The 56020-nt window shown below is 72.4% G+C and carries 51 protein-coding genes and 2 tRNA genes (1 of these 53 cut by a window edge); 29 read left to right on the forward strand and 24 right to left on the reverse strand.

Annotation, left to right across the window (positions count from 1 at the left end):
• The first annotated feature begins 222 nt into the window (after positions 1 to 222).
• Positions 223 to 1662 carry a hypothetical protein gene (locus ABT245_RS09665; RefSeq protein WP_351730984.1) on the forward strand — a complete coding sequence of 480 codons (1440 nt, stop codon included), beginning with the start codon at positions 223 to 225 and terminating at the stop codon, positions 1660 to 1662.
• Here the strand turns inward: ABT245_RS09665 and ABT245_RS09670 are convergent.
• Positions 1626 to 3824, reverse strand: a complete 2199-nt coding sequence (locus ABT245_RS09670; protein WP_351730987.1) for a serine/threonine-protein kinase — start codon at positions 3822 to 3824, stop codon at positions 1626 to 1628. The genes ABT245_RS09665 and ABT245_RS09670 overlap by 37 nt on opposite strands.
• Before the next feature lie 174 nt (positions 3825 to 3998).
• Positions 3999 to 4547, reverse strand: coding sequence for a helix-turn-helix domain-containing protein (locus ABT245_RS09675; RefSeq protein WP_351730989.1), 549 nt, complete (start codon positions 4545 to 4547; stop codon positions 3999 to 4001).
• A gap of 182 nt (positions 4548 to 4729) precedes the next feature.
• On the opposite strand from ABT245_RS09675, the gene ABT245_RS09680 reads away from it, so the two are divergent.
• Positions 4730 to 4802 (forward strand) — tRNA-Ala (locus tag ABT245_RS09680).
• A gap of 243 nt (positions 4803 to 5045) precedes the next feature.
• On the opposite strand, the gene ABT245_RS09685 is transcribed toward ABT245_RS09680, so the two are convergent.
• Both ABT245_RS09685 and ABT245_RS09690 read right to left on the reverse strand, forming a co-directional pair.
• Positions 5046 to 5390 (reverse strand): hypothetical protein, encoded by a 345-nt coding sequence (locus ABT245_RS09685; RefSeq protein ID WP_351730991.1) that lies wholly within the window; start codon positions 5388 to 5390, stop codon positions 5046 to 5048.
• A gap of 158 nt (positions 5391 to 5548) precedes the next feature.
• Complete coding sequence (locus ABT245_RS09690) at positions 5549 to 6997, reverse strand: serine/threonine-protein kinase (protein WP_351730993.1); 1449 nt, start codon at positions 6995 to 6997, stop codon at positions 5549 to 5551.
• Between the two features lie 280 nt (positions 6998 to 7277).
• Between ABT245_RS09690 and ABT245_RS46025 the strand changes: the two genes are divergently transcribed.
• A complete protein-coding gene (locus tag ABT245_RS46025) occupies positions 7278 to 8609 on the forward strand; it encodes a hypothetical protein (protein ID WP_502982094.1) in 1332 nt (443 codons plus the stop codon).
• A 125-nt stretch (positions 8610 to 8734) separates the two neighbouring features.
• Complete coding sequence (locus ABT245_RS09700; RefSeq protein ID WP_351731249.1) at positions 8735 to 9757, forward strand: PP2C family protein-serine/threonine phosphatase; 1023 nt, start codon at positions 8735 to 8737, stop codon at positions 9755 to 9757.
• A gap of 220 nt (positions 9758 to 9977) precedes the next feature.
• On the opposite strand, the gene ABT245_RS09705 is transcribed toward ABT245_RS09700, so the two are convergent.
• Complete coding sequence (locus ABT245_RS09705) at positions 9978 to 10430, reverse strand: ArsR/SmtB family transcription factor (RefSeq protein ID WP_351730995.1); 453 nt, start codon at positions 10428 to 10430, stop codon at positions 9978 to 9980.
• A gap of 67 nt (positions 10431 to 10497) precedes the next feature.
• Here ABT245_RS09705 and ABT245_RS09710 point away from each other — a divergent pair, with 67 nt between their 5' ends.
• A complete protein-coding gene (locus ABT245_RS09710; RefSeq protein ID WP_351730997.1) occupies positions 10498 to 11067 on the forward strand; it encodes a hypothetical protein in 570 nt (189 codons plus the stop codon).
• Between the two features lie 490 nt (positions 11068 to 11557).
• Here the strand turns inward: ABT245_RS09710 and ABT245_RS09715 are convergent, their stop codons facing one another.
• Genes ABT245_RS09715 through ABT245_RS09725 form a run of 3 tightly spaced genes read right to left on the reverse strand, consistent with a single transcriptional unit; the run spans position 11558 to position 15068 of the window.
• Positions 11558 to 14077, reverse strand: a complete 2520-nt coding sequence (locus ABT245_RS09715) for an ABC transporter permease (protein WP_351730998.1) — start codon at positions 14075 to 14077, stop codon at positions 11558 to 11560.
• Between the two features lie 2 nt (positions 14078 to 14079).
• Positions 14080 to 14838 (reverse strand): ABC transporter ATP-binding protein, encoded by a 759-nt coding sequence (locus tag ABT245_RS09720; protein WP_351731000.1) that lies wholly within the window; start codon positions 14836 to 14838, stop codon positions 14080 to 14082.
• A complete protein-coding gene (locus tag ABT245_RS09725; protein ID WP_351731002.1) occupies positions 14835 to 15068 on the reverse strand; it encodes a hypothetical protein in 234 nt (77 codons plus the stop codon). Before ABT245_RS09725 ends, ABT245_RS09720 begins: the two co-directional genes overlap by 4 nt.
• 184 nt (positions 15069 to 15252) lie before the next feature.
• Between ABT245_RS09725 and ABT245_RS09730 the strand changes: the two genes are divergently transcribed.
• Together ABT245_RS09730 and ABT245_RS09735 are read left to right on the forward strand one after the other, a co-directional pair.
• Positions 15253 to 16587 (forward strand): sensor histidine kinase, encoded by a 1335-nt coding sequence (locus ABT245_RS09730; RefSeq protein ID WP_351731004.1) that lies wholly within the window; start codon positions 15253 to 15255, stop codon positions 16585 to 16587.
• A 140-nt stretch (positions 16588 to 16727) separates the two neighbouring features.
• Positions 16728 to 17387, forward strand: a complete 660-nt coding sequence (locus ABT245_RS09735) for a response regulator transcription factor (protein ID WP_351731006.1) — start codon at positions 16728 to 16730, stop codon at positions 17385 to 17387.
• Positions 17388 to 17482: 95 nt separating this feature from the next.
• Here the strand turns inward: ABT245_RS09735 and ABT245_RS09740 are convergent, their stop codons facing one another.
• A complete protein-coding gene (locus tag ABT245_RS09740; protein ID WP_351731008.1) occupies positions 17483 to 18187 on the reverse strand; it encodes a DUF5324 family protein in 705 nt (234 codons plus the stop codon).
• A gap of 336 nt (positions 18188 to 18523) precedes the next feature.
• Here ABT245_RS09740 and ABT245_RS09745 point away from each other — a divergent pair, with 336 nt between their 5' ends.
• Both ABT245_RS09745 and ABT245_RS09750 read left to right on the forward strand, forming a co-directional pair.
• Complete coding sequence (locus tag ABT245_RS09745) at positions 18524 to 19057, forward strand: peptidylprolyl isomerase (protein ID WP_351731010.1); 534 nt, start codon at positions 18524 to 18526, stop codon at positions 19055 to 19057.
• Positions 19058 to 19227: 170 nt separating this feature from the next.
• Positions 19228 to 20118 (forward strand): rhomboid family intramembrane serine protease, encoded by an 891-nt coding sequence (locus ABT245_RS09750; RefSeq protein WP_351731012.1) that lies wholly within the window; start codon positions 19228 to 19230, stop codon positions 20116 to 20118.
• A gap of 292 nt (positions 20119 to 20410) precedes the next feature.
• On the opposite strand, the gene crgA is transcribed toward ABT245_RS09750, so the two are convergent.
• Positions 20411 to 20665, reverse strand: coding sequence for a cell division protein CrgA (crgA, locus tag ABT245_RS09755; RefSeq protein WP_351731015.1), 255 nt, complete (start codon positions 20663 to 20665; stop codon positions 20411 to 20413).
• A gap of 141 nt (positions 20666 to 20806) precedes the next feature.
• On the opposite strand from crgA, the gene ABT245_RS09760 reads away from it, so the two are divergent.
• The 6 genes from ABT245_RS09760 to ABT245_RS09785 are packed head-to-tail and all read left to right on the forward strand — an operon-like array spanning position 20807 to position 25056.
• Positions 20807 to 21595: a DUF881 domain-containing protein gene (locus ABT245_RS09760; protein WP_351731018.1), complete on the forward strand. Its 789-nt coding sequence runs from the start codon at positions 20807 to 20809 to the stop codon at positions 21593 to 21595.
• 30 nt (positions 21596 to 21625) lie between these two features.
• On the forward strand, positions 21626 to 22312 hold the full coding sequence (locus tag ABT245_RS09765) for a class E sortase (protein ID WP_351731022.1): 687 nt from the start codon (positions 21626 to 21628) through the stop codon (positions 22310 to 22312).
• A gap of 51 nt (positions 22313 to 22363) precedes the next feature.
• Entirely contained in the window at positions 22364 to 22525 is a 162-nt protein-coding gene (locus ABT245_RS09770; protein WP_351731025.1) for a hypothetical protein, read from the forward strand.
• Positions 22522 to 23196 carry an aminodeoxychorismate/anthranilate synthase component II gene (locus ABT245_RS09775; protein ID WP_351731028.1) on the forward strand — a complete coding sequence of 225 codons (675 nt, stop codon included), beginning with the start codon at positions 22522 to 22524 and terminating at the stop codon, positions 23194 to 23196. Before ABT245_RS09770 ends, ABT245_RS09775 begins: the two co-directional genes overlap by 4 nt.
• Positions 23193 to 24293 carry a class E sortase gene (locus ABT245_RS09780; protein ID WP_351731031.1) on the forward strand — a complete coding sequence of 367 codons (1101 nt, stop codon included), beginning with the start codon at positions 23193 to 23195 and terminating at the stop codon, positions 24291 to 24293. The genes ABT245_RS09775 and ABT245_RS09780 overlap by 4 nt, the downstream gene beginning before the upstream one ends.
• Before the next feature lie 13 nt (positions 24294 to 24306).
• Positions 24307 to 25056 carry a class E sortase gene (locus tag ABT245_RS09785; protein WP_351731034.1) on the forward strand — a complete coding sequence of 250 codons (750 nt, stop codon included), beginning with the start codon at positions 24307 to 24309 and terminating at the stop codon, positions 25054 to 25056.
• Between the two features lie 402 nt (positions 25057 to 25458).
• Here ABT245_RS09785 and pknB read toward each other — a convergent pair whose 3' ends face one another.
• The 6 genes from pknB to ABT245_RS09815 form a co-directional block, all read right to left on the reverse strand.
• A complete protein-coding gene (gene pknB, locus ABT245_RS09790) occupies positions 25459 to 27447 on the reverse strand; it encodes a Stk1 family PASTA domain-containing Ser/Thr kinase (protein ID WP_351731037.1) in 1989 nt (662 codons plus the stop codon).
• Between the two features lie 169 nt (positions 27448 to 27616).
• On the reverse strand, positions 27617 to 29107 hold the full coding sequence (locus ABT245_RS09795) for a peptidoglycan D,D-transpeptidase FtsI family protein (protein WP_351731040.1): 1491 nt from the start codon (positions 29105 to 29107) through the stop codon (positions 27617 to 27619).
• Entirely contained in the window at positions 29104 to 30543 is a 1440-nt protein-coding gene (locus ABT245_RS09800; protein WP_351731043.1) for an FtsW/RodA/SpoVE family cell cycle protein, read from the reverse strand. Before ABT245_RS09800 ends, ABT245_RS09795 begins: the two co-directional genes overlap by 4 nt.
• A gap of 27 nt (positions 30544 to 30570) precedes the next feature.
• The gene (locus tag ABT245_RS09805; RefSeq protein ID WP_351731252.1) at positions 30571 to 32130 is read right to left on the reverse strand and encodes a Stp1/IreP family PP2C-type Ser/Thr phosphatase; all 1560 of its coding nucleotides are present in this window, start codon (positions 32128 to 32130) and stop codon (positions 30571 to 30573) included.
• A gap of 143 nt (positions 32131 to 32273) precedes the next feature.
• Positions 32274 to 32804, reverse strand: a complete 531-nt coding sequence (locus tag ABT245_RS09810) for an FHA domain-containing protein FhaB/FipA (RefSeq protein ID WP_351731046.1) — start codon at positions 32802 to 32804, stop codon at positions 32274 to 32276.
• A gap of 10 nt (positions 32805 to 32814) precedes the next feature.
• The gene (locus ABT245_RS09815; protein WP_351731049.1) at positions 32815 to 33675 is read right to left on the reverse strand and encodes an FHA domain-containing protein; all 861 of its coding nucleotides are present in this window, start codon (positions 33673 to 33675) and stop codon (positions 32815 to 32817) included.
• A gap of 385 nt (positions 33676 to 34060) precedes the next feature.
• On the opposite strand from ABT245_RS09815, the gene ABT245_RS09820 reads away from it, so the two are divergent.
• The 4 genes from ABT245_RS09820 (at position 34061) to ABT245_RS09835 (ending at position 37284) form a co-directional block, all read left to right on the forward strand.
• A tRNA-Leu gene (locus ABT245_RS09820) sits at positions 34061 to 34144 on the forward strand.
• A gap of 303 nt (positions 34145 to 34447) precedes the next feature.
• On the forward strand, positions 34448 to 35878 hold the full coding sequence (locus tag ABT245_RS09825) for a DUF2252 domain-containing protein (protein ID WP_351731052.1): 1431 nt from the start codon (positions 34448 to 34450) through the stop codon (positions 35876 to 35878).
• 174 nt (positions 35879 to 36052) lie between these two features.
• Positions 36053 to 36877 carry a J domain-containing protein gene (locus ABT245_RS09830; protein WP_351731055.1) on the forward strand — a complete coding sequence of 275 codons (825 nt, stop codon included), beginning with the start codon at positions 36053 to 36055 and terminating at the stop codon, positions 36875 to 36877.
• A gap of 77 nt (positions 36878 to 36954) precedes the next feature.
• Entirely contained in the window at positions 36955 to 37284 is a 330-nt protein-coding gene (locus ABT245_RS09835) for a rhodanese-like domain-containing protein (RefSeq protein ID WP_351731255.1), read from the forward strand.
• A gap of 32 nt (positions 37285 to 37316) precedes the next feature.
• On the opposite strand, the gene ABT245_RS09840 is transcribed toward ABT245_RS09835, so the two are convergent.
• The 6 genes from ABT245_RS09840 to paaA form a co-directional block, all read right to left on the reverse strand.
• Positions 37317 to 38450 (reverse strand): acyl-CoA dehydrogenase family protein, encoded by a 1134-nt coding sequence (locus ABT245_RS09840; protein WP_351731058.1) that lies wholly within the window; start codon positions 38448 to 38450, stop codon positions 37317 to 37319.
• Positions 38451 to 38920: 470 nt separating this feature from the next.
• A complete protein-coding gene (locus ABT245_RS09845; protein ID WP_351731061.1) occupies positions 38921 to 39985 on the reverse strand; it encodes a 2Fe-2S iron-sulfur cluster-binding protein in 1065 nt (354 codons plus the stop codon).
• On the reverse strand, positions 39985 to 40554 hold the full coding sequence (gene paaD / locus ABT245_RS09850; protein WP_351731064.1) for a 1,2-phenylacetyl-CoA epoxidase subunit PaaD: 570 nt from the start codon (positions 40552 to 40554) through the stop codon (positions 39985 to 39987). Before paaD ends, ABT245_RS09845 begins: the two co-directional genes overlap by 1 nt.
• Positions 40548 to 41249: a 1,2-phenylacetyl-CoA epoxidase subunit PaaC gene (paaC, locus tag ABT245_RS09855; protein ID WP_502982102.1), complete on the reverse strand. Its 702-nt coding sequence runs from the start codon at positions 41247 to 41249 to the stop codon at positions 40548 to 40550. The genes paaD and paaC overlap by 7 nt, the downstream gene beginning before the upstream one ends.
• A 14-nt stretch (positions 41250 to 41263) precedes the next feature.
• Positions 41264 to 41551, reverse strand: coding sequence for a 1,2-phenylacetyl-CoA epoxidase subunit PaaB (gene paaB / locus ABT245_RS09860; protein WP_351731070.1), 288 nt, complete (start codon positions 41549 to 41551; stop codon positions 41264 to 41266).
• Complete coding sequence (gene paaA / locus ABT245_RS09865; protein WP_351731073.1) at positions 41548 to 42597, reverse strand: 1,2-phenylacetyl-CoA epoxidase subunit PaaA; 1050 nt, start codon at positions 42595 to 42597, stop codon at positions 41548 to 41550. The genes paaB and paaA overlap by 4 nt, the downstream gene beginning before the upstream one ends.
• Positions 42598 to 42938: 341 nt before the next feature.
• Between paaA and ABT245_RS09870 the strand changes: the two genes are divergently transcribed.
• From ABT245_RS09870 to ABT245_RS09880, 3 genes are all read left to right on the forward strand, one after another.
• Positions 42939 to 43994: a DUF5819 family protein gene (locus ABT245_RS09870; RefSeq protein ID WP_502982095.1), complete on the forward strand. Its 1056-nt coding sequence runs from the start codon at positions 42939 to 42941 to the stop codon at positions 43992 to 43994.
• Positions 43991 to 45199, forward strand: a complete 1209-nt coding sequence (locus ABT245_RS09875) for an HTTM domain-containing protein (RefSeq protein ID WP_351731078.1) — start codon at positions 43991 to 43993, stop codon at positions 45197 to 45199. The genes ABT245_RS09870 and ABT245_RS09875 overlap by 4 nt, the downstream gene beginning before the upstream one ends.
• A gap of 150 nt (positions 45200 to 45349) precedes the next feature.
• Positions 45350 to 46096 carry a TrmH family RNA methyltransferase gene (locus ABT245_RS09880; RefSeq protein ID WP_351731081.1) on the forward strand — a complete coding sequence of 249 codons (747 nt, stop codon included), beginning with the start codon at positions 45350 to 45352 and terminating at the stop codon, positions 46094 to 46096.
• Here ABT245_RS09880 and paaN read toward each other — a convergent pair.
• Positions 46093 to 47793 carry a phenylacetic acid degradation protein PaaN gene (paaN, locus tag ABT245_RS09885; protein ID WP_351731084.1) on the reverse strand — a complete coding sequence of 567 codons (1701 nt, stop codon included), beginning with the start codon at positions 47791 to 47793 and terminating at the stop codon, positions 46093 to 46095. The two genes, ABT245_RS09880 and paaN, sit on opposite strands and share 4 nt — an antisense overlap.
• 160 nt (positions 47794 to 47953) lie before the next feature.
• Between paaN and ABT245_RS09890 the strand changes: the two genes are divergently transcribed.
• The gene (locus ABT245_RS09890; protein WP_351731087.1) at positions 47954 to 49471 is read left to right on the forward strand and encodes a 3-hydroxyacyl-CoA dehydrogenase; all 1518 of its coding nucleotides are present in this window, start codon (positions 47954 to 47956) and stop codon (positions 49469 to 49471) included.
• A complete protein-coding gene (locus ABT245_RS09895; protein ID WP_351731090.1) occupies positions 49468 to 50055 on the forward strand; it encodes a TetR/AcrR family transcriptional regulator in 588 nt (195 codons plus the stop codon). Before ABT245_RS09890 ends, ABT245_RS09895 begins: the two co-directional genes overlap by 4 nt.
• Before the next feature lie 2 nt (positions 50056 to 50057).
• Here the strand turns inward: ABT245_RS09895 and ABT245_RS09900 are convergent, their stop codons facing one another.
• Positions 50058 to 50558: an Lrp/AsnC family transcriptional regulator gene (locus ABT245_RS09900; protein WP_502982096.1), complete on the reverse strand. Its 501-nt coding sequence runs from the start codon at positions 50556 to 50558 to the stop codon at positions 50058 to 50060.
• Between the two features lie 174 nt (positions 50559 to 50732).
• Here ABT245_RS09900 and pdhA point away from each other — a divergent pair, with 174 nt between their 5' ends.
• From pdhA to ABT245_RS09925, 5 genes are all read left to right on the forward strand, one after another.
• Positions 50733 to 51869: a pyruvate dehydrogenase (acetyl-transferring) E1 component subunit alpha gene (gene pdhA, locus ABT245_RS09905; protein WP_351731094.1), complete on the forward strand. Its 1137-nt coding sequence runs from the start codon at positions 50733 to 50735 to the stop codon at positions 51867 to 51869.
• The gene (locus ABT245_RS09910) at positions 51866 to 52870 is read left to right on the forward strand and encodes an alpha-ketoacid dehydrogenase subunit beta (protein WP_351731097.1); all 1005 of its coding nucleotides are present in this window, start codon (positions 51866 to 51868) and stop codon (positions 52868 to 52870) included. Before pdhA ends, ABT245_RS09910 begins: the two co-directional genes overlap by 4 nt.
• Positions 52870 to 54624, forward strand: coding sequence for a dihydrolipoamide acetyltransferase family protein (locus ABT245_RS09915; RefSeq protein ID WP_351731100.1), 1755 nt, complete (start codon positions 52870 to 52872; stop codon positions 54622 to 54624). The genes ABT245_RS09910 and ABT245_RS09915 overlap by 1 nt, the downstream gene beginning before the upstream one ends.
• Positions 54625 to 54718: 94 nt before the next feature.
• Positions 54719 to 55639, forward strand: a complete 921-nt coding sequence (locus ABT245_RS46030) for an NTP transferase domain-containing protein (RefSeq protein WP_502982097.1) — start codon at positions 54719 to 54721, stop codon at positions 55637 to 55639.
• Positions 55636 to 56020: the 5' end (the start) of a molybdopterin molybdotransferase MoeA gene (locus ABT245_RS09925; RefSeq protein WP_502982098.1), read on the forward strand. Its footprint extends 980 nt past the window's final position; only the first 385 of its 1365 coding nucleotides appear in the window; it begins with the start codon at positions 55636 to 55638; its stop codon lies beyond the right edge, outside the window. Before ABT245_RS46030 ends, ABT245_RS09925 begins: the two co-directional genes overlap by 4 nt.

Here is a 56020-nt window from a genome sequence, read left to right on the forward strand (position 1 = left end):
TATGAGGGGCGTGTGCGGGGCCTGCGCGGGGTGCCTGCGTCGGGAGTTTCCGGGGGGTGCCTCCATGGGGGCCTACGGGGTGGGCGCGTACGGGGCGGGTGCCTCTTGAGGGCGCCCTCCTGGGGGTGCCTCTGAGGGGTGCCTCCTGGAGGGGCCTCCTGGGGGGTGCCGCTGGGGGGTGCCCGTCGCACCGTCGTGGACGAGGAGGAGGGGTGACACGGGATGGGTCGGCGCACGGGGTGGCGTACGGCGGGGTGGTGGCCCGGGGCGACCCGGCGGAGCCGTCGGCCGCCCGTCGCGGTCGGGCTCGCGGGGGCGGCGGTGGTGCTGTGCGCCCTGCTGATGCCGGGCCGTTCGGCGGTGGCCGTGGGCTCACAGGCCGGGGCCATGGGCTCGGCGACCGGGGCCTCCGTCGGGTACGCCTTCGCGGAAGGGGCCAGGACCGTCGCCGGAGCGGCCGGCACCGTGGACGCCCCGGGGCTGAAGCCGGGAAAGACGTACCGGAGTTCCCTCCCCCGCGACGGCGGGCTCTACTACCGCGTGGAGCTGCGGGCGACGACGACGGCGTACGTCCCCGTGACCGCCGTACCCCCCGCCGGTGTCGCCGTCTCCGCCAGCGACGGCATCAGGGTGTCGGTGCAGGACGCCAACGGCGGCTCCTGTTCCTATGCGTCCGCGCGGTTCGGGGCGGGACTGAGCCCGCGGCCGGTCACGGCCCTCGGAATGCGCCAGGTGGGCGGCTCCCTGTGCCAGGGAGCGGGCACCTATTACGTACGGGTCGAGCGCCTCGAACCGGCGGGCACGGCGGGTACGGCGGGCGTGCCGGGTTCGGGTGGCGTGTCCGCGTCGGGTGCCTGGGACCTGGAGCTGGCACCGGTCGCCGAGCCGCGTCCGCAGCGGGCCGGGGCCACGAGCGCGCCCGAGGTCTGGGACTCCGCCTCGCCCGAGCCGGTCACCGGTGAGCCACGGCGCCGCGCCGGCGGAGCGGGCTTCGCCACGGCACACGCGCTCGGACAAGGCGTCTGGCAGACGGACATGGAGCCCGGGCAGACCCTCTTCTACAAGGTGCCGGTCGACTGGGGCCAGCAGGTGCACGCCACCGCCGAACTGGGCAGTTCGAACGGGGCCGGCGGCTATGTCAGCGGAGCCCTCGACCTGGCGCTGCACAATCCCGTCCGCGGCTACGTCGACGACGCGGCCCTCAGCTACAACGGCAGCCAGAAGGCGGCGGCCCTCAGCCCCCTGCCGCCCGTCGAGTACCGCAACCGGTACGCCGTGCTCGACGCGGTGCGCACCATGCGCTTCGCCGGGGCGTACTACCTCGTCGTGCACCTCAGTGAGGGGATGGCCGACACGTTCGGCCAGGGGCCCTTCGGGGTGACGCTCCGGGTGCGCGTCACCGGCACCCCGCACACCGGGCCCGGGTACGCCGGGCAGTCCGAGCCGCGCCACCTGTTCGAGGTCACGGCCCAGGACCGGGAGGCGGCCGTGACGGGGTGGAGCGGCGGGGGCGGGGGCGGGGACGCCGCGATGCGGGCGCTGGCGGCGGGCGGCATCGGCGCGGGGAGCGCGCTGCTGCTGGGGCTCGGGCTATGGACGGTGGCCGCCCGGCGGCGGGCCGGCGCTCAGATGCGGGTCAATGCCCAGAAACCCACGGCGTAGCAGGCCAGTGCCAGGAGCAGGATCGGTATCGCGGCCTTCGCCGGAGGACCGGGGTGAGGGGTACGGCGCGTGCGGTGGGCGCGATGGGTGCGGCGTGCGGCCCGGCGGGGTGGGGGCGGGGCCGACGGCGAATTTGCCTGTGCGGGATGCGGAGCCTGCGGGTTTTGAGCGGTGTATGAAGCAGTAGAGGCGTCAGCGCGCTGCGGCCGCATCGGAGGCAGCGGCGCCGGTGCGGGGTTCCAGGGGGCCTGCGGACGGAAAGAGGACTGGGCCTCGGTGGGGCCGTGGGCGGGGTCGTTGGGGGAGACATGCGCGTGGGTGTGCGCGGTCGCGGTGGGGGGTTGGTCGGGGTGGTGGGGAGGGGGGTCGTGCAGTGGCTGGGGCTGGCCGTGTTGTGGGTGGCGCCGGTCGTGCTGTGGCTGGTGCAGGTCATGTTGTGGGTGGTGCCGAGGCGGGCCGGCCTGGTGGGTCGGTGGGGGGTGGCCCTGGGAGAGCGGTGTCCCGGATGTGTCCGTCCCCGTGCCGGGCGGCCGCGCGGGCTGCGGAGGCGGCAGATGGAAACTCCCGGTGTCCGACATGGTGAACGGCTGCGGACCGCCGCCCTCCTGGGGATCGGCGGGTACGGCGGCTTCCGGGCCGCGAGAGGCGGCCGAAGCGGGAGGTGCGGAACGGGCAGGAGCGAAAGGGGAGTTGTCGCAGAGGGCGGGGTCGGAAGGTGAGTTGCCCGAAGGGAAGTTGCCGGCCGGGGAGTTGTCGGAAGAGCGGGGGACGGAGGCCGTGGGACCGGGGGCGGTACGACCGGAATCAACAGGGTTGGAATCACCGGCGCCGGAATCACCGGGACCGGAGCCAATGGCGCCGGAATTGCCGGGACCGGAGCCAATGGCGCCGGAATTGCCGGGACCGGAACCAATGGGATCGGATCCACCAGGACCGGAGCCAGTGTGACCGGAGTCGCCGGGATCGGAGTCGGAGCGGAGGTAAGGCGGGCCGGCGGGGGTGGCCGGGGCGCCGGGGACGGAATGCATGTCGCTCGGCCCGGGTCGAGCGGAGGTCTGGGGCGGAACCTGCTCGGGGAGGCCGTTCGCCGGCGAAGAGACGTCCTGCGCGCCCGACGCGTCCTCGGGCCCGACAGCGCCCGGCCGCGCAACCCCTGCCGCCGCGCCCCCTGCCGCCGCGACCCCGGTCGACCAGGCTCCGGACACGGTGCCCGTTCCGGCGGGCCCCGGTGGGCCGGGTCGCGCCGCCGAATCCACCTGGGTGTCCACGCCCGAGGCCGTTCGGAAGGGGCCATCGGGGCCGAAACCCGGCGGGAGCGGGCCGAGTTGGTCGAAGACCTCGATCACCTCGTCGTCGAGGCCGGGCTCCGGCAGGAGTTCCGTGGCCGAGGCAAGCGCCTTGCGGGCCCCCGTGGCCGTACGGAAACGGGCCTCCGGATCCGGTTGCAGCAGCGTGGACACGACCTGCCAGAGCGGCTCGGGGACGCCCTTGGGCGCCCCCGGTGTCCCGTGTTCGGCGAAGTGCTGGACGAGGGCCTTCGCGTCGGGCTTGGCTCCCTCCAGCAGATACAGGGCGACCAAACCCACGGCGAACAGATCGGCCCGGAAGTCGGGTTCCGCTCCCAGCATCTGCTCGGGCGCGAGATAACCCGGCGTTCCCACCACGAGATTGGTCTCGGTCAGCCGCGGTTCGCCCAGCCGCATCGCGATGCCGAAGTCGGACAGGCGCAGCCGTGGACGGCCGGTGCCGGTGGCCTCCAGCAGGATGTTGGCGGGCTTGATGTCACGGTGCACGACTCCTTCCTCGTGCACCGCGGCGAGTCCGGACAGGAGTTGGTCGAGCAGCGTGCAGACGAACGAGGGCGGCAAGGGGCCGTAGTCGCCGACCAGATGGACCAGCGAGCCGCCGGCGACCAGGTCCATGGTGAACAGGACCTTGTCGTCGTCCGCGGCCCAACTGGCCGGCGCGAGCACATGGGGGTGATCGATCCGCAGGGCCTGTTCCCGTACGAACCGCAGGAGCGAGTGGGCGTCGCGCTGTTGGAGCACCTTCGCGGCGACATAACGACGGCGACGGTGGTCCCAGGCGCGCCAGACGGCGCCGACGCCTCCGCGTCCGATCGGGTCGGCCAGTTCGTACCGGCCGGCGAAGACCTCACCCATGGCTGTCCGTCGCTCCTCCCCCTGCGGCTGACCCCTTGCCCCCTCACCTCTTGTTCCCCCTGTCCCCCTTGTTTCCCCCGAGATGAGTGATACGCCCCCTTGTCGTGCCCTCAGGCACTCCCCCTCGCGCGTCGGCCCGTCCGTCGGACCCCCTCCGTCGGACGGGCCGGGAAGTCAGCTCTGGTGGGACTGGTAGTGCGCGACGGCGTCGGAGGTGCGGCCCGCGCCGTACACCCGGAGGAACTCTGCCAGTTCCGGGTGGGTCGGGGCGAGGGTGTCGGCGGCCTCGATGATGTCCCCCGCGGCGGCCACCGAGCGCAGCAGCGACTGGATCTCGCGGACCACCCGCTTGACCGTCGGCGCGCCCGAACTGCTCGTCGTCTGCGTGGTGTTGCTGAGCACGGAGCCCCCCTGTGACTTCTTGATCTCATCCATGCGGTCGGTCGCCTCGGCCGCGCTGACGCTGCCGTCCGCGACCTGCGCCGCCAGGTCCTGCAGCAACTGCACCCGCTGGACCACCGCGGGATTGCCGATCTTCGCGCGCTGGCCGCTCATCAGCTGCGACAGCATCGGCGCGGACAGTCCCAGTACCGCGGCGAGCCGGGCCTGGTTGAGCCCGAGATCATCTATGAGCTTACGGAAGAGCGCCCCCAACGGCTCCCCGTACCAGTTCCGCTGCAGCTCCCGCGCTCTTGCGGTGGCTTCCTGCTGTGCGGCGTCCATGTTGCGTCTCCCCATCGCTTCCCCAAGAACGTGGTTCGCTGTCGCGAACCACGCCGAGCATCTTACGGAGCGTGGTCGTTTCGAGGGACCCCCAGCTTTTTTGCGAGATCCCCGGGGTGACCCGGTACTCTGGTCTGCGGCGCCCACCCGAGTGCGATGCTCGGGCAGGCCGCCGCTCGCAAGGGGCCTTAGCTCAGTTGGTAGAGCGCTGTCTTTGCATGGCAGATGTCAGGGGTTCGACTCCCCTAGGCTCCACAGGTAAACGCCCCCTGGCCAGCGGAAACGCGGCTTCAGGGGGCGTTTTTTGTGTCTGCGTGGGGGCGCCTGTGAGGCGGGAGTTCGCACGGGGTGCGCGTGTTCGGGGCAGCGTGGGGCTCCTTCGGCTCGGCCGGGGGCTCGTGGATGTTCTGGCCGAGGTGCCGCGGGTGGTGTGCTCGCCCGCGGCAGGCGGCGGCCGGCCGAGGGCCAGGCCGCGTTGGTGGCGTCTTCGGGGAGGGCTCACTCAGGGGCGTCGTGGAAACGCGTCGGGGGCGGGTGTTCTTCTTCGTGCTGCCCGGCGGGAGTTCGCTCGTAGGCGACGCACAGGGCCGCCGCGGTGATCGCCAGCAGGGCCGCGGTGCAGGAGCAGACCGTGGTGACGGTGCCGGGTGCCGCCGCCAGGCGGGGTGTGACACCGGCCAGCAGGGCGGCGTGCCCGGTCGAGGCGGCCATGGCCAGCAGCCGGGCCGAACCGTCACCGCGGTGCGGCAGGGGCGGTTCCCAGCCCAGCAGCGTGGCCAGCGCGGGCGGCCATACGAGCACGGTGCACATCCCGAGCAGGGCGCAGCCGATGGTGGTGTTCATACGGGCACTCCGTAGGCGTGGCGGCAGCGCGCCAGACGGATGTCCGGGCTCACACCGTGGGGGATCCTAGCCGTCGGATGCCCGTATTGCGGCGGAGATATGAATCTTGCGTGCTGATGGGGTCAAGTGTGACGATATGGCGGCCCGTGGTGGCCGGGTCAGTCCTCGTCCTCGTCGTGCTTCGTCTTCGGGTCCTTCGTCTTCGGGTCCTTCTGCTCCGGCTTCTGCTCGGGTTGTTCGTCAGGGCTGCCGTCTCCGGCCGCGGTGTCGGCGGAGACGGATCCGGAGGAGTCGGTGTCGGTGGACAGGGAGTCGGCGGGGGCGGACTCGGTGGCGGACGACGGGGCGGGAGCCGAACTGTGCGGTGCGTCGGGTCCCGAGGTCTCCGCCGATCCGGAGTCCGGGGCGAACCAGGCCATACCGATCAGCAGGGCGGCCACGAAGAGCACCGTCGCGGCGACGGCGCCCAGCAGTTTCGGGCTGCGTACGGCGAGGTGGCGCACCGTGGGTTGGCGGCGGGCGCGTCCCCGGTGCGGTGAGGAGGCGTGTGCGCCGGAGTTCGGCAGCGCGTAGGTGGTCGCCGGGCCCGGCTCGCCGGGCAGAGGGCGTGCCTGGGCCGCGCCGTGGGCCCCCGCCCGTCCGGCCGCTCCGGCGCCGCTCCGTCCTGCTGCACTTGCACCGCCGCGTCCGGCGGGGCCGTGCGCTGTCTGCCCGGCCGCGCCCGCGGGCCCTCGTCCGGCCGCTCCGCCGGCGCCGGTGCCGAAACCGGGCCCGGGTGCCGGTCTGCCCCGGCCCGATGCGTGCCCGCCGGCATCCCCGGGCGCGGCGGGCGGGAGCGGTTCGCGGTGCCCGCGCCAGGAGTCGACGGCGAACCACTCGGCGACCTGGGGCGCGGCCGGCCGTGTCTCCGGCTGCTTGGCGAGCATGCCGAGCAGGTAGTTCTCCAGCGCGGGTGGCATGTCGACGCCGAGCTGACGCGGCGGGGTGGGCGCGCTGTCGAGGTGGTGGTGCAGGATCGCGACCGCCGAGTCGGCCTCGAACGGCGGTCGGCCGATGAGGAGTTGGTAGAGCACACAGCCCAGCGAGTACACGTCCGACGGCGGCCCGGCGGGCCGGCCGAGGGCGCGTTCCGGCGCCAGGTACAGGCTGGTGCCGACGATCTGGCCGGTCGCGGTGAGCCCCGCCGCCGGGTCGTCCATGAAGCGGGCGATGCCGAAGTCGCCGATCTTCAGGCTGCCGTCGGCGGCGAGCAGGAGGTTCCCGGGCTTGATGTCCCGGTGCACGACGCCCTGTTGATGGGCGGCGGCGAGACCGGCCGCGGCCTCGGCGGCGATCCGGGCCACCCGCTCCGGGGGCAGCGTCCCCTCGGTGGACAGCACATGCGCGAGGCTGTCGCCGTCGACCAGTTCCATCACCAGGAACAGCCGTCCCTCGTGATCACCGAAGTCCAGGACGCCCACCACATGGGGGTGGTCGAGCCGGCCCGCGGTCTGTGCCTCCAGCCGGAAACGGGCGGTGGCGGTGGCGTCGGAGCTCTGGGCCAGCAGGAACTTGATCGCCACCTCTGTGCCGAGCACTTCGTCCCGTGCCCGCCAGACCTCGCCCATCGCTCCCCGCCCGAGGGCGGTGTGCGGCCGATACCGACCCGCTATCAGCACCTGTCGTTCATCCTCACGCCGTTGGCCGACTCCTGATCGCCGCAGGCCAACACCCTGTGCCTTAGGCGGTGTTGGTGGGGGTGCCGCAGCGGCTTCAGCCTACTTGCCGGGGGCCGGCCGTCCGGTCCCGGCTCCGCCGCGGGCGGCATCGGCGGACCGCTCCAAGGGCCGCCCGGGGTCCGGTCCGGCCGTACGGCTCGGACGATCTATACGATGGCGTCCGGAATGGGTGACGGGGAGTCATTACGGCTGGGGGCGAACCGATCATGACGGGCCGCGGGCCTTCGTGAGCGAGGACGGGCACCGACGACCGCGGGGCCTGCTGCTGCGCGCGGCGGTGTTCGTGGGTCGTACGCTGCGCGGCGAGTGGCAGGGCATCGTCGTAGAACCGCTGCGGCAGCTTCGGCGGCGCGGTCCGTTCGCGCTCTCGCTGGCGTTCCTGGCCGCGTTCGGCGTGATCTTCTTCCATGACCTCGCGCAGCGGCCGACGGGTGCGCTGGTGGTGTGGCGGCTGGGCGGCGTCACCGCGGATCTGCCGCTGTGGCTGGCCCTGCTGCGTACGCCGGTGTCCCTGTACGTACCGGCCCTGGATCTGCCGGTCTGGGCGGGCATCACCCAACTGTTCCTCGCGTTCGCACTGGCCGAACTCGCGCTGGGGCGGGTCCGCACGCTGGCGGTGGCGTACGCGACGACGCTGGCCGGCACCCTGACGGTACGGGTGATGATCGCGCTGGGGCCGGGCCGGTGGGGGCTGGGGCTGCCGCCCGAGGTCGGGCAGGTGCTCGACACCGGGCCGTCCGCCGCGGTGGTGGGCCTGTTCACCTACCTCTCGGTCGTCCGGCGCGCCCCGGTGGTGTTCACGCTGACCGGCGGATCGATGGCGTGGGAGTCGATCGCCGTACCCAACCTGGCGGGCCGCGAGCACCTGATCGCGATCGCCGCGGCGATCGTCCTCGGCCTCCTGCACGGCCACCGACCGCACCGGCTCGTTTCCCGCCTCCGCCTCCGCCCCCGTCTCCGCCCCCGTCTCCGTCTCCGGCGTCCGTCAGGCCGACCTGGGGCCGCCGTGCCGGAGGCGGCCGCTGGGGACGAAGTCGTGGTGCCGGAGGCGGCCGCTGGGGCAGGGGTCGTGGTGGGGGATGTGGCTGCCGGGAACCGGCCCGCCGCGCCCCCCAGTGGGGCTGGCGGGGTGGGCGTGGAGGCGTCTGAAAGTGGGGGTGGGTTCCCGGTGGGTGCGGAGGCGTCCGGCGGGGGCGGGGGTGCGTTCGCGGTGGGTGCGGAGGCGTCCGGCGGGGGCGGGGGCGCGTTCGCCGGCGCGGACGGGTGCATCGGCAGGGGCGGGGCGCGCTCGCGTGCCCCCGACGGCTGCCCCACGCCCCCGTCTGCCCCCGACTCGAATTCATCCGTTGCCTCCGCGCCCCCATCGGACGCTGATGCGCCCCCGGCGATGTCACCCACAAGCGCACCCCGATCCCCTGCCTCCACATCAGCCCCGGCCGCGTCCGCGGAAGCTCCCGGACCTTCCGGCTCCGTGAGCGACGGGCGGTGCGGCCGATCCTGAATTGACTTCTGCACCCTGGAGGCGGATGCACAGGTCTGTCACCATGATCCTGCTCGGCGTCTTGTGGAGGGGGGAGGGAGTGCCCGGTGCCGGAGAAGGACGAGCCCGCGCGGAGCCGCCGTCTGATGGTGCTGGCCGTGCTGCCGTTCGCCACGATGGCGGCGGTCACCGTCGCCGATCTCGCCACCAGCCCGTCACTGGGTTTCCTGCCGCTGATCTCGGTGGGACCCGCCTTCGCGCCGCTCGTGGGCGGCTGGCGGCGCACCGCCTGCATCGGCGTGATAGCCCTGCTCCTCTCCGCCGGTCTGGGCTGGTACAACGACCTGATCGACGCCCGGCGCGGCTATATGGCCATCGCCTCCGTCGTCGGGGTCACGGTGGCCGGGCTGGTCGCCGTGACCATGCGGGAGCGGCGCGAGGCGCAACTGGACAGCTTCCGGTCGATCGCGGAGGCGGCCCAGCGGGTGCTGCTCAAGCCGGTGCCGCGGCTGGCCGGGCGTCTGCGGGTGGCGGTCTCGTACATGTCCGCGGTCGCCGAGGCCCGTATCGGCGGCGATCTGTACGAGGTGGTCGCCTTTCCCGGCGGGGTCCGGGTGATCGTGGGGGACGTGCAGGGCAAGGGGCTGGAGGCGGTGGAGACCGCCGCCGTGGTCCTGGGCGCGTTCCGTGAGGCCGCGCCGGACGAGGCGGACCTGGTCCAGGTGGGACGGCGGCTGGAGCGGGCCGTCGACCGGCAGTTGGACGGTGAGAAGTTCGTCACCGCGATCCTCGCCGAGGTGAGCGACGAGCGGGTCACGTTCCTCAACTTCGGGCACCCGGCCCCCATGCTGATCCACGTCGAGGGCACGGTCGACCTGCCGGAGCCGCCCGCGTACGCGCTGCCGCTGGGCCTCGGCGCGCACGGCGCGGAGCCGCCGGAGCCCTTCCACGCGGACTTCCTGCCCGGGGACCAACTGCTGCTCTACACCGACGGGGTGACCGAGGCACGGGATGGCGACGGGCGTTTCTATCCGCTGCCGGACCGGGCCCACCTGCTCAAGGAGCGGGATGCCGAGGCCGCCCTGGAGACCCTGCGGCAGGATCTGTTGCAGCATGTCAGCGGTCCCCTTCAGGACGACGCCGCCATGCTGCTGCTGCGCTACCGGTGACGCGGTCGCGGGCCGACCGCGGCGAGGTCCGGCCGCGGCGAGGTCCGGCGGCCGGGGGTGGCGGTCCTGACCGGGGAGCGGGTCCGGCTTGCGCGGCAGTGTCCTGTGGCGCGGCAGTGTTCTGTGGCGGGGCGGAGTCGTGTGGCGGGGGTCAGGGTTCTGCGGCGGGGGGTGTCTGTGGTGGGTCAGTGTTCTGTGGTGGGGGTGTGTCTGTGGTGGGTCAGTGTTCTGTGGCCGGGTGGTGTTCTGTGGTGGGGCGGCGGGCTCGGGCCGTTGTGCGGGTCATGGCGCGGGCCGTGGCGCGGGACTCCCGGCGGGCGGGCTCCGGCTGCTGGGCGGGCTCCGGGAACGCGGCGGTGTCCGCGAGGGCGGCCTCGTCGGCCGCCAGGACCGCGCTCTCCAGGAGCGCCCGCACCCGTGGCCCCGCGGTCCGGTAGTAGATGCGCGTGCCCTCGCGCCGGGAGACCACCAGGCCCAGCGTGCGCAGCTTCGCCAGGTGCTGGGAGGTGGCCGCGACCTGCGCCCCGAGCAGCTCGGCGAGACGGCCGACCGGCAGTTCCCGCTCGCTCAGCGCCCACAGGAGCCGGTGGCGGGAGGGGTCGGCGACGGCCTTGAGTACGGCCACCGACCGTTCGGCCCGCTCCTCGTCCCAGGACGCTACTTGCGCTCTCATGCAAGTATGCTAACCGCTGCCGCGCATCGACGGCGTTGGAGAGGTACCCGCACATCGGAGCCGATACGTGACCACTGAGCAGCCGGGCGGCGACGGGTCGTTCGAGGATCCCGCCGGCCTGCCGTCCGTTCCGGACGAGGTGTGGGACAAGTTCCTCCAGGACAGCGAGGGCGCGATCCATGTCTCCGGCGCGCCCAAGGAGCCGTCCGCGCGGGAGCGGATGACTCCGCCGGCACCGTCACCGTTTCGGGAGTCCGTGTCGGTGTCGGCGGTCGGTGAGCTGTGGCAGCGGGACGAGCCGCGCCCCGGGCCGGCCTGGCAGGAGCTGGACGGACGGGCCAGGGCCCGCCGGGTGGGCCGCGTGCTCGGCGCCGTCGCGGTGACCGCCCTGATCCTGGTGGCGGTCCGCCCCGGCGCCGCGGGCGGCCCGTCCGGAGAGTCGGGTACGACGGTGGAGCAGTCGGTCGACCTCCCGGACGAACTCCCCTCGGCCACCAGCACCCCCACCTCGCCACCCCCGCCCGACGAGGAAAGCCCCGACGACGCTGCGCACCCCGGTAGCGAGGGGGGCCCGCAGCGCGAGGTGGGCCCGGACGGCAGGCCGGGCCTGTACCTCCGCACCGCACGAAACACCTGAGCACCCCGCACCCACGCCCACGCGTCCCGGCCCTGCCGTTCGGGGCCCCGCCCCTGCCGCCCTCCGCCCCTGCCTCCGCAGCCCCGACCCCGCCACTCCGGCCGCCGCCGCCCGTGCCGCTGCCCATCCGACGGGGCGCCGTTCGTCATGCGCATCGGCGCCGTCCGCCCGCCCCGTGCCCTCAGCCCCTACGGCCCCCGCCCCCGCGGTCTTTGCCGCCGTCGTCCCGTGCCCCGCGCCCCTGGTCACTCGGTGGGGTGCCGTTCGTGGTGCGCGTCGGCGACCGTCGTCGCCGCGCCTGCCACCCCCGCCGCCCTCGCCGCGCCCCTGCCCCGAGCCTCCGCGCCCCTGGCCCCCCGGGGTCTCCACGGGTCTGGCCCCTGGGCCTTCGCCCCCTCCCCCCAGTTACCTCGCCGTCCCCCCGTACCTTCCCGCACCTGCCGGTGCTGCTGTCGGCCCGCGCTCCTGCGGCTGCCGTCCCCGCTCGCCGTCAAGCCGTGCGTAGGGTTTCGGCGGGGGCGTGGCGCAGGGTGCTGCGGGTGGGGAGTTCCACGGTGATGAAGGCCGTCACCGTGACCGTGACCGCGGCCGCGGGCAGCAGCCACAGTGGGCCCGCCGGCCAGGGGCGGCCGAGGAAGCCCTGGCCCAGCAGGGCGAGCGGAACGGCCGAGAGCAGCACACCGGCGGCGAGCGCCGCCGCGGCGATCACCGCGGCCTCACGGCGCATCATCGCCCGGATCTGCCGGGGCGTCGTACCGACCAGGCGCAGCGCGGCGATCTCGGTGCGCCGCTGCGCGGTGGCGGCGACGAGCTTGTTCGCGATGCTGAGCAGCAGATAGCCGAGCAGGACGACGATGGTCGCCAGGTTGATCCACACCTCCGGCGGGGTGTCGTCGTCGCCGTCCGCCGAGCCGCTGCCGGTGAGCAGCAGTCCGGGCCGGGACGCGGCGAACGCCGCGAGGGCGCGGTCGGCCTCGGCCGTGCCGTCGGTGCGGACCAGGATGCTCTGCTGCGGCCCCGTCGTGGTGTGCCCGGCGGCCAGGTCACGGGAGAGGACCACCGAGCCGAAGCCGAGCCCGCGGTCGTACTCGGCGACCACCCGGGCGTCGACCGGAGTGCCGTCACCGAGCACCAGCCGCACCCGTTCTTCGCGCCCGGTCCCGCGGTAGCGGGCCGCCTCGGAGCTGATGGCGACGGTCCGGCCGGTGAGCGCGGACAGGTCACCCGCTGTCACGTCGAGATCCAGCACGCCGGCCGCGTCGGGGGCCAGGACCAGTGCCGACTCGGATTCGGCCGCCGGTTCGCCGAACTGCTGGAACTGCCACACCACCGTGGTCGAACCGACCGGTGCCGCCGCCCGCACCCCCGGCAGCCGGCGTACGGCGTCGAGCGTTCCGTCCGCCACCGGTCCCTGGCCCGGCGCGCTCAGCCGGTACTGGCCGAGGGTGCCGTCACGGGTGTCGGCGTCGGTGGCGGCGAGCACGGTGGTCTGCGTCAGGGTGTACGTCAGCACGAACACGACCGCCATGGCGAGCGGGCTGACCACACCGGCGACCCGCTGGGCGTAGGCCCGGATGTTGGCCAGCGCCAGCCAGGTCGGCGCGGCGGTGCCCGGCCGCAGCAGCCGCGCCGCCGCAGACCCGGCACGGGCGACCAGGGCGGGACCGGCCAGCGCCAGGCCGATCGCCGAGACGATGCCCGCGAGGGAGGTGGCGGTGGCGCCGAGCACGGTCCGCGACAGCAGCGGCAGCGTCGACAGCACGCACGCGGCGACGATCAGCAGCAGACCGGTGTGGGTCCGCGCCCGCGAGGGCCGGCGCGGTTCGCTACGGGACTCGGCGACCGCCTCCGTTGCCGCCATCCGCGAGGTCCGCCAGGCCGCGGCCCGGGCGGAGAGCCGGACCACCGCGATCATCAACAGCACCGCGGCGAGGGCGGGCAGCGGGCCGACGGCGAGCGGGAGGTCCGCGGCCAGCACGCCGCGGTCGGTCAGCAGGTCCCGGAACCGCCCGGCCAGCAGATAGCCGAGGGCCACTCCGGGCGCCAGGGCCACGGCCGCGACCACCGTCGACTGGGCGGCGGCCAGCCGGCGGATCTGCTTCGGGGTGGCTCCGACCGCCCGCATCAGCGCCAGGTCACGGCGCTGCCCGGCGATGCACACACCCAGCGCGCCCGCCGTGACGAACCCGGTGACCAGCAGCACGATCCCGGACAGCGACCCGGCGAGCACGATCAGCAGCGAGCGCGACGCGTCCGCGCCCGGCGACACGGCAGCGCCCACGTCCGCCCCGGTACGGACCTTCAGCCCGCTGCCCGCTACCCGCTCGCGCACGGCGTCGGCGACCCGGTCGCGCGCGCCCGGCTCGGTGGTCAGCCCGACCAGATCCACGCTTCCCGTACGGCCCGACAGGCGTACGGCCGTGGTGTCGGCGACGTAGACCCCGGCGCCCGGCGCGGTCACCACCGCCGAGACCCGGTAGGCGGCGGCGGGCCGGTCGCCCGCGAGGACCCGCACCCGGTCACCGACGCCGACCCCGGCCGCCGTGGCCAGTTCGGCGGAGACGGCGACCTCGGCGGAGCCGGTCGGCGCCCGGCCCTCGACCCGCGCGTTCGCGAGCAGCCCCGCCGAGGACCAGCCGTGCCCTGCGGGCCCGGGGTCCGCGGCCGGTACGACCCCGCCGTGGGCGTCGACGAGCGAGACGGGGAAGGCGATGTCACCGACCGTCCTGGTGACGCCCGGCAGCGCGGCCAGCCGGTCCACGAGCGCCGACGGGACCCTGGCCCGCTCGGGCAGGGCGATCGGCAGGTCCTGCTGCGGGTGGAACTCCTGGTCGGCGCCGACCACCAGGTCCGCGCCGGCGAGCCGGCCCGGGGGCAGGTGCGAGCGCAGACCGGTCTCGGCCAGCACGCCCGTGGCGGTGACCAGCGCCCCGCCGCCCAGCACGGCGCACGCCACGGCCAGCAGAGCGGCGATCCGGTGGGCGGCCATACGGACCGCGAGGTGCAGCATGGCTACTGCTCTCCCAAGGTGACGAGGCGGTCGGCGAGTTCGGGTGCGGTGGGGGCGTCCAGGGCGTCCACCACCCGGCCGTCGGCCATCACCAGCGCCCGGTGCGCGCGGGCCGCGGCGGCCGGGTCGTGGGTGACCATCACGACCGTCTGGCCGAGTTCGTCGACCAGTTCGCGCAGCAGGTCCAGCACCTGGTGGGCGCTGCGCAGGTCCAGCGCCCCGGTCGGCTCGTCGGCGAAGACGACGGCGGGCCGCGCAGCGAGCGCCCGCACCAGGGCGGCCCGCTGCTGCTGGCCACCGGACAGCTCCGCCGGACGGTGGCCGAGCCGGTCGGCCAGCCCGACCCGCTCGACCAGGGTCCGCACCCAGTCCCGGTCGGGGCGCCGGCCGGCCAGTCGCAGCGGCAGCGTGATGTTGTCCTCGATGCTCAGCGAGGGGATCAGGTTGTAGGCCTGGAAGACGAAGCCGACGCGGTCACGGCGCAGTTCGGTGCGGCGGGTCTCGTTCAGGACGGCTGTCTCGCGGCCGTCGATGCGGACGCTGCCCGTGGTCGGGGTGTCGAGCCCGGCGGCGCAGTGCATGAGGGTGCTCTTGCCGGAGCCGGACGGCCCCATCACGGCGAGGAAGGTGCCGTGGCCGACGGTGAGCGAGACGTCGTCGAGGGCGCGGACGCCGCCGTCGTACGTCTTCGTCACGTGCTCCAGTGCGATGGCGGGGGCGCCCAGCGTGGCGCGGGCGGCCGGACCGGTGGCGGTGGTCATCGCCGGCCCCGCAGCCGCAGCACGACGAGGCCGATCACACAGGCCGCGGTGACCAGGCCGCAGGCCAGGCTCACGACGGTGGCACCGGCCATGGAGGCCACCGTGTTGGCGGCGGCGCTCAGCACCAGCAGCAGCCACAGCACGGTCCGGCCGACCCGGGGCGACTCGGCGCGCCGGCCGCTGTCGTGGGCCGGGGCCCGGGTGAGGCGGTAGGGGTCGTTGTCCGGCATGCGGGGCTCCTCCGGGTGGTCTCGCTCGTCGGTTTCCGTCACTCCGGGACGCTACGGAGCGAGGGCCCCCGGGCCGATCCCGTGAGCCGCCCGGTCGCGGGTACAGCAGGCTGTACTTTCCGCCCGCGGACCCGCCGCCCGTCCCGTCGGCGTCGTAGGGTCGGCGGCGAGCGGGGAGGCAGGGATGGGAACGGACCGCACCACCACACCGAATGCCAGGACGGGCGGCGACACGGCCCCGGGCGGCGCCACCGGGACGGGGCTGAAAGAAGCGGCCGTACGGACCGGGCCGAAGGAAGTCGCCGTACGGACCGTCCGGGCCGCGCTCAGCGCGCTCGAACAGCTCGTCGGCGGACTCGGCACGGCCGTGCTCGCCCTGAGTGTGCTGCTGTGGCTCCTGCTCAGCGCGGTCACCGTGCCGGTCGGCGTGGGGCTGCTCCTCGCCACCGGTGCGCTGCGCGCGCTGCACCGCCTCGCCGGCCGGGAACGCGAGCGGCTGGGCCGCTGGGGTCCCGAGGTCGTGGCCCCCGACGCGCCCCCGGACCGGCTGCGCGCCGCGCTCGCCGACCCCACCACCCGCCGTGAGCTGCGCTGGCTCGCCCGGCACGGCACCCTCGGCCTGCTGCTGGGCTGGCTGGCGATCCTGCTGCCCCTCGCCGCCGTGCGGGACGCCACCTTCCCGCTGTGGTGGCGTCTCGTCCCGAGCGGCGTGACGAGTACGTCGCTTGGGTTCGGGGTCGCGCACTCCTGGACGGCGGCCACCTCCGTCGCCCTCCTCGGCCTGGCCTGGACCGCCGTCATCCTGGGTCTGACGCCCGGCATGGCCCGGCTGCAGGACCGGCCCGGCCGGAGCCTGCTCGCCGTCGGCCCGGACACCGACCTCTCCCTGCGCGTCGCCGAACTGACCGCGACACGTGCCGCCGCGCTCGACGCCCACGCCACAGAACTGCGCCGCATCGAGCGCTCGTTGCACGACGGCACCCAGAACCGGATCGTCACCGTGACCGTGCTGCTCGGGGCCGCCCGCCGCATGGTCGCCCGCGATCCGTCCGGCGCCGAGGAGCTTCTGGAACGCGCGCAGTCCGCCGCCGAGCAGGCGCTGGCGGAGTTGCGCACGGTCTCCCGGAGCATCCTGCCGCCCGTGCTCGCCGACCGCGGTCTCGCCGGAGCACTGTCCGGTCTCGCCGCGAACTGCGCCGTGCCCTGCCACATCGATGTCGAGGCGCCGCAGCGCTGCGCCGCGTCCGTGGAGGCCACCGCCTACTTCGTCGTGGCCGAGGCGCTGACCAACATCGCCAAGCACAGCGGAGCCGCGTCGGCGGCGGTGACGGTGCGCGGCCGGGGCGGGCGGCTGGCCCTGCGGATCGAGGACGACGGCCGGGGCGGCGCGGACGAGGAGGGCGGCTCCGGACTCACCGGCATCCGGCGTCGTGTCGCCGCGCACGACGGTACGCTCACCGTGGCCAGCCCGCCGGGCGGACCCACCGTCCTCGAAGTGGACCTGCCCGCCGGCGCCTGACCGCCGGCCCTGCCCGTGGATGACCCGCGGACCGTGCCGGACGGACCGCCGGCTCAGAGCGGTGGCACGTGAGGTGGGGGCGCACAGTGGGCCGGGCCGGCCGGACAGTGACCTGTGGACCGTGACGGGCGGATCGTGACATGCGGATCGTGATAGCCGAGGATGACCCGCTGCTGCGCGAGGGGCTGGCCCTCCTGCTGCGCGCGGAGTCCCTTGACGTGGTGGCCACCGCGGACACTCCCGACGGCGTGCTCGACGCCATCGACCAGCACAAGCCCGACGTCGCCATCCTCGACGTACGGATGCCGCCCACGCACACCGACGAGGGCATCCGGGCGGCCGTCGAGGCCCGCCGCAGACGGCCCGACCTCGCCGTCCTCGTGCTGTCCGCCTACGTCGAGCAGTCCTTCGCCACCGAATTGCTCACCGGCGGGGTGGGTGGCCTCGGCTATCTGCTGAAGGAGCGGGTCGGACGGGTCGAGGAGTTCCTGGACGCGCTCGGACGGGTGGCCGGTGGCGGCACCGCCATCGACCCCGAGGTCGTCGCCCAGCTCTTCACCCGCTCCCGTCAGGACACCCGGCTGGAGCGGCTGAGCCCCCGGGAGCGGGAGGTGCTGGCCCTGATGGCCGAGGGGCTGGGCAACGGCGCCATCGCCGAGCGGCTGGTCGTCACCGAGGGCGCCGTGCACAAGCACATCCGCAGCATCTTCGCGAAGCTCGATCTCGCCCCCACCGACCGGGTCGACCGGCGGGTCGCCGCCGTACTGCACTATCTGGAGGAATCCCGTCGGCGGGCCTGACCGCCCCTGCGGATGTTTCACGTGAAACACGGGCATGGGCGGGAGACCCACGGAGGTCTCCCGCCCACGGCGGCCGAACGGATTGATGCCCGACGTCAGGGCTGCTCGTCGTCCCTGCCGGCGCGTCCCTCGGCCTCCTTGGCCTGTACCTCGGGGTCGAGGACCGAGGCGTCTGGGCTGCCGTCCACCGAACTCAGCCGGTTCGGCTCGGCGGCATCGGTCGCGGCGGGCGGCTCCACCAGCCAGTCGGGGTTGGCCTGTTTGTCCCACCACTTCCAGACGGCGAAGGCGCCACCGGCCAGCACGCCGGCCACGGCCAGTGCCTTCGCCACCCGGCCGGCCTTCGCCCGGCGCTCATGCCTGCGGATCAGCTGCTGGATCTCCTTGGGCGAGACCTGGCCGCGCAGCGCGGCCAGCGCGGCGGCGCTCCGCGCGGCGGCCTCTTCGCGGACCGGTCCCGCCACGGCGACGGCCTGCTCGATCCTCGGCCGAGAGTATGCGGCGGCCTGCCGGGCCGCCCTGCGGGTCCGGACGGCCGCGTCGTGGGCCGCCTGGTCCACCTTCGGGGGCACATGGGAACGCGCCAGTTCCAGGCGCGGAACAAGCCGGGCGTCGTACTGGACGCGGGCCTGTTCGGCGGCCTGCGAGACCACGGGCGCGAGCCGTACGCGTGCCTCTTGTGCGTAGTACGCGGCACGCTCCTTGGCCGTGTCGGCGTAGGGCGCCACCACTTCCGCGGCGTGCAGCACGCTGTCCTTCGCCGAGCCGGTCGCGGCGCGCACGCTGTCGATGCGGGTCACGGGATCCTCCTCCTCGGTGGCGTACGGTATTTCGACTTTCCACCCTTTTCAGGATCATGCCTGCCCGCGCGTCGTGTGGCATGCGGGGCGGGTATACGGGTGCCGATCCACCCGATCAACGGACAAGGGCGGGTGAATCAATGAATCCGGTCAATGGGAGCTTTCCGTCGACAATGCCATGGATCGCCGTCGTACGCTCCCGGCCCGAGGGGAGACGGCCGGGTTTTTCGCAAGCGATTCCGTGCAGATGCAGACCCGCCCACGGCCGTCGGGCGACGCAGGGGCCGTGCCGTGCGAGGATCGGAGGAGTCACAAGCAGACAACGGAAGGCAGATCGTGGCCGAGCAGCTTTACGCCACCCTGAAGACCAACCACGGCGACATCGAGGTCCGGCTCTTTCCGAACCACGCGCCCAAGACGGTCAAGAACTTCGTCGAACTCGCACAGGGCGAGCGGGCGTGGAAGCACCCGGAGACCGGCGCGACGAGCCAGGACAAGCTCTACGACGGCACGATCTTCCACCGGGTCATCAGCGGCTTCATGATCCAGGGCGGTGACCCGCTGGGCACCGGCATCGGCGGCCCCGGCTACGAGTTCGAGGACGAGTTCCACCCGGACCTGTCCTTCAACAAGCCGTATCTGCTCGCCATGGCCAACGCCGGTCCGAACACCAACGGCTCGCAGTTCTTCATCACGGTCGGCCCGACCACCTGGCTGAACCGCAAGCACACCATCTTCGGCGAGGTCGCCGACCCGGCCGGCCAGAAGGTCGTGGACGCCATCGCCGGTGTCCCGACCAGCCGGCCGAACGACCGGCCGGTCAACGACGTCGTGCTGGAGTCGGTCGTCATCGAGAAGCGCGAGGGCTGAGACCGCCGCCGCCTCCCGGCAGCGCCGGTCTTCCGGCAGCTGCGCGAACTTCCCGGTGGCGCCCCGCTTCCCGGCAGCTTCGCGATTCCTCCCGCAGGGAACCAAACGCCCCGCTCGTCCGTAAGGATGGGCGGGGCGGTGTAGTGCCCAGGACCGACCGAGGGGACCCCATGGACCAGGCCACAGGCCGCGCACAGGACGCACGGAGCGTGCCCGTGTGCTACCGGCACCCGGACCGCGAGACCGGCATCCGCTGCACCCGCTGCGAGCGTCCGATCTGCCCGGAGTGCATGGTCAGCGCGTCCGTGGGCTTCCAGTGCCCGGACTGCGTCCGCGGCGGTTCCGGCACCGGGCACCCCCCGGCCGCCGCCGAGCCCCGTACCCTCGCGGGCGGCACCATGACGGCCGATCCCCGGCTGGTCACCAAGGTCCTGATCGGTCTCAACCTGGCCGCCTTCCTGGTCCAGCAGGCCGTGGGCAATCGGTTCACCAACCAGTTCGAGCTGATCGGCCAGGCCTCCTACCAGCTCTTCGGCCCGGTCGAGGGCATCGCGGAAGGCCAGTACTACCGCCTGCTGACCTCGATGTTCCTGCACGGGAGCTTCATCCACATCCTGTTCAACATGCTCAGCCTGTGGTGGATCGGCGGCCCTCTGGAGGCGGCCCTCGGCCGCGCCCGCTATCTGGCGCTCTACTTCGTCTCCGGGCTGGCCGGCAGCGCGCTCAGCTATCTCCTCACCGAGCCCAACAAGGCCGTGGTGGGCGCCTCCGGAGCGATCTTCGGGCTGTTCGGCGCCACGGCCGTGCTGCTGCGCCGGCTCAACTACGACATGCGCCCGGTCATCGCCCTGCTGGTGATCAACCTGATCTTCACCTTCAGCCCGGGCTTCAACATCGCCTGGCAGGCGCACATCGGCGGCCTGGTCGCCGGCGTCGTCACCGGTTACGCCATGATCCACGCCCCCCGGAAGAACCGGGCGCTGATCCAGTACGGCACCTGCGCCCTGGTGCTGGTGGTGGTCGTGGTCCTGACGCTGATCAGAACGGCCCAGCTGACCTGATCGGAACCCTTCCGCCCGGCCGATACCGAACCGTTGTCCACAGCGTGTGCCGGATCTTGTGCACAGTGTGCGGGAACAGCTGTTCCCTCTGTCGCTCAGGTGTGTTTTCCCAGGTCGGACAGGGGGTGAACGGGTTTGCGTCGACCGGTGGGCCAGTCATACCGGCGTCAACACTCGATGAGTTATCCACAGATCGTCGTCTTTTCCCCAGGGAGATGTGGAAACGACCCCAGGCCTGTGGATAACTCAGCGGATAGCTCTGGGCAGAGCCGTGTTCACCGGAAAGCGGCCGCTACTTCCACTGGGTGGAGACACCGAAACCGGCGGCGATAAAGCCGAAACCGACCACGATGTTCCAGTTGTCCAGGGAATCGACGGGCAGTGAGCCGTCGGTCACGTAGAAGACGACGATCCAGGCCAGGCCGATCAGGAACATGGCCAGCATCACGGGTGCGACCCAGGCGCGGCTGTTCAGCTTGATGGCGGTTGCCTGCTTCGCCGGCGGCGGCGTGTAGTCGGCCTTCTTGCGGATACGTGACTTCGGCACGAGGGTCTCTCCTGTCGATGCGCTGCGTGGCCGCGCAGGGAACTGGATCGGGCTCAGGGCAGCGTACAAGGGGACACTGAGCGCTCCCCCGGGCGTCCGTTAGCGTAGTGCTTCCGCGGCGCCGAAGGAGATAAGGGTACGTTGAGCAATTCTGCCGACTCCCCCGGGACGGGATCAACGGGTTCCCCGCCGGTTCGCAGTGCCTCCTTCCGGCCGGTGCGGATCCTCACGGTGGGCGTCTTCGCCCTCGCCGGGCTCATCTTCTTCACCAGCTTCAACACGGCCAAGGGCACCGACATCCGCACCGACGCCTCCTTGCTGAAGCTGTCCGACCTCATCCAGGAGCGCAGCCGCAAGAACAAGGAACTGGACGAGGCCAACGCGGGCGCCCGCGACGAGGTCGAGGCGCTGGCCGAGCGCGACGACGGCAGCAGCAAGGCGCAGGACGAGAAGCTGTCCGGGCTGGAGAAGAGCACGGGCACCCACAAGCTCACCGGCAAGGCGGTCACGGTGACGCTCAACGACGCCCCGCCCAACGCCACCGCGAAGCTCCCCGGCTACCCCGAACCACAGCCCGACTACCTGGTCATCCACCAGCAGGACCTGCAAGCCGTGGTGAACGCCCTGTGGCAGGGCGGGGCCGAGGGCATCAAGGTGATGGACCAGCGGCTGATCTCCACCAGCGCCGTGCGCTGCGTGGGCAACACACTGATCCTCCAGGGCCGCGTCTACTCGCCGCCGTACACGATCACCGCGGTCGGCGACCCGGAGAAGCTCCAGAAGGCGCTCGCGGACTCACCGGCCATCCAGAACTACATGGTGTACGTGAACGTCTACGGCCTCGGCTGGAAAGTCACCGACGACGGCACGGTGACGCTGCCGGGTTACTCGGGCACAGTGGATCTGCACTACGCGAAACCCGTCGACTAGTACGTGTGGGCGTCCGTACAGGAGCTGCCGGTGCGCGTGATCGTGAGGACCGTGAGCGAGCTGTGCATCACCATCGGCGCCCTGATCGTGCTGTTCGTCGCCTATGTGCTGTTCTGGACCGGGGTGAAGGCCGACGGCCTCATGAGCGAGCAGGTCGAGCGGCTCCAGCAGCAGTGGTCGCGGGGCGGCGTGCACGAGCCGGCCGGCCCCGGCGCCGCCACCGGTCCCGCCACGCCCGGGCCGTACCGCTCCGGCGGGGCCTTCGCGATCATGTACATCCCGCGGTTCGGTTTCACGTGGAACAAGCCGGTGCTGGAGGGCACCGGCACCGATGTGCTGAAGAAGGGGCTGGGCCACTACGCGCGCACCGCCCGGCTGGGCCAGCGGGGCAATTTCTCGGTCGCGGGCCATCGGCGCACCTACGGCGATCCGTTCAAGGACTTCCCCGAACTGCGGCCAGGCGACGCGGTGGTGCTCACCGACGGAAGCACCTGGTTCACGTATCGGATCGACAAAGGGCCCTACAAAACCGTCCCGACGGACGTTGAGGTGATCGACGCTGTGCCACGTATGTCCGGGTACACGCGTCCGGGCCGCTATCTGACGCTGACCACCTGCGAACCGGAATGGGGCCACAGCCACCGGCTGATCGTCTGGGCGCACCTCGATTCCACCCAGCCTGCGGAGGCAGGCAAACCGACGGCACTGCGCCGTTAGTCTGGTGCCGTACGGCGTGAGTAGGTGCCGTGGTGCTACGGAAGGGACGGCATGTACGGCTGGATCTGGCGGCATCTGCCGGGCAACACGTGGGTGAAGGCGCTGGTCTCCCTCGTGCTGGTCCTGGCCGTGGTCTACATCCTGTTCCAGTACGTCTTCCCGTGGGCCGAACCGCTGCTGCCCTTCAACGATGTGACGGTGGACAACCAGTGAGTGCGCGGATTCTCGTCGTCGACAACTACGACAGCTTCGTCTTCAACCTCGTCCAGTACCTGTACCAGCTGGGCGCCGAGTGCGAGGTGCTGCGCAACGACGAGGTGTCGACGGCGCACGCCCGTGGGGGCACCTCCCGGTCGAGCGAAGCCGAGAGTGGGGGAGGTTTCGACGGCGTCCTGCTGTCACCGGGTCCCGGCACCCCCGAAGAGGCCGGGATCTGCGTCGAGATGGTGCGCCACTGCGCCGCCACCGGCGTCCCGGTCTTCGGCGTCTGCCTCGGCATGCAGTCGATGCAGGTGGCGTACGGCGGCGTCGTGGACCGTGCCCCCGAGCTGCTGCACGGCAAGACCTCCCCGGTCGAGCACGAGGGCAAGGGCGTTTTCGCCGGGCTGCCCTCACCGTTCACGGCGACCCGCTACCACTCCCTGGCCGCCGAGCCGGCCACCGTCCCGCCGGAGCTGGAGGTCACGGCCCGCACGCCGGACGGCATCATCATGGGCCTGCGCCACCGGGAACTGCCCGTCGAGGGCGTGCAGTTCCACCCCGAGTCGGTGCTGACCGAGCACGGCCACCGGATGCTGGCCAACTGGCTGGTGGAGTGCGGGGACCGGACAGCGGTGGCGAGGTCGGCGGGGCTCGCCCCGGTGGTGGGCAGGGCCACGGCGTGACCGCGCTGCGCCCGGAGCGCGAGTCCGGCGCCTCGTACGAGGATCAGTCGTACGGGGCTTCCGGCGGGCTCGGGGACCGGTCGTACGGGGCTTCCGGCGCGCCCCCCGACCGGTCCGGCCGGGGGGCGGACGAGGCGCCGTATCTGCCCCCCATCGACGAGGAGACGGTCGCCCTGCGGATCCCGGATCCGCCGCCGGCCGCCGACGCATCCGCGACCGCCGCTGGATCGGTCTCTCGCGTCTCTTCCGTCTCGTCCCCACCTGGACCCGCCTCGGGTGGCCGTGCGGCCCGCAGAAAGGCCGCCAAACGGCGTGGCGGGCGTCATGGCGGTGGCGGCAGGGTGACCGAGCCCGCGACCGAGGGGAGCGAGCCCGGTGCGCCGCTGTCCCGGGTCGAGGCACGGCGGCAGGCGCGGCTGCGCAGGCCCGGCCCGGCGGTCGTCGCGAGCCGGGCGATAGGCGAGGTGTTCATCACCACCGGCGTGCTGATGCTGCTGTTCGTCACCTACCAGCTGTGGTGGACGAATGTGCGGGCGCATGCGCAGGCCGGCAAGGAGGCCAGCGACCTGCAACAGGACTGGGCGAACGGCAGGCGCGCCGCGGGCGAGTTCGAGCCGGGGCAGGGCTTCGCCATCCTGCACATCCCCAAGCTGGACGTGGTGGTGCCGATCGCCGAGGGCGTCAGCAACAAGAAGGTCCTCGACAAGGGCATGGTCGGGCACTACGGCGAGGGGCCGCTGAAGACCGCGATGCCGTCCGCCGAAAGGGGCAACTTCGGGCTCGCGGGCCACCGCAACACGCACGGGGAACCCTTCAGGTACATCAACAAGCTCAAGTCCGGCGACGCGGTCGTGGTCGAGACGCAGGAGGAGTACTTCGTGTACAAGGTCGCGTCGATGCTGCCGGTGACGCCGCCGTCGAACACGGGCGTACTGGACCCGGTCCCGAAGGACTCGGGGTTCACCGGGCCGGGTCGCTACATCACGCTGACCACCTGCACACCGGAGTTCACCAGCAAGTACCGGTTGATCGTCTGGGGCAAGATGGTCGAGGAACGGCCGCGCAGCAAGGGCAAGCCGGATGCACTCGTCCAGTAAGGGCAGATGAACAGTGTCAGCGACCGCAGACGACATCGAAGGGCAGACGTCCGTGCCCGGCGGCTCGGCGCCTAGGCCGCAGCGCCGGACGTCGAGCCCGATCGCCGGCGCGATCAGCGTCCTCGGTGAACTCCTCATCACGGCGGGCCTGGTGCTCGGACTGTTCGTCGTCTACTCCCTGTGGTGGACGAACGTCGTCGCCGACCGCGCGGCCCACCGGCAGTCCGACAAGGTCCGCGACAACTGGGCCGGGGACACCGGGCCCGGCGCGCTGGACACCAAGGACGGCATCGGCTTCCTGCATGTGCCCGCGATGCAGAACGGCGAGGTGCTGGTCGAGAAGGGCACCTCGGCGAAGGTCCTGAACGACGGAGTGGCCGGCTACTACACCGATCCGGTCAAGGCCACGCTCCCCATGTCCGGCAAGGAGGGCAACTTCACCCTCGCCGCCCACCGCGACGGCCACGGCGCCAAGTTCCACAACATCGACAAGATGAAGAAGGGCGACCCGATCGTCTTCGAGACGAAGGAGCGGTGGTACGTCTACAAGACCTATGCCGTCCTCCCGGAGACGTCCAAGTACAACGTCGAGGTCCTCGACAAGGTCCCCGAGGAATCCGGCAAGAAGAAGCCGGGCCACTACATCACCCTGACAACCTGCACCCCCGTCTACACCAGCCGCTACCGCTACGTGGTCTGGGGCGAACTGACCCGCGTGGACAAGGTGGACAACAAGCGCACCCCACCAAAGGAACTCCGCTAGCACCGAGCCACCCGGAAGCGAGCCGCCCGGAAGCGAGCCGTCCGGGAGGCAGCCGTGCCGAGAGCGTGCCGCCCAGGCGAGTCGCCTGGGAATGAGGCATCCCGGACACGCGTGCCGTTGAGGCGGGAGCCGGTCGCATGGGGAAGTGGGCCCGGAGGGTGCCGTACGAAGAACGTGCCGCCGCAGGCCGGGCCGGCCTGAAAGAGCCGAGCCAGACCGAGAGCGAGCCGACCGAAAGCGATTCGCCCGAAGGCGTGCCGTGAGGGGGCGAGTCGGGCTGAAAGGGAGCCGCACCGGGAGCGTGTTGGGTGGTAAGACGGAGTGGGCCCCTGCCGGGGATTTCCGGACGCTACCAACAGCGTCCGGGGATTTCCGGTAGGGGCCCGCTCTTTGGTGGGTGGGTCAGCCTCTGTTGCCGCCCAAGAAGCCGCCGCCGTTGCCGCCGTTGCCGCCGCCGGCGCCCACGGTGGTCAGCGTGATCTGCGTGCCGGCGGGGTCGTCGACCTGTTGGGTCGAGTCGGGGCTCTGACCGGTGACGATCGCGTTGTCGCTCTGGTCACTGCCCCCCGCGAACTGGATGTTGGTGAAGCCGGCGGCGTTCAGCGTCTGCTTGGCCACCGCCACGGTCCGCCCGCGGACGTCCGGCACCGCCGTCTTCTGCTGCTGCAGCTTGCCGACGGTGATCGTCACCTGCGAGTTCTTGTCCACCTGCTGGTTGGCCTGCGGGTCGGTCGAGATGACCTTGCCGTCCTGGGAGGCGTCCGTCACCGGCGTCTCGGTGCAGTTGCCGACCAGGTTGTTGGCCGTCATCTGGGCCTTGGCCTCGTCGCAGGTCTTGCCGACGACATCGGGCACGGTCGACTTCGCCACTTCCTTGGCGACCTCAAGGGTCACCGTGGAGGCCTTCTCCAGTTCCGTACCGGGGTCGGGGTTCTGGCTGAGGACCGTTCCCGCGGTCTGCTGGGACTCGGTTTCCGTCGTCTTGACCTCGAAGCCCTTGTCCTCGAGCTGCTGTGTGGCGGTGTCGACGTCCTTGTTGATGACGTTGGGCACCGCGACCTTCGGCGCGCCCGTCGAGATGACCAGGCTGACCGAGGAGCCCTTGTCGACGTCCGTCTCCGGGTCCGGGTTCTGCGAGCAGACCTTGCCCTTGGGCTGGTTCTCGCAGGGCTTCTTGGACGTGGTCACCGTCAGGCCGGCGTTCTCCGCCATATTCTGCGCGGTCTGCTGGCTCTGTCCGACGAAGTTCGGCGTGGGGACCTTGTCGTTACCCGTGTTGTGTCCGCTGAACGCCCACTTCCCGATCAGGATCGCGCCGACCAGGACCAGGATGCCCGCGACCACCAGGAGGATCGTGGAGGTGTTGTTCTTCTTCTGCTGCCGGCGCCGGTCGGGACGCTCGTCGTAGCCGTAGCCGCCGTCGTCCGGGTTCATCGGCGGCAGCATCGTCGTGGCGCCCGCCCCGGCGTCCGCGTGCAGCGCCGTCGTCGGCTGGTCGTCGGGGTAGCCGCCGTAGCCGACCGCGCCCATCGCCGCCGTCGCCGCGACCGGCTGGCCGTCGAGGCACGCCTCGATGTCGGCACGCATCTCGTCTGCGGACTGGTAGCGGTAGTTCGGGTCCTTGACCAGCGCCTTCAGCACGATCGCGTCCATCTCGGGCGTGATCTCGGGGTCGAAGACGCTCGGCGACTGGGGTTCCTCCCGGACGTGCTGGTAGGCCACGGCCACCGGGGAGTCCCCGATGAAGGGCGGCCGCACCGTCAGCAGCTCGTACAGCAGGCAGCCCGTCGAATACAGGTCGGACCGGGCGTCCACCTGCTCGCCCTTCGCCTGCTCGGGCGACAGATACTGCGCGGTGCCGATGACCGCCGCGGTCTGCGTCATCGTCATGCCGGCATCGCCCATCGCACGGGCGATGCCGAAGTCCATGACCTTGACCTGACCGTTGCGGGTCAGCATCACGTTGGCCGGTTTGATGTCGCGGTGGACGATGCCGTTGCGGTGCGCGTACTCCAGTCCCTGGAGGATGCCGATGGTCATCTCCATCGCACGCTCGGGCAGCAGCTTGCGGCCGGAGTGCAGCAGTTCACGGAGCGTGGAGCCGTCGACGTACTCCATGACGATGTACGGGATCGAGACCCCGTCGATGTAGTCCTCGCCCGTGTCGTAGACCGCGACGATCGCGGGATGGTTGAGCGAGGCGGCCGACTGGGCCTCCCGGCGGAACCGGGCCTGGAAGGACGGATCGCGCGCGAGGTCCGCGCGCAGCGTCTTCACCGCCACGGTGCGGCCGAGACGGGTGTCATGCGCGAGGTAGACCTCCGCCATGCCACCGCGGCCGAGCACCTGGCCCAGTTCGTACCGGCCGCCGAGGCGACGCGGCTCTTCCATAGCTACCTACCAGCCCTCTCCGTCGGTCCCGGCCGGCACGGTGTGTGCGGCCGGAGGCTGCCGTCCGGGCCTACCGTACCCGGCTCGCTCTGTGTGACCTGGCCAAGCCCGTGACCCGATACAGGACCGGTATCGCACCGTGCACCGATGTGAAGGGACGTGAGCGGGGTCACTGCTTGGCGTTGATGACCGCCTCCATCACGCTCTTCGCGATCGGCGCCGCGAGGCCGCCGCCGGAGATGTCGTCGCGGTTGGCGTTCTCGTCCTCGATGACCACGGCCACGGCGACCGGCGAGCTGCCGTCACTGAGCTTGGCATACGAGATGAACCAGGCGTAGGGGTTCTCGCTGTTCCCCACGCCGTGCTGGGCGGTGCCGGTCTTGCCGCCCACGGTGACCCCGCCGCCGATCTGTGCGTTCTTGCCGGTGCCGTCCTTGACGACCGTCTCCATCATCGACTGCAGGATCTGCGCGTTCTTGGAGGACAGCGGCTGGCTCAGCTGCTCCGGGTCGGTCTGCTCGATGGTGTCCACGCCCGACGACTGGAGCTTGTCGACCATGTAAGGCTTCATCAGCTTGCCGTCGTTGGCGACCGCCGAGGCGACCATGGCCATCTGCAGCGGGGTGGCGGCGGTGTTGAACTGGCCGATCGAGGACTGCGCGGTCTGCGACTGGTCCATGTTGTCGGAGAACACGGAGGCGCTGGAGCGGACCGGGGTGAACTGCTCGGCGTCGAAGCCGAACTTCTTCGCCTCCGCCAGCATCTTGTCGTTGCCGAGATCGGAGCCGATCTTGCCGAAGACGGTGTTGCAGGACACCCGCAGCGCCTCGCGCATGGTGGCGTCCTTGCAGGGGAGGTTGCCCTCGTTCTTCAGCGGCGTGGTCGTACCCGGCATGATCCACGGCAGCGGCGACTTGGTCTTCTCGTCGGCCGAGGAGTACAGCCCGTTCTCCAGCGCGGCCGCGGCGGTGACCACCTTGAAGGTGGAGCCCGGCGGATAGGTCTCGCGCAGCGCCCGGTTCAGCATCGGGTCGTCGGGGTTGTTCTTCTTCAGCAGCTTGTTCCACGCCTTGGTGTCGGTGTCCGTGGAGTTCCCGGCGAACGACGACGGGTCGTACGACGGGTAGGACGCCAGCGCCAGGATCTTGCCGGTGGACGGGTCGAGGGCGGCCACCGCGCCCTTGCCGCCCTGGGCCTTCAGACCGTCGTAGGCGGCCTTCTGCGCGGCCCCGCTGAGCGTGGTGACGACGTTGCCGCCCTGCTTCGGCTTCCCCGTGACCATGTCGAGGGTGTTGCGGAAGAAGAGCCGGTCGTCGTTGCCGGTGAGGATGCCGTCCTCGATGGACTCCAACTGGTTGGCGCCGAAGGCCTGCGAGGCGAACCCGGTGACCGGCGCCCACATCGCGCCGTCCTTGTAGGTGCGCTTGTACTTCAGGTCGTTCAGACCGCTCGTGCTGGTCGCGGTGGACCCGGTGATGGGGTTGCCGTCGACGATGATGTCGCCGCGCGGGGTGGAGTAGCGGGCGATGGTGACACGGCGGTTCAACGTGTCGTTCTTCAGGCTGTCGGCCTGGACGTACTGGAGCCAGTTGTCCCGGATGAGCAGCGTCAGGACCAGAAGGCCACAGAAGATCGCGATCCGGCGCAGGGGCTTGTTCACGGGCGGACCACCTGGGTCATCTCGGCGTCGGGGTTGCTGGCGGGGGTCGGGGCCGGGCGGCGCGCGGTGTCGCTGATCCGGATCAGGATGCCGATGAGGGCCCAGTTGGCGATCACGGAGGAACCGCCGTACGCCAGGAACGGCATGGTCATACCGGTCAGCGGGATCAGGCCCATGACGCCGCCGGCGACGACGAAGACCTGGAGGGCGAAGGCGCCCGAGAGGCCGACGGCGAGCAGCTTGCCGAACGGGTCGCGCGCGGCGAGGGCGGTGCGTACGCCCCGCTCCACGATCAGGCCGTACAGCAGCAGGATCGCCATGACGCCGGCCAGGCCCAGTTCCTCGCCGAAGGTGGCGAGGATGAAGTCGGAGTTGGCGGCGAACTTGATGAGGTCCGAGTGGCCCTGGCCGAGGCCGCTGCCGAGGGTGCCGCCGGAACCGAAGGCCCACAGGGCCTGCATGGACTGCTCGGAGTGGCCGCCCACGCCCTGCTGGCTGAGCTTGTACTCCCCCAGCGGGTTGAGCCAGGCCTGGACGCGCTGCTGGACGTGCGGCTCGAAGCTCGCCACGCCGACGGCGCCGGCCGCGGACATCAGCAGACCGAAGACGATCCAGCTGGTCCGCTCGGTGGCGACGTACAGCATGATGACGAACATTCCGAAGAACAGCAGCGAGGTGCCGAGGTCGGTCTCGAAGACCAGGATGAGGATGGAGATCCCCCACACGACCAGGATGGGTCCGAGGTCGCGGCCGCGCGGCAGATAAAGGCCCATGAAGCGCCGGCTGGCGAGGGCCAGGGCGTCGCGCTTCACCATCAGATAGCCGGCGAAGAAGACGGCTAGGACGATCTTCGCGAACTCGCCCGGCTGGAGGGAGCCGAGGCCGGGGACCCTGATCCAGATCTTGGCGCCGTAGATGTTGGCCCCGAGACCGGGCACCAGCGGCAGCAGGAGCAGGACCAGCGCGCAGAACATCGAGATGTAGGTGTAGCGCTGCAGGACGCGGTGGTCCTTGAGGAAGATCAGCACGACGATGAACAGCGCGATGCCCATCGCGGTGTACAGCAGCTGGCGGGGCGCGGCCGTCACGTAGTTGGGCAGCGACTGGAGCAGTTTCGACTGGTCGAGCCGCCAGATGACGACGAGGCCGAGGCCGTTGAGGAGCGTGGCCAGGGGCAGCAGCAGCGGGTCGGCGTACGGGGCGAACTTCCGTACGGCGAGGTGGCCGACGCCCGCGAGCAGGCCGAGTCCGCAGCCGTAGCTGAGCAGGCCGGGCGGCACCCGGTCGTTGATGGCCAGGCCCACATTGGCGTAGGCGAACACCGGGATGGCGACGGCGAACACCAGCAGTGCCAGCTCGGTGTTGCGTCGGCTCGGCGCGCCGATGGAGCCGATCGTGGACGTGTGGTGCGTCGACGGGTTGGAAGTACTGCTCATCGTGTGACGGGGCCTCTCACGGCTTGCCTACTGCTTACCGCACAGCGAGACGACCTTCTGCTCATCCTCCGAGAGGGTGGGGCCGGGGCTGGGGGTCGCGGACGGGGTCGTGGACGGGGGCTTCGACGGAGACGACGGAGACGACGACGTACCCGGGGAAGTCGACGGGGCGGGAGTCTGCGAGGCCTTGGACGTGAAGGAGGCATGCGTGGTTCCCGTGGTGCCCCCGGCCTCGCCCTGGCCCGTCTTGGCGTTGCTCTCGCTGTCGGCGGCCTGCCGCTGCGCCTCCTTCTTGCAGGCGGAGGCCTGCACGGCCAGTTCCTGGACCTTCGACCGGGCGTCCGTCAGGCCGCCCTCGGCGATCGTGGCCTTGACCTGCTTCTGCTGGTAGGGCGGCAGGTACTTGAGTTCGATCTCGGGGTGGTCCTGCTCCACCTTGGACAGCGACACCCAGGCCAGGTCCTGGCTGATGCCCTGGTACAGCGCGACATGCTCGCCCTTGACGCCGACGTAGTACTGGGTCTGCGTCCAGCGGTAACCGCCGTACAGGCCGCCGCCGATGACGGCCAGGGCGAGACCGCCGTACAGGGAGCGCTTGAGCCATCTGCGGCCCTTGTTCGGCTTGACGAAGTCGTCGTCGCCGTAGTCGCCGAAGCTGCCGGACGGGACGTAGCCGGTGGTGTCGCCGCTGCCGGGCGGGCCGAACTCGCCGCCGCCCTGGCCCGGCACCTGGCGGCCGAGGTGCGAGGCGCGGCCGGCCGGGGTCTGCATGATGCCGTTGTCGTGCAGGTGGTGCTGGTTCTCGGCTACCGCGCCGACCACCACGGGGGTGTCGGACAGCTGGCCGGCCAGGGTGTCCCCGGTGTCCAGGTCGAGGACGTCGGCGATGATCACGGTGATGTTGTCGGGGCCGCCGCCGCGCAGCGCGAGCTGGATCAGTTCCTGCACGGTCTCCTGCGGGCCGTGGTAGCTGGCGAGGGTCTCCTCCATCGTCTGGTGGGAGACGACGCCGGACAGGCCGTCGGAGCAGATCAGATAGCGGTCGCCGGCCCGGACCTCGCGGATGGACAGATCCGGTTCGACATGGTCGCCGCTGCCGAGCGCGCGCATGAGCAGCGAGCGCTGCGGGTGGGTGGTCGCCTCTTCCTCGGTGATCCGGCCCTCGTCGACGAGCCGCTGCACCCAGGTGTGGTCCTGGGTGATCTGGGTGAGGACCCCGTCCCGCAGCAGATAGGCGCGGGAGTCGCCGACGTGTACGAGGCCGAGGCGCTGGCCGGTCCACAGCAGGGCGGTGAGCGTGGTGCCCATGCCCTCCAGCTGCGGGTCCTCCTCGACCAGGGCGCGCAGCTGGTCGTTGGCGCGCTGCACGGCGACACCGAGGGAGGTGAGGATGTCGGAGCCGGGCACGTCGTCGTCGAGCGTGACCAGCGTGGAGATCACCTCGGAGGAGGCGACCTCGCCGGCCGCCTGGCCGCCCATGCCGTCGGCGATGGCGAGCAGCCGGGGGCCGGCGTAACCGGAGTCCTCGTTGCCCTCCCGGATCATGCCCTTGTGCGATCCGGCGGCGAAGCGCAGTGACAGACTCATGCGCACCTCGCCCGTCGGCTGCTCCGGGTACAGCCGGTCGTGTCGAGCCACACTGCCCACCCTCCGGTCGGGAGCGCGCCGGGGGCCGCCCTGCGGTCCGCCGGTGCGTGCTCGCTCCGCTCGCGCTCACTCATGATGTAGCACTACTTCCGCAGCTCGATGACGGTCTTGCCGATGCGGATCGGCGCGCCCAGCGGGATCGGTGTGGGAGTCGTCAGCCGGGACCGGTCCAGGTATGTGCCGTTGGTGGATCCGAGGTCCTCGACGATCCACTGGCCGTCGCGGTCGGGGTAGATCCTGGCATGGCGGCTGGAGGCGTAGTCGTCGTCCAGCACGATCGTGGAGTCGTGCGCACGGCCCAGGGTGATCGTCTGGCCCTGCAGCGCGACGGTGGTGCCGGTCAGCGTGCCCTCGGTCACCACCAGCTTGGTGGGGGCGTTGCGACGCTGCCGGCCGCCGCCCTGCTGGCCACGCGGCTGCGGGGGCGCGGCCTGCTGCCGGGGGGCCTGCTGCCGGGCGGCCTGCTGGGGGCGTCCGGCGTCCCTACGCGATCCACGCTGGGTGACGCGCGTACCGAACAGGTCGCTGCGGATGACCTGCACGGCCACGATCACGAACAGCCACAGTACGGCCAGGAAACCCAGCCGCATGACCGTGAGGGTCAGCTCTGACATTGCCCCCGCTTCACCCTTCGGCTTGCCGGTAAATGATGGTGGTGCTGCCCACGACGATCCGCGAGCCGTCGCGGAGCGTAGCGCGGGTGGTGTGCTGCCCGTCCACCACGATGCCGTTGGTGGAGCCGAGATCCTGGATCGTCGAGGGCGTTCCGGTCCGGATCTCACAGTGCCGGCGGGAGACGCCGGGGTCGTCGATCCGCACGTCGGCGTCGGTGCTGCGGCCCAGCACCAGCGTCGGGCGGGAGATCTGATGGCGGGTGCCGTTGATCTCGATCCAGTAGCGGGTGCGTCCGCCGCCCGCCGGGGCGGCCGGGGGCCGCTGGCCCGCGGGCTGCGGGTAGCCGTAGCCCCCGGGCCGGGCGCCGGGCGGCGAGCTGGGCATGGGGGGCGCGCCGGCGGGCGGGGCGGGCTGCGGGTACCCGTATCCGCCCGGCGCGGAGCCGGGGCCGGGCCGCCCGGCCGGGGCGGCGGGCCCGGGGGCCTGCTGGCTGCTGGAGGAGGCGAGCGTACGGCTGCGGACCCGGTACAGGCCGGTGTCCAGGTCGTCGGCCTTCTCCAGGTTGACCTTGATCGGTCCCATGAACGTGTAACGCTGCTGCTTGGCGTAGTCGCGCACCATGCCGGCCAGCTCGTCCCCGAGCTGGCCCGAGTAGGGGCTCAGGCGCTCGTAGTCCGGGGCGCTCAGTTCCACGATGAAGTCGTTGGGCACGACGGTCCGGTCGCGGTTCCAGATGGTGGCGTTGTTGTCGCACTCGCGCTGGAGTGCTCCGGCGATCTCCACGGGCTGGACCTCGGACTTGAACACCTTGGCGAAGGTGCCGTTGACCAGACCTTCGAGACGCTGCTCGAACTTCTTCAGGACTCCCATAGGGCACCTCCTCCTTCGTTGCCGTACTGCCCTGCCGTACCGCTTGCGCGTACTGCTCTGCCTGGTACTGCTTACTGATCGTATCCACGCCCCCCGGCACTGAGCCGGTTCCCTGGGCGGCCACCCTTCGGACTCCTCCCGCCAAGGATCGTAGAGGCGGGCGAGGACAAGTGTCCCGCACCCGACTGTGGACCCGGCCACCTCTTGGGGAGATGGCCTGGACCGGTACGAGGTTGATACGCGAACCGGCACACCTTGAGACGCGCGGCGGGGCCGGCGCAGGGCCGACGACAAGTCATGTGAACCCACCCTGACCGCCGTGCTAATCTTCTGCATGTCGGACGGCGCCGGGCCCCAAGGGGTGGAGCCGGAAGAAACACCCAATGCGCGGGTGGCGGAATAGGCAGACGCGCTGGATTCAGGTTCCAGTGCCCGCAAGGGCGTGGGGGTTCAACTCCCCCCTCGCGCACAGCGACAGAGGGCTCATCGTGATCACGATGAGCCCTCTTTCATGCGTGGACGCCTCTTCTGTCGTGGCCGGCGTGGTGCTGTGCGGAGGTTCTGCGCGGGGCTTCGCGATGTGACGAGTCTCTCAGCAGGCCGTGGGGGTGCGTTGTGCACAGTCCTGCGGTTGTCCACAGCCGGGCGGCAGTCCCGGTCGTGGGCTTTGTCCACAGCCGGGCGGTTGTCCACAGGGTCTGACGCGTCGCGGTCACCGGCGGTACGGTCGGCACGAGTTGATGTTCGTGCGTGCTCGGGGGAGGCGGTCGCGATGACCGAGGCAGGGGTGGAAGCGGCGGGTACGGCGGCCGGGGCGGTGCGCAGACTGCCCCGGGTGCGCGGCTTCGCCGGATGGCCGTCGCCGGGATCGCCCAAGGCCGAAGGCAAGGCGCTGCGGACGAGCGTCCCGCGCCGCGCGCACAGCGCCCTGGACCTGGACGACGGCCGCCCGGATACGGTGAGCGCGGTCGAGGAGTCCAACCGGGACCGCATCCCCGGCCTCGTACCGATACGGGTGGGCAGGATGGTGGCCACGCCCTTCGCCTTCCTGCGCGGTTCGGCGGGCCTCATGGCCTACGACCTGGCGCGCACGCCCATGACCAGGATCGCCGCCCAGCTCTGCGGCGACGCGCACACGGCCAATTTCGGCCTGTACGGCGACGCGCGCGGCGGCCTCGTCATCGACCTGAACGACTTCGACGAGACGGTGCACGGGCCCTGGGAGTGGGACCTCAAGCGGCTCGCGGCCTCGCTGGTGCTGGCCGGCCGGGAGGCGGGCGCCGACGAGGACACCTGTCGCGCGGCGGCGCACGACACGGCGGGCGCCTACCGGCGCACCATGCGGCTGCTGGCCAAGCTGCCGGTCCTGGACGCGTGGAACGCCATCGCGGACGAGGAACTGGTCTCGCACACCGACGCCCACGATCTGCTGGGCACGCTCGAGCGGGTCTCGGAGAAGGCCCGCGCCAACACCAGCGGCCGGTTCGCGGCGCGGTCGACCGAGGCCGTCGACGAGGGTGGGCGCCGGTTCGTGGACGCGCCGCCGGTGCTGCGGCGCATACCGGACGCCGAGGCGGCGGCGGTGGCGGCGTCACTGGAGACATATGTGACGACGCTCTCCGAGGACCGGCTGCCGCTGCTGGCCCGGCACACGGTGCACGACGTGGCGTTCCGGGTGGTCGGCACGGGCAGCGTGGGCACCCGCTCCTATGTCGTCCTGCTGCTGGACCACCGCGGTGAGCCGCTCGTACTCCAGGTGAAGGAGGCCCGCCCCTCGGCGCTGGTCCCGCACCTGGCCACGGCCGGCTTCGAGACGCCGCCCGTGGACCACGAGGGCCGGCGGGTGGTGCTCGGCCAGAAGCGGATGCAGGTGGTCAGCGACATCCTGCTGGGCTGGACGACGGTGGACGGCCGCCCCTTCCAGGTGCGGCAGTTCCGCAACCGCAAGGGCAGTGTCGACCCGGCCGTGCTCGCCGCCGACCAGATCGACGACTACGGCCGCATGACCGGCGCCCTGCTGGCCCGTGCCCACTCCCACAGCGCCGACCCGCGCCTGATCGCCGGCTACTGCGGCAAGAGCGAGGAACTGGACGAGGCGGTGGCCGAGTTCGCGATCGCCTACGCCGACCGCACCGAGGCGGACCACGCGGCACTGGTGGCGGCGGTGCGGTCGGGGCGGATCGCGGCGGAGAGCGGGGTGTGACGCGCGGCGGCCGGGCGGCGGTCGGGGATGCGCGGGGCGAGGTGGGCCCCTTGGGGTGAGCGTGCGATAAGTGGGCAGGTGGGTGCGGAGAGTTACGGAGTGATGCGGGAGGCGGGGGCGGGGGATCGGTGCGCGGGGCCCGTGGGCGCTCGGGGCGTGGCCTAGGCTGGCCCGGTGACGACCCCGGAAGCTGAGCAGTCCCAGGCGCCCCGGCCGGAGGAACGGCTGGAGCGGGCCGTGCGGGCCGCCGAACAAGCGCTGATCGAGTTCGAGATCGCGGTGGAGACCTTCCGCGTCGAGGTCGAGAACTTCTCCCGGCTGCACGAGCAGAAGCTCGGCCCCATGTATGCCCGGCTGGAGGAGCTGGAAGCCCAGATCGCCGAGGCCAGGGCCGCCAGAACCGGCGATCCCGAGGACCTGCGCGCCGCGCACGAGGCGCGCGCCCGCGTCACGCCCATCCCCGGCGTGGAGGAACTGCTGCACGGCTGGATGGACGGGCACGGTCTGTTCCCGGAGGCCGCCGCGATGCTCACCGACCAGGCGGTGCGGCCCCCCGAGCGGGTGCGCCCCAGCGAGGAGGCCCGCAAGCTCTACCGCGAGCTGGCCCGCAAGGCCCACCCCGATCTGGCGCAGAAGGAGGACGAGCGGGCGCGGCGCGAGGAGTTCATCACCCGCGTCAACGCCGCCTACGCCCGCGGTGACGAGGCGCTGCTGCGTGAACTGGCCGCGGAGTGGGCGGCGGGCCCGGCCCCCGCCGAGCGGCCCCCGAGCCGCAGCGAGGAGCTTTACGCCCGCCTGGAGTGGCTGGCCCGGCGCAAGGAACTCCTGACTCTGGTCGCCCGCGAACTGGAGGACGGCGCGATCGCCTCCATGCTCCGCCTGGCCCCCGACGACCCCGACGCCCTGCTGGACGAGATCGCCGAGCGGCTTCGCGGCGATGTGGCCCGGCGGGAGGCGGAGCTGGCGGAACTCCTGGCGCAGGGGGAGACGCAGGGGTAGCCCCGTCCCGCCCCGGCGCGCTGCCCGGGGCCGGGCGTCCTTCGGGTAGCGTCGAGGTCATGAGTTTTGGATCTGGTGTGCCCACGGTCGGGGTCGCGGACCTCAAGGACGGCGACTTCCTGCTGGACGTCCGCGAGGACGACGAGTGGCAGGCGGGCCACGCCGCGGGGGCGCTGCACATCCCCATCAGCGAGTTCGTGGCCCGGTACGGGGAACTGACCGAGGCCGCCCCGCAGGACGGCCGGGTCCATGTGATCTGCCGCTCCGGCGGCCGCTCGGCCCAGGTCACGATGTATCTGGCCCAGCAGGGCATCGACGCCGTGAACGTCGACGGTGGCATGCAGGTCTGGCAGGCCGCCGGCCGCCCGGTCGTCACCGACGAGGGCCGGCCAGGGCACGTCCTGTAGACGGCGCCGCACCGGTCGGCGCGCGGCGCCTCTCAGCCCAGGGGGTGCGTGGCGAGCAGATCGCCCAGCGCCTCCTCGTGCGCCGCGGCCGGGCCGAGCGAGAGTTCCAGCTGCTTGGCCCAGGCGTGGTAGCGGTGCAGGGCGTAGTCGGTGTCGGCACCGAAGCCGCCGTGCAGGTGCTGTGCCGTCTGCACCACCCGACGGACGCCTTCCGAGGCCCAGATCTTGGCCACGGCGATGTCGCCCTCGGCGGGCAGCGGCCCCTGCGTTCCCGAGCTGATCCGCCAGGCGGCCTGCCACAGTGTGGCCTCCATGGCGCGCAGGTCGACATAGCGGTCGGCGGCCTGGACGGCGACGGCCTGGAAACTCGCGATCGGGTGCCCGAACTGCTCCCGCTTGCTCGCGTACGCGCTCGTCATCGCGAGGACCCGCTCGCCCAGCCCGAGCGCCAGCGCGCACGTCCCGGTGGCCAGCAGCCCGCGCAGCCACTGCCACGCCCCGTCGGCGACGATGATGTGGCGCGCCGCGATCCGCGCTGACTCCAGGCGCAGCTCGCCCAGTCGCTCCCCGCTGGTGGAGACCTGCTCGGCGAGGGCGACGCCCGCATGGTCGCGGGGGACCAGGGCGAGCACGGTCCGGCCGGCCTCGGTGCGCGCGGGCACCACCACTAGGCCGGCTCCGTACGCCCAGGGCACCGCCGTCTGCACCCCGTCCAGCACCCAGGCGTCGCCGTCCGGCCGTGCGGTGACGGCCAGTTCGGCCGGGTCGTGGCCGCTGCGCCCGCTCGCGGCGACGGTGAGCACGAGGGCGCCCCGTCCCGCGCGGGGCAGCAGCTCGGCCGCCAACTCCCTTCCGCCGTAAGTCTGTACGGCCGCGGCGGCGGCGCTGTGCTCCAGCAGGGGCACTCGCGCCAGCACCTTGGCGGACTCCCGCAGCACCAGGCACAGGCCGATGGCGTCCAGGCCCGCCCCGCCGTACTCCGCGTCGAGCAGCAGGCTGAGCAGATCCGCCTCGGCCAGCCTGGTCCACAGCGGCCAGTCGATGTCCTCGGCGACGGCGCCGGTGGTGAGCGCGGGGCTCGGCACCGCGTCCGGTGCCACCCCGGCGAACACGCCCTCGGCCGCCTCGGCCGCCGCCAACTGCTCCTCGGTGAAGGTGAAGTCCACGGTCCTGTCCTCCCGGCGGCTCCGCTCGCCCAGCATTTCTGACGGACCGTCAAGATAGAACAGGTTCTAGAATAAGGGAACGGTGAGGGGGCGATGCCCGGTGGGGATCGGCGCCTGGTCGGCGTCAGCCGTCGCTGTCGGTGCTCGGTCGGGTCGGTCCCGGGTCGGTGCCTGGTGGGGGTCGGCCTTCGGTCGGGTCGGCGTCGGCCGTGGCGGGCCGCAGGCGGCCCTGCTCGTCGGGCTGGGCGGGCGCCGGACGCGGGGCCTCGCTGTCGGTCACCGGTCGGGGTCGGTGCTTGGTCGGGGTCGGTGCTCGGTTGGCTCCGGGTCGGCCGTCGCTGTCGGCGCCTGGTCGGGGTCGGTGCTCGGTCGGGTCCGCGCTGGCCGTCGCTGTCGGCGGTTGGTCGGGTCGGTGTCTGGTTGGGGTTGGGGTCGGCGGGGTGGACCGCGGTGATGGGGAGGGGTGGTTCTCAGCGGTCGAAGTCCAGTTCCACCTCCTCCGTCACCGGGTGCGACTGGCAGGCCAGTACATATCCGGCCGCCGTCTCCTCGGCCTCCAGGGCGAAGTTGCGGTCCATGCGGACCTCGCCCGAGATCAGGAAGGCCCGGCAGGTCCCGCACACCCCGCCCCTGCAGGCGTACGGCGCGTCGGGCCGGTTGCGCAGGACCGTCTCCAGCAGCGACTCCCCGTCCCGGACCGGCCAGGTCCCACTACGGCCGTCGAGCCGGGCGGTGACCGTGCTGTGCGCGAGCGCCGTGACGGGCACCGCCGGCGCCGCAGCCGCGTCCACATGGAAGATCTCCTCGTGGATCCGCGCCCTGTCCACCTTGAGATCCCGCAGCGCCCGCTCGGCGCCCTGCACCAGACCGAACGGCCCGCACAGGAACCATCCGGCCACCGCGTCCACCGGCAGCAGCGCGGGCAGCAGCCCTCTCAGCCGCTCCCGGTCCAGCCGCCCGGAGGGCAGACCCGCCTGCTGCTCCTCCCGTGAGAGCACCGTCACCAGATGCAGCCGCTGCGGATGGCGGTCCTTCAGGTCGGCGACCTCCTCCAGGAACATCGTCGAGGCGGCCGTACGGTCGCTGCGTATCAGACAGAACCGGGCCTCCGGCTCGCGGGCCAGGAGCGTCGAGACGATCGACAGCACCGGGGTGATACCGCTGCCGCCGACCATCGCCGCGTACAGCCCCGGGGCCGGCTCCAGGGTGAAGCGCCCGGCCGGGGTCATCACCTCCAGCTCGTCGCCGACGTTGATCTCCTTGAGCGCGTACGTCGAGAAGGCGCCGCCCTCCACGAGCCGCACCCCGACCCGCAGGGCGGACGGGCCCTCGTCGCCGGGCGCGGGCGCGGGGGAGCAGATCGAGTAGGTCCGCCGGATCTCCAGCCCGTCGGCCCGGCGGCGCAGGGCGAGGTGCTGACCGGGCGCGTGCCGGTACTCCTCGCGCAGCCCGGGCGGTACGGCGAGGGTGAGGGCCACGGAGTCGTCGGTGAGGCGGTCGACCGCGGCCACCGGGAGCGGGTGGAAGCGGGCCATCACAACTCCTTGAAGTGGTCGAACGGTTCACGGCAGGCCCGGCAGCGCCGCAGTGCCTTGCACGCGGTCGAGGAGAACCGGCTCAGCAACTCGGTGTCGGCCGATCCGCAGTGCGGGCAGCGGACGGGTTCGGGCGCGTGGGACGCCTCGTACGCCTCGTAGGTATCGGACGCGGTGGCGCGTGTCCGGGTCGGGCCGAGGGCGAGCGAAACCGGATCCGAGTCGCGTCGCACGCGCGGGGGAGCAATGCCGAACTCCCGCAGTTTGCGCCGCCCTTCGTCCGTGATGTCGTCGGTCGACCAGGCGGGTACGAGCACCGTGCGCACGGTGACCCGGCGCATGCCGTGGCCGCGCAGCACCCGCTCGATGTCCACGGACATCGCCTCGATGGCCGGGCAGCCGGTGTAGGTGGGGGTCAGCTCCACCTCGACGGCGTCCGTGCCCCGCAGGTGCACCGCGCGCACCACGCCCAGCTCCCGAAGGGTGATCACGGGCAGTTCTGGGTCCGGCACCGAGCCCGCGAGGTCGAAAAGTTCCGCCTCCAGCGGCGTGGCCGTCGTCGTCACCATGACGCCCCCGGATGGCTGCGGTGCAGATGCTGCATCTCGGCGAGCATCCGCCCGAACGGCTCGGTGTGCAGGCCCTGCCGGCCCGCGCCCGCCGACCAGGCACCGGTGCGCGGACCCTCGGGGACCGTCAGGGTGGCCCGGTGCAGGATGTCACTGACCGACTCCAGCCAGGCCGCCTCCATGGCCGCACCGTCGGTGTCCAGGCCCGGCACCGGCTGGAACATCTCCCCGGTGAACCGCCACAGGGCCGCACAGGCCCGTGTCATCCGCTCATGGCTGACCTGAGTGCCGTCGCCGAGCCGCAGCGTCCACTGTTCGGCGTGGTCGCGGTGGTAGGCGACCTCCTTGACGGCCTTGGCGGCCAGCGGTGCGAACGGGCCTGCTCCGGCGGCCAGTTCGGCGTACAGCAGATGCTGGTAGGTGGAGAAGTACAGCTGGCGGACGACGGTGTGGGCGAAGTCGCCGTTCGGCTGCTCGACCAACTGGAGGTTGCGGAAGGCGCGTTCCTCACGCAGGTACGCCAGTTCGTCCTCGTCACCGACCAGCGACAGCAGCGCGCGGGCCTGGCCGAGCAGATCCAGCGCGATGTTGGCGAGCGCGACCTCCTCCTCCAGGACGGGCGCGTGGCCGGCCCACTCCCCCAGGCGGTGCGAGAGCACCAGGGCGTCGTCGCCGAGCGCGAGCGCGGCGGTCATGGGCACGGTGGCGGTCACAGGTGCTTCACCCCTTCCGGGATGTCGTAGAAGGTCGGGTGCCGGTAGGGCTTGTCCGCGGCGGGTTCGAAGAAGGGGTCCTTCTCGTCGGGCGAGGACGCGGTGATCGAGGCCGCCGGGACGACCCAGATCGAGACGCCCTCGCCGCGCCGGGTGTACAGGTCGCGTGCGTTGCGCAGGGCCAGCTCCGCGTCCGGGGCGTGCAGGCTGCCGGCGTGGGTGTGGGAGAGGCCGCGGCGGGAGCGCACGAAGACCTCCCACAGGGGCCAGTCGGTGTCGGTCATGCCCGCGCTCCTTGTGTTCCGCCGTTGTCATCGGCCGTTGCGCCGTCGTGCTCGGCTGTTGCGCCGTTGTGCTTGGCCGCGTGGGCCGCGGCCGCCTCCCGTACCCAGGCGCCCTCGTCGTGTGCCCGGCGGCGCTGGGTGATCCGCTGCTCGTTGCACGGGCCGTTGCCCTTGAGGACCTCCCAGAACTCCGTCCAGTCGATCGCACCGAAGTCGTGGTGCCCCCGCTCCTCGTTCCACCGCAGGTCCGGGTCGGGGAGGGTGAGACCGAGGGACGCCGCCTGGGGCACGCAGATGTCGACGAAGCGCTGGCGCAGCTCGTCGTTCGAGTGGCGCTTGATCTTCCAGGCCATCGACTGCGCCGAGTGCTGGGACGTGTCGTCGGGCGGTCCGAACATCATCAGGGACGGCCACCACCAGCGGTCCACCGCGTCCTGGGCCATCGCATGCTGCTCTGGCGTGCCGTTGCTGAGGGCGAGCAGCAGCTCGTACCCCTGGCGCTGGTGGAAGGACTCCTCCTTGCAGATCCGGACCATCGCGCGCGCGTAGGGACCGTAGGAGCAGCGGCACAGGGGAACCTGGTTGGTGATCGCCGCGCCGTCCACCAGCCAGCCGATGGCGCCCACGTCGGCCCAGGTCAGTGTGGGGTAGTTGAAGATCGACGAGTACTTCTGGCGGCCGCTGTGCAGCTTGTCGAGCAGTTCCTCGCGGCCGGTGCCGAGCGTTTCCACGGCGCTGTACAGATACAGGCCGTGGCCCGCCTCGTCCTGGACCTTGGCCATCAGGATGGCCTTGCGGCGCAGTGAGGGGGCGCGGGTGATCCAGTTGGCCTCGGGCTGCATGCCGATGATCTCGGAGTGGGCGTGCTGGGCGATCTGCCGGACCAGCGTCGTGCGGTAGGCGTCGGGCATCCAGTCACGGGGCTCGATGCGCTCGTCCGCGGCCACGGCGGCGTCGAAGGCGCGCTCGTACGCGGCTGTGCCGGCGGTGTCCCCGGCGTCATACGTCGCCGTGCCGGCCGTGCGGTGCGCGGCTGCTGTGGCCATGCGGTCCCCCTGACTTCGAGATCTTCTGGAAATCCGGTACCGACCGATCGTTCGGTCTGTGCGATTCCATGGTGGGTGAGCCGCCGTGAGGTGTCAACCGCTGTGGACAACCGTGGCGACGGCCTGTGGACAACCCGGGTGGCCCGGGCGGGGCGGGGCCGCTCGGGTCGCCCGCCGGGCGCGGGAGTGGTGACGGCCACGTCCGCGAGCCGTGCTTGTGGGCTGCGCTCGGTGGGCGGGGCTGAGTACCGTTCCGTGCGAGCGCCGACGAGTAGGGTTCGCGGGCCGTGCGCGGCCCGCGACGGCGGCCGGACGACGGAGCGGTACGGGAACGGGGCGGAATGGACGCGTACGACGGAGACCCGCACGCCCCGCAGGGGCCGGACGGGTCGGACGAGGCGCCACCGCCTGAGGCACCTCGCGGCCCGGGCGGCCCCACGGCACACGCTCCGGGAACGGCACCGCCCGCATCCGCGCCGCCGGTACCGCCGGCACCGCCCGTACCCGCGCCCTCTGCGGCCGAGCCGCCGTGGCCTGAGTCTGCTGGGACGACGGAGGGCGGACCCGAGCCCCTGTCCGGACCCGGACCCAGACCCGTATCCGCACCCGAACCCTCACCCGGGGACGGGTCCGGGGGCGCGGGTGGGGCGGTGGTGGTTCGGCCGCGGTCGGGGTGGGACGGGCCGCCGGGCGGGCAGCGGGCCGGCCACCGCATCGCCGGAGACGGCCCCCCGCCACCGGTCGCGCGCCGTGCCGGTGTCGCCGCGCTGTCCGCGCCATACCAGATCGGCGCCGCCCTGGCGCTGGCGGTCGTCGCCGTCGCCGCCTGCGCGCACCTCGCCATGGTGTTCCTGAGCGTCGCGCCCGCCAACACGGTCACGAAGCAGCACGGCAAGGCGATCGAGGAGTGGATCTACCCGGAGTTCGAGCAGAACTGGAAGCTGTTCGCGCCCAACCCGTTGCAGCAGAACATCGCTGTCCAGGTCCGGGCGCAGGTCCGCACCGCCGACGGCGACATCGAGACGACCGGCTGGTACGACCTGTCCGCGCGGGACGGCGAGGCCATCGACGGCAGCCTGCTGCCCAGCCACACCGAGCAGAACGAACTGCGCCGGGCCTGGGACTTCTACGCCGCCACGCACGACGGCGACAACCGGCCGGTGGGCCTGCGCGGCGCGCTCTCCGAGCAGTACGTGCGGCGGATCGCGGTGATGCGGCTGTACCGGGAGGACGCGGCCGGCCGGGCGGGCACGGTCCAGCGCGTCCAGGTCCGCTCGCGCACCACCAATGTGCCGCCGCCCGCGTGGAGCGGTGAGAAGGTCTCCGAGACGCCGGTCCACCGGGTGCTGCCGTGGTGGACGGTCACGGCCGACGAAGCCGCGGGAGGCGTGCGGTGAACCGATTCGCCCTGGCGGTCTCGCGCGGTATCGCCCGCGTCACCGAATCCCCGCTCGGCCCCTATCAGTCGGCCGTCATCCGCATCGGCTTCTCCGTGACCTGGCTGCTGTTCCTGCTGCGTGAGTTCCCGCACCGCCAGGAGCTGTACGGGCCCGACGGCCCCTGGAGCTGGAACCTCGCCCAGCAGTTGACCTCGGTCAACGAGGCGTTCACGGCGCTGCTGTGGTCGAACGGGCAGATCTGGTTCGAGCTCTGCTATCTGCTCGCCGTCGTCTCCAGCGTCCTGCTGCTGCTGGGCTGGCGCTCGCGCACGTCGTCGGTGCTGTTCATGGTCGGCGTGCTCTCGCTGCAGAACCGCAGCGTCTTCATGGGCGACGGCGGCGACAACGTGCTGCACCTGATGTCCATATACCTGGTGTTCACGCGCTGCGGTCGGGTGTGGTCCCTCGACGCACGGCGGGCGGTGCGCGGCGAGGCGGCACGCGCGCGTGGGGAGCGGGTCCACGACCGTACGGGACCGGTCCTGTGGGCGGGGTTCGGCCTGGTGCTCGGCGCGGTGACGCTGGCCGGCCGGCTCGGCAGCGACTGGCCGGTGCCCGCCCTGCTGTGGACGGTGTGGGCGGCGCTGGGACTGTGGTGGCTGGTCGGGCGGTTCGCGGCGGACGGCGAGCCGCGGATCCTGCTGGACGTGATCGCCAACGTCGTGCACAACGGCGCCCTGCTCGTGATCATGGCGGAGGCGTGTCTGATCTACGCCACGGCCGGCTGGTACAAGGTCCAGGGCTCGCGCTGGCAGGACGGCACCGCCGTCTACTACCCGCTCCACCTCGACTCCTTCTCGCCCTGGCCCGCGCTCGCCGACCTGCTGTCCGCCAATGGGACCGTGGTGATGCTGGTGACGTACGGGACGGTCATGGTGCAGGTCGCCTTCCCGTTCACGCTGTTCAACCGGCGGGTCAAGAACGTCCTCCTGGCCGCGATGATGACGGAGCACGCGGTGATCGCGGTGGTTCTGGGGCTGCCGTTCTTCTCGCTGGCGATGATCGCGACGGACGCCGTCTTCCTGCCGACGTCGTTCCTGCGCCGGCTCGGCGGCCGGGTGGCACGCGTGCGGCCGGTACGGCTTGGGGACCGTCGCGGTGCCGCCGCGCGGGCGACCGGACCGGAACGGGAACCAGAGCCGGAGCCGGCCGCCGGGACCTGACGGACGCAAGCCCCGCGCGGCCCGCGCGGGAGGACACCTCTCGGCGGTCCCAGGGGCAAGGCCGGCCCTCCGCGGGCCCGCCCGCCGGAGCGCTCCCGTCGGCGTTCCGCGCCGCGGAACGCGTCGCGCCGTGCCGCGTAGGCTTCCGGCATGACCGACCCCGTGACCCTGTGGCGTGCGCACACCGGCTCAGCCGTGCTGCTCGACGGCTTCCACGCCCTCAAGCACGCCCTCCGCTTCGGGGCCGAGGTCCCGGTGGCCGTCACCACCGACCGAGTGGCGGCGCTGGCCCTGGCCAAGGAGCTGGCCCCGGACGTACGGGATGCGCTGGACGTCCTGCTGGCCGAGGTGCCGGAGCCGGCGTACGCGTCCCTGGTGGCGCGGCCGCATCCGACCGCCGTCGCCGCCCTGGCCGTACGGCCGTCCCGGGAAGCCGGTCTGCGGGTGCTCGCCCGCACGCCCCGGCAGGCTCCCGTCGTGGTGCTCGACAACCCGCGCAACCTGGGCAACGCCGGGGCCGTGATCCGGCTCGCCGCCGGTTTCGGGGCCACCGGGGTCGTCACCACCGGCACGCTCGACCCCTGGCATCCCACGGTCGTGCGCGGCGGGGCGGGCCTGCACTTCGCGACCGTGGTGGAGCGGCTGGCCGTCGAGGAGCTGCCGCCCGGACCGCTGTTCGCCCTCGACCCCGAGGGCGAGGACATCCGGGGCACGAAGCTGCCGGACGACGCCGTGCTGGCCTTCGGCTCGGAGCGCAGCGGGCTGTCCGCCGCGGTGCGCGCGCGTGCCGACCACCTGCTGGCGCTGCCGATGCGCCCCCAGGTCTCCAGCTACAACCTCGCGACCAGTGTGGCGATGACGCTGTACCACTGGAGCGCCACCGGGGGCGCGCCCTAGTGGCCTCCGGCCTCCCGGCGTACCTCCACCATCCGGAAGCGGTTCGCGACGAACGCCCCGTCGCACAGGGCCGCGTTGGCCGCCGGGTTGCCGCCCGAGCCGTGGAAGTCCGAGAAGGCGGCGGTCTGGTTGACGTACACCCCGCCGGTGAGGTTGAAGGACAGCTGGGCGGCCTCCTCCAGGCAGACCTCCTGGACGGCCTCCTCGACCCGTGGGTCGGTCGTGTACGCGCCGACGGTCATCGCGCCCTTCTCATGGATCGTGCGGCGCAGCAGCTCGACCGCGTCGGCCGGCGAGTCGACGGCGACGGCGAAGGAGACCGGCCCGAAGCACTCGCTCATGTAGGCGGCCTCGGCGTCCGGCTTGGCGCCGTCCAGTTTGACGATCACCGGTGTGCGGACGACCGCGTTCGGAAAGTCCGGGTTGGTGATCTCGCGTGAGGCCAGGGCGACCTCGCCGAGGCCGGCGGCGGCCTCCAGGCGGGCCTTGACGTCCGGGTTGACGATGGCGCCGAGCAGGCCGTTGGCGCGCGCGTCGTCCCCGAGCAGGCCGTCGATCGCGCGGGCGAGATCGGCGACCACCTCGTCGAAGGTCTTGGGGCCCTCGTCGGTGCGGATGCCGTCCCGGGGGATGAGCAGGTTCTGCGGGGTGGTGCACATCTGGCCGCTGTACAGGGACAGCGAGAAGGCCAGGTTGGACAGCATCCGCTTGTAGGCGTCGGTCGACTCCACGATGACCGTGTTGACGCCCGCCTTCTCCGTGTAGACCTGCGCCTGGCGGGCGTTGGCCTCCAGCCAGTCGCCGAAGGAGGTGGAGCCCGTGTAGTCGATGATCCTGATCTCCGGGCGGGTGGCCAGGGTCTTCGCGATGCCCTCGCCGGGCCGCTCGGCGGCCAGTGCCACCAGGTTCGCGTCGAAGCCCGCCTGAGCCAGCACGTCGCGGGCGACCCGCACGGTGAGCGCGAGCGGCAGCACCGCGCGCGGGTGCGGCTTCACCAGGACCGCGTTGCCAGTGGCGAGGGAGGCGAACAGGCCCGGGTAGCCGTTCCAGGTGGGGAAGGTGTTGCAGCCGATGACCAGCGCGATTCCGCGCGGGACCGCGGTGAACCGCTTGGTCAGCTCCAGCGGGTCGCGCTTGCCCTGGGGCTTGCTCCACTGTGCCGTGCCGGGTGTGCGGATCTGTTCCGCGTACGCGTACGCCACCGCCTCCAGGCCGCGGTCCTGGGCGTGCGGGCCGCCCGCCTGGAACGCCATCATGAACGCCTGGCCGCTGGTGTGCATCACCGCGTGCGCGAACTCGTGCGTCCGGTCGCTGATGCGCTGGATGATCTCCAGACAGACCGCGGCCCGCGTCTCGGGGCCCGCGTCCCGCCAGGCGCGCTGACCGGCCTTCATCGCGGGCAGCAGCGTGTCGAGGTCGGCGTGCGGGTAGGTCACGCCCAACTCGATGCCGTACGGCGAGACTTCCCCGCCGACCCAGTCGTCGGTGCCGGGCTGGCCGAGGTCCAGGCGGGTGCCGCGGACGGCGTCGAAGGCGGCCTTGCCCGCGGCGGCGTCGAGGCTGCCGTCCTGCCCGTACGCCTTGGGGTGCTCGGGGTGGGGGGACCAGTACGCGCGCGTGCGGATCGCCTCCAGCGCCTGGTCGAGGGTGGGCCGGTGCTTGGCGATCAGTGCGTGCTCGGTCGGTTGGGCGGCCATGCGGGACCAACTCCTCGTCTCAAGAACTCGTCGTCGAGCTATTGACCTGTGCGGAAACGTGGGCGGGGGCGCTCGGTCAGAGTTAGAGTAACCGAACGATCGGTCGGTACAAGAGGGTCCGCCGCATCTGTGGACAACGTCGTGCGGGAGGATCACGCCCATGACAGCACTCGACCTCAGCAGTCCCGTGGCCGTCGTCGGCACCGGCACCATGGGCCAGGGCATCGCCCAGGTCGCGCTGGTCGCGGGCCACCCCGTCAGGTTGTACGACGCGGCCCCCGGGCGCGCCGGGGAAGCGGCCGCGGCGATCGGCGCCCGTCTCGACCGGCTCGTGGCCAAGGACCGGCTGACCGGGGCCGACCGGGACGCGGCCCGCGCCCGCCTCCTGCCCGCCGATGACATCGCCCCACTCGCCGACTGCGCGCTGGTCGTGGAGGCCGTGCTGGAGCAGTTGGACGTCAAGCAGGACCTGTTCCGCGAGCTGGAGGGCGTCGTCGCCGACGACTGTCTGCTCGCCACCAACACCTCGTCCCTGTCGGTGACGGCCGTCGCCGGCGCCCTGCGCAACCCGGGGCGTTGCGTGGGCCTTCACTTCTTCAACCCGGCGCCGCTGCTGCCGCTGGTCGAGGTCGTCTCCGGGTTCGCCACCGACGTCACCTCGGCCACGCGCGCGTACGAGACCGCCCGCGCCTGGGGCAAGACGCCGGTGGCCTGCGCGGACACCCCGGGTTTCATCGTGAACCGGATAGCCAGGCCCTTCTACGCCGAGGCCTTCGCGGTCCATGAGGCACAGGCCGCCGACCCCGCCACCATCGACGCCGTCCTGCGCGAGTGCGGCGGCTTCCGGATGGGCGCCTTCGAACTGACCGACCTCATCGGCCAGGACGTCAACGAGTCGGTCACGCACTCCGTGTGGCGGTCGTTCTTCCAGGATGTGCGCTTCGCGCCCTCGTTGGCCCAGCGCCGGCTCGTCGAGTCCGGCCGGCTCGGCCGCAAGGCGGGGCACGGCTGGTACGACTACGCCGAGGACGCCGAGCGCCCCGAGCCGCACACCGCCGAGCCGCGGCAGGCGCCCGCGTACGTCGTCGCCGAGGGCGACCTGGGCCCTGCGGCCGACCTGGTCACCCTGATCCGCGAGGCGGGCATCCAGGTCCGCCAGGAGGAAGAGGACCACGGCAGTCGCCTGGTGCTGCCCGGCGGCGGTCAGCTGGCCCTCGCCGACGGCCAGACCTCGGTGGAGTTCCGCGACGTCGTCTACTTCGACCTCGCGCTCGACTACCGAAGGGCCACCCGCGTCGCGCTGTCCGCATCCCAGGACACCTCCCCGCAGACCCTCGCCGAGGCCATCGGCCTCTTCCAGGCGCTCGGCAAGGACGTCAGCGTCATCGGTGACGTGCCAGGCATGATCGTCGCCCGCGCGGTGGCGCGGATCATCGACCTGGCGCACGACGCCGTGGCCAAGGGCGTAGCCACCGAGGAGGACATCGACACCGCGATGCGCCTGGGCGTCAACTACCCCCTCGGTCCCTTCGAATGGAGCCGCAGGCTCGGCCGCAGCTGGGCCTACGACCTGCTGGACGACCTGCACCTGCGCGACCCCTCCGGCCGCTACGCGCCGTCCCTCGCGCTCTACCGCCACGCGTACGCCACCGGCAAGCGGGAGGGCGGCACCTCATGACCACCACCAGGCGCGACACATACACCCCCGAGACGCTGCTCTCGGTGGCCGTCCAGGTGTTCAACGAGCGCGGCTACGACGGCACGTCGATGGAGCACCTGTCCAAGGCGGCCGGTATCTCCAAGTCGTCCATCTACCACCATGTCGCCGGCAAGGAGGAGCTGCTGCGCCGCGCGGTCAGCCGGGCGCTGGACGGGCTCTTCGGCATCCTGGACGAGGAGCACGCGCGCGTGGGGCGGGCCGCGGACCGCCTGGAGTACGTCGTGCGGCGCATGGTCGAGGTCCTCATAGCCGAGCTGCCCTATGTGACGCTGCTGCTGCGGGTGCGCGGCAACACCGCCACCGAGCGCTGGGCCCTGGACCGGCGCCGCGACTTCGACCACCGGGTGGCCGAACTGCTGAAGAACGCCGCCGCCGAGGGCGACGTGCGCGAGGACGTGGAGGTGCGGCTCGCGACGCGGCTGGTCTTCGGGATGATCAACTCGATCGCGGAGTGGTACCGGCCCGACGGGCGCGGCACCACGGAGCGTGACGTGGCCGACGCGGTGGTGCGCCTGGTGTTCTCCGGGCTGCGCCGGGGCTGACGTCAGCCGTTCGGCTCCAGGTCCTCCTCCTCGAACACCAGCAGCGTGCGCGTGCTGAGCACCTCCGGGATCGCCTGGAGCCGGGTGAGCACCAGCTCGCGCAGGGCCCTGTTGTCCGGCGTGTGCACCAGGAGCAGCACGTCGAAGTCGCCGCCCACCAGCGCGATGTGGGAGGCGCCTGGCAGCTCCCGCAGCTGCTCGCGCACGGTGCGCCACGAGTTCTGCACGATCTTCAGGGTGATGTACGCCGAGGTGCCCTGACCCGCGCGTTCGTGGTCGACGCGGGCCCCGAAGCCACGGATGACGCCGTCCTCGACAAGACGGTTGATACGGGCGTAGGCGTTGGCGCGGGAGACATGGACGCGCTCGGCGACGGACCGTATGGACGCGCGGCCGTCCGACTGGAGGATCTGGAGGATTCCCTGATCAATGGCGTCCAGCGGGCGCGGAGACGGCAGTACGGCACCGGCCTCCGGGCCCTCGGCCATTTGTTCAGGTGCCATGTCCTTCTGCCTCCCCAGCATGGACGTAGTGCGTTCATTTGAAGCTGTGGAGAACCGTTTGTCCACAGCCTGGAGGGGCCTGTAGCCAAAATGTGCCGACGACCGAACAATCGGTAGGTGAGGCGGGTCACAGCCGACACGCCTCCATAGCCGCTTCCACCAGGAGGTGCCGTCATGACGGTCATGGAGCAGCGGGGCGCGTACCGGCCATCGCCGCCGCCCGCCTGGCAGCCCCGTACGGACCCCGCGCCGCTGCTGCCCGACGCCGAGCCCTACCGCGTCCTCGGCACCGACGCGGCCACGAAGGCCGACCCCGAACTGCTCCTGCGGCTCTACGCCCAGCTGGTGCGCGGCCGTCGCTACAACACCCAGGCCACCGCCCTCACCAAGCAGGGCCGGCTCGCGGTCTACCCCTCCAGCACCGGCCAGGAGGCCTGCGAGGTCGCCGCTGCGCTGGTCCTTCAGGACCGTGACTGGCTCTTTCCCAGCTATCGCGACACCCTCGCCGTCGTCGCCCGCGGTGTCGACCCCGTCGAAGCACTCACCCTGCTGCGCGGCGACTGGCACACCGGCTACGACCCGTACCAGCATCGCGTGGCCCCGCTGAGCACCCCGCTCGCCACCCAGCTGCCACACGCCGTCGGCCTCGCCCACGCCGCCCGCCTCAAGGGCGACGACGTGGTCGCGCTCGCCATGGTCGGCGACGGCGGCACCAGCGAGGGCGACTTCCACGAGGCCCTGAACTTCGCCGCCGTCTGGCAGGCACCGGTCGTCTTCCTGGTCCAGAACAACGGCTTCGCCATCTCCGTACCGCTCGCCAAGCAGACCGCCGCACCCTCCCTGGCCCACAAGGCCGTCGGCTACGGCATGCCGGGCCGACTGGTCGACGGCAACGACGCCGCCGCCATGCACGAGGTCCTGGCCGACGCCGTACGGCACGCGCGCGAGGGCGGCGGCCCGACGCTCGTCGAGGCGGTCACCTACCGCATGGACGCCCACACCAACGCCGACGACGCGACCCGCTACCGCACCGACGCCGATCTCGCGGCCTGGCGCGACCACGACCCCGTGCTGCTGCTGGAACGGGAGCTGGCCGGCCGCGGACTGCTCGGCGAGGACGCGGTCACGGCCGCCCGCGAGGACGCCGAGGCGTTGGCCGCGCAGCTGCGCGAGCGCATGAACCGGGACGCCGCACCGGACCCCATGGACCTGTTTGCCCACGTCTACGCCGAACCCACCCCGCAACTGCGCGAACAGCAGGCCATGCTGCGGGCAGAGCTTGAGGCCGGGCCAGAAGGCGGCGAGCGATGACCACCGTCGCCGTCAAGCCCGCCACCATGGCGCAGGCACTCACGCGCGCGTTGCGCGACGCGCTGGCCACCGACCCGTCGGTGCACGTCATGGGCGAGGACGTCGGCGCGCTCGGCGGCGTCTTCCGGGTCACCGACGGGCTCGCCCGGGAGTTCGGCGAGGACCGCTGCACCGACACCCCGCTGGCCGAGGCCGGCATCCTCGGCACGGCCGTCGGCATGGCGATGTACGGGCTGCGCCCGGTCGTGGAGATGCAGTTCGACGCGTTCGCCTACCCGGCGTTCGAGCAACTGGTCAGCCATGTGGCCCGGATGCGCAACCGCACCCGCGGGGCGATGCCCCTGCCGATCACCGTCCGCATCCCCTACGGCGGCGGCATCGGCGGTGTCGAGCACCACAGCGACTCCTCCGAGGCGTACTACATGGCGACTCCGGGGCTCCATGTCGTCACGCCCGCGACCGTCGCCGACGCCTACGGTCTGCTGCGCGCCGCCATCGCCTGCGACGATCCGGTCGTCTTCCTCGAACCCAAACGGCTGTACTGGGCCAAGGACACCTGGAACCCCGAACACCCGACGGCCGTCGAACCGATCGGCCGCGCGGTGGTGCGGCGCCCGGGCCGTAGCGCCACACTCATCACGTACGGGCCGTCCGTGCCGGTCTGTCTGGAGGCCGCCGAGGCGGCACGGGCGGAGGGCTGGGACCTCGAAGTCGTGGACCTGCGCTCCCTGGCGCCGTTCGACGACGAGACGGTCTGTGCGTCGGTCCGGCGGACCGGGCGTGCGGTCGTGGTGCACGAGTCGGGCGGGTACGGCGGACCGGGCGGGGAGATCGCGGCCCGCGTCACGGAGCGGTGCTTCCACCATCTGGAGGCGCCGGTGCTGCGCGTGGCCGGGTTCGACATCCCCTATCCGCCGCCGATGCTGGAGCGGCACCATCTGCCCGGTGTCGACCGGATCCTGGACGCGGTGGCGCGGTTGCAGTGGGAGGCCGAGGGCTGATGGCTCAGGTGCTGGAGTTCAAGCTCCCCGACCTCGGGGAGGGGCTGACCGAGGCGGAGATCGTCCGCTGGCTGGTCGAAGTCGGCGATGTGGTCGCCGTCGACCAGCCGGTCGTCGAGGTCGAGACGGCCAAGGCGATGGTCGAGGTGCCGTGCCCGTACGGCGGTGTGGTCACGGCCCGCTTCGGCGAGGAGGGCGCCGAACTGCCCGTGGGGGCGCCGCTGCTGACGGTCGCGGTGGGCCCGGGCTCCTCGGACGTCGAGCCCGAGGGATCGGGCAACGTGCTGGTCGGCTACGGCACGGGGGCGCCCCCGGCGCGCCGGCGCCGGGTACGGCCGGCGCCCGGCGGGTCCGCGGCGGCGCGGAATGAGGCGGCGCGCGGACCGGCGGGCGCCCCGCCGGACCTCTCCGCGGCGAACGGCACCCCGGCACAAGGTCTGCCCCAGGCACAGGATCCGGGCTCGGCACAGGATCCGGCGCCGGGTCCGGCTCAGGCGGACAGTCCGGCCCCGGCCGCGGCCCCGGCGCAGGGTCCGACGCCGGCCCCAGCCCGGCCTCAGGGCCCGGCCCGGGATCAGAGTCCGGCCACGGGAGTCGGTCCGGTGGCGCCCGGCGCCGTTCCCGGGGGCGGCGGCCCGGCCGCGGCTCGCCTTGGCGGAACCGCGCGGGCCGCCGAGGGCCCCGTACCCGTGATCTCCCCCCTGGTTCGCAGACTCGCCCGGGAGGGCGGCGTGGATCTGCGGCGGCTGACCGGCTCAGGACCCGACGGGCTGATCCTGCGCGCGGACGTCGAGCGGGCGCTCCGGGCCGCCACGACGGCCGACGGACGCACCGCGGCCATGCCCACCGCCGGACCCTCCGTGTCCGCCGGACCCTCCGTGTCCGCCGGACCCTCCGTGTCCGCCGGAACCGCCGCGCCCGCCGCCGGAACCGCCGGACCCGCGGCCGGAACCCCCATGCCCGCCGGACCTGCCGCCGGAACCGCCGGGGCACCGGGCACGTCGGCCGCCGTACCGGCCGCCACGCTCCCCTCGGCGGGCCGACCGGCTCCCGCACCGGCCGCCACGGCCGTCCGCATCCCCCTCAAGGGCGTCCGCGGCGCCGTCGCCGACAAGCTCTCCCGCAGCCGCCGGGAGATCCCGGACGCCACCTGCTGGGTGGACGCCGACGCCACCGAACTCCTGACCGCGCGGGCGGCGGTCAACGCGGCGGGCGGCCCGAAGGTCTCCCTGCTCGCGCTCCTCGCCCGGATCTGCACCGCCGCCCTGGCCCGGTTCCCCGAGCTGAACTCCACCGTCGACACCGAGGCCCGGGAGATCGTCCGGCTCGACCGCGTCCACCTCGGGTTCGCCGCACAGACCGAGCGCGGACTGGTCGTACCCGTCGTACGCGACGCACAGGAGCGGGACGCCGAGGGGCTGACCGCGGAGTTCGCCCGGCTGACCGAGGCCGCCCGGTCCGGCACGCTGACCCCCGGGGAACTCACCGGCGGCACCTTCACGTTGAACAACTACGGAGTGTTCGGCGTCGACGGCTCCACCCCGATCATCAACCACCCCGAGGCGGCCATGCTCGGCGTCGGCCGTATCGCCGCCAAGCCCTGGGTGCACCAGGGCGAGCTGGCGGTGCGGCAGGTCGTCCAGCTCTCGCTCACCTTCGACCACCGGGTCTGCGACGGCGGCACCGCGGGCGGCTTCCTGCGCCAGGTGGCGGACTGCGTCGAGCAGCCGGTGCTGCTGCTGCGGACGCTGTGACCGGGCGGGCGGCCACCGGGGGCCCCGGGCGCCCCCGGAGGCCACGACCGACCCCATCGGTTCCCTCGGATCAGTCGGCACGCATACTCGGGGGGTGACCGAGAACGCCCCCACCGCCGGGACGACCGAGCCGTACGACGCCGTCGTCCTCGCTGGCGGTGCCGCCCGGCGGCTCGGCGGGATCGACAAGCCCGGCCTGCGGGTCGGCGGGCGCCCCCTGCTCGACCGGGTGCTCGCCGCCTGCGCCACGGCCCGTACGACCGTCGTCGTGGCCGACCCCCGACCCACCGGGCGCCCGGTGCGCTGGGCGCGCGAGGAGCCCGCCGGCGCCGGACCGGTCGCCGCGCTCGACGCCGGGCTGCGGCACACCGACGCGGAGTACGCGGTCGTCCTCTCCGCCGACCTGCCGTTTATCGAAGTCACCACGGTGAGCGGGCTGTTGACGGCCCTGCGCAGCACCGGCGTCGAGGGCGCGCTGCTCACCGACGCGGACGGCCGTGACCAGCCGCTCGTGGCCGCGTACCGCACGGCCGCGCTGCGCCGCGAACTGACGGCGCTCGGCGATGCCCAGGGTGGTCTCGCCGGGCTGCCGCTGCGCCGGCTCACCGGCGCGCTCGACCTCACCCGCGTCCCGGACCCGCTCGCGTCCTTCGACTGCGACACCTGGGACGACATCGCCACGGCCAGGGCACGGATCAGGGAGCATGGGCACGTGTTGGATGAATGGATCTCCGCAGTCAAGGACGAGCTGGGCATCGACCTGGACGTCGACACCGGCGTCCTGCTCGACCTCGCCCGCGACGCCGCCCACGGGGTGGCCCGCCCCGCCGCGCCGCTGACCACTTTCCTCGTCGGCTATGCCGCCGCACAGGGCAAGGGCGGACCCGAGGCGGTCGCCGACGCCGCCCGCAGGGCCGCCGCGCTGGCGCTGCGCTGGGAGGAAGAGAACGACGCCGCACGGACCGGGGACACGGGCCCCGCCGACCGGCCCGATCCGGGCCCCGACGCCGGATGACCGCCCCTGGCATCCGGGCCGACGGGCCCGCCGAGGACACCGACGACCTCGACGTCGAGGAGGCGCTCGCCCTCGTGAGGGAGCACAGGCAGCACGGAGAGCCCGGCGGCGACCGCGGCTCCACCCCCGCGGGCCGGGCGCCCGCGCCGACGGGCGGGCACCGGGGCACCCCCTGGCCCCGCGCCCGGGAGATCGCCGCCCGCGCCGCCCGGTCCGGCGCCCGCAGCGCCCCGGTCTCCGCGCCACTCGGCGACGCCCTCGGCCTGGTCCTCGCCGTCCCTCTCGACGCGCTCACCGACCTGCCCTCCTTCGACACCTCCGCGATGGACGGCTGGGCGGTCGCCGGGCCTGGCCCCTGGTCGGTCCGGGACGAGGGCGTTC

Origin of the sequence: Streptomyces sp. NPDC001508 (genome assembly GCF_040298665.1) — a bacterium.
In the GTDB taxonomy this organism is placed as follows: domain Bacteria; phylum Actinomycetota; class Actinomycetes; order Streptomycetales; family Streptomycetaceae; genus Streptomyces.

Coding starts and splice junctions, on each gene's coding strand:
- ABT245_RS09665 (WP_351730984.1), top strand. CDS start 223: ATGGGTCGGCGCACGGGGTGGCGTACGGCGGGGTGGTGGCCCGGGGCG.
- ABT245_RS09670 (WP_351730987.1), bottom strand. CDS start 3,824: ATGGGTGAGGTCTTCGCCGGCCGGTACGAACTGGCCGACCCGATCGGA.
- ABT245_RS09675 (WP_351730989.1), bottom strand. CDS start 4,547: ATGGACGCCGCACAGCAGGAAGCCACCGCAAGAGCGCGGGAGCTGCAG.
- ABT245_RS09685 (WP_351730991.1), bottom strand. CDS start 5,390: ATGAACACCACCATCGGCTGCGCCCTGCTCGGGATGTGCACCGTGCTC.
- ABT245_RS09690 (WP_351730993.1), bottom strand. CDS start 6,997: ATGGGCGAGGTCTGGCGGGCACGGGACGAAGTGCTCGGCACAGAGGTG.
- ABT245_RS09700 (WP_351731249.1), top strand. CDS start 8,735: ATGGTGCTGGCCGTGCTGCCGTTCGCCACGATGGCGGCGGTCACCGTC.
- ABT245_RS09705 (WP_351730995.1), bottom strand. CDS start 10,430: ATGAGAGCGCAAGTAGCGTCCTGGGACGAGGAGCGGGCCGAACGGTCG.
- ABT245_RS09715 (WP_351730998.1), bottom strand. CDS start 14,077: ATGCTGCACCTCGCGGTCCGTATGGCCGCCCACCGGATCGCCGCTCTG.
- ABT245_RS09720 (WP_351731000.1), bottom strand. CDS start 14,838: ATGACCACCGCCACCGGTCCGGCCGCCCGCGCCACGCTGGGCGCCCCC.
- ABT245_RS09725 (WP_351731002.1), bottom strand. CDS start 15,068: ATGCCGGACAACGACCCCTACCGCCTCACCCGGGCCCCGGCCCACGAC.
- ABT245_RS09730 (WP_351731004.1), top strand. CDS start 15,253: ATGGGAACGGACCGCACCACCACACCGAATGCCAGGACGGGCGGCGAC.
- ABT245_RS09735 (WP_351731006.1), top strand. CDS start 16,728: ATGCGGATCGTGATAGCCGAGGATGACCCGCTGCTGCGCGAGGGGCTG.
- ABT245_RS09750 (WP_351731012.1), top strand. CDS start 19,228: ATGGACCAGGCCACAGGCCGCGCACAGGACGCACGGAGCGTGCCCGTG.
- ABT245_RS09770 (WP_351731025.1), top strand. CDS start 22,364: ATGTACGGCTGGATCTGGCGGCATCTGCCGGGCAACACGTGGGTGAAG.
- pknB (WP_351731037.1), bottom strand. CDS start 27,447: ATGGAAGAGCCGCGTCGCCTCGGCGGCCGGTACGAACTGGGCCAGGTG.
- ABT245_RS09800 (WP_351731043.1), bottom strand. CDS start 30,543: ATGAGCAGTACTTCCAACCCGTCGACGCACCACACGTCCACGATCGGC.
- ABT245_RS09805 (WP_351731252.1), bottom strand. CDS start 32,130: ATGAGTCTGTCACTGCGCTTCGCCGCCGGATCGCACAAGGGCATGATC.
- ABT245_RS09810 (WP_351731046.1), bottom strand. CDS start 32,804: ATGTCAGAGCTGACCCTCACGGTCATGCGGCTGGGTTTCCTGGCCGTA.
- ABT245_RS09815 (WP_351731049.1), bottom strand. CDS start 33,675: ATGGGAGTCCTGAAGAAGTTCGAGCAGCGTCTCGAAGGTCTGGTCAAC.
- ABT245_RS09825 (WP_351731052.1), top strand. CDS start 34,448: ATGACCGAGGCAGGGGTGGAAGCGGCGGGTACGGCGGCCGGGGCGGTG.
- ABT245_RS09845 (WP_351731061.1), bottom strand. CDS start 39,985: ATGGCCCGCTTCCACCCGCTCCCGGTGGCCGCGGTCGACCGCCTCACC.
- paaD (WP_351731064.1), bottom strand. CDS start 40,554: ATGGTGACGACGACGGCCACGCCGCTGGAGGCGGAACTTTTCGACCTC.
- paaC (WP_502982102.1), bottom strand. CDS start 41,249: ATGACCGCCGCGCTCGCGCTCGGCGACGACGCCCTGGTGCTCTCGCAC.
- paaB (WP_351731070.1), bottom strand. CDS start 41,551: ATGACCGACACCGACTGGCCCCTGTGGGAGGTCTTCGTGCGCTCCCGC.
- paaA (WP_351731073.1), bottom strand. CDS start 42,597: ATGGCCACAGCAGCCGCGCACCGCACGGCCGGCACGGCGACGTATGAC.
- ABT245_RS09870 (WP_502982095.1), top strand. CDS start 42,939: ATGGACGCGTACGACGGAGACCCGCACGCCCCGCAGGGGCCGGACGGG.
- ABT245_RS09880 (WP_351731081.1), top strand. CDS start 45,350: ATGACCGACCCCGTGACCCTGTGGCGTGCGCACACCGGCTCAGCCGTG.
- paaN (WP_351731084.1), bottom strand. CDS start 47,793: ATGGCCGCCCAACCGACCGAGCACGCACTGATCGCCAAGCACCGGCCC.
- ABT245_RS09890 (WP_351731087.1), top strand. CDS start 47,954: ATGACAGCACTCGACCTCAGCAGTCCCGTGGCCGTCGTCGGCACCGGC.
- ABT245_RS09895 (WP_351731090.1), top strand. CDS start 49,468: ATGACCACCACCAGGCGCGACACATACACCCCCGAGACGCTGCTCTCG.
- ABT245_RS09900 (WP_502982096.1), bottom strand. CDS start 50,558: ATGGCACCTGAACAAATGGCCGAGGGCCCGGAGGCCGGTGCCGTACTG.
- pdhA (WP_351731094.1), top strand. CDS start 50,733: ATGACGGTCATGGAGCAGCGGGGCGCGTACCGGCCATCGCCGCCGCCC.
- ABT245_RS09910 (WP_351731097.1), top strand. CDS start 51,866: ATGACCACCGTCGCCGTCAAGCCCGCCACCATGGCGCAGGCACTCACG.
- ABT245_RS09915 (WP_351731100.1), top strand. CDS start 52,870: ATGGCTCAGGTGCTGGAGTTCAAGCTCCCCGACCTCGGGGAGGGGCTG.